This window comes from Shewanella sp. FDAARGOS_354 (genome assembly GCF_002209245.2).
GTDB lineage: Bacteria > Pseudomonadota > Gammaproteobacteria > Enterobacterales > Shewanellaceae > Shewanella > Shewanella xiamenensis.
In genome coordinates this window covers 1,557,131-1,614,801 of the sequence record NZ_CP022089.2, presented here as the reverse complement: position 1 = coordinate 1,614,801, position 57,671 = coordinate 1,557,131, and the positions used below count along the sequence as shown (strand labels likewise).

At 45.4% G+C, this 57,671-nt stretch carries 52 protein-coding genes, 3 tRNA genes and 1 other RNA gene (2 of these 56 running past the window's edge); 37 read left to right on the top strand and 19 right to left on the bottom strand.

The features are described from left to right. Window positions 1–1,749, top strand: partial view of a Fe(2+) transporter permease subunit FeoB gene (gene feoB, locus CEQ32_RS07340; RefSeq protein WP_088585764.1) — the 3' portion only. It extends 546 nt beyond the left edge of the window; the window shows 1,749 of its 2,295 coding nt (coding positions 547–2,295); the start codon falls outside the window, past its left edge; its stop codon occupies window positions 1,747–1,749. 184 nt (window positions 1,750–1,933) lie between these two features. Continuing rightward, window positions 1,934–3,604 carry a glutamine--tRNA ligase gene (glnS, locus tag CEQ32_RS07335; protein ID WP_037417167.1) on the top strand — a complete coding sequence of 557 codons (1,671 nt, stop codon included), beginning with the start codon at window positions 1,934–1,936 and terminating at the stop codon, window positions 3,602–3,604. Window positions 3,605–3,797: 193 nt separating this feature from the next. Here glnS and CEQ32_RS07330 read toward each other — a convergent pair whose 3' ends face one another. After that, window positions 3,798–4,394 (bottom strand): Yip1 family protein, encoded by a 597-nt coding sequence (locus tag CEQ32_RS07330; protein WP_037427921.1) that lies wholly within the window; start codon window positions 4,392–4,394, stop codon window positions 3,798–3,800. Between the two features lie 280 nt (window positions 4,395–4,674). Between CEQ32_RS07330 and miaE the strand changes: the two genes are divergently transcribed. Continuing rightward, complete coding sequence (gene miaE, locus CEQ32_RS07325) at window positions 4,675–5,457, top strand: tRNA isopentenyl-2-thiomethyl-A-37 hydroxylase MiaE (protein WP_037427922.1); 783 nt, start codon at window positions 4,675–4,677, stop codon at window positions 5,455–5,457. Between the two features lie 73 nt (window positions 5,458–5,530). Here the strand turns inward: miaE and CEQ32_RS07320 are convergent, their stop codons facing one another. Then, complete coding sequence (locus tag CEQ32_RS07320; RefSeq protein ID WP_037427923.1) at window positions 5,531–6,250, bottom strand: UDP-2,3-diacylglucosamine diphosphatase; 720 nt, start codon at window positions 6,248–6,250, stop codon at window positions 5,531–5,533. Between the two features lie 9 nt (window positions 6,251–6,259). Beyond that, on the bottom strand, window positions 6,260–6,751 hold the full coding sequence (locus CEQ32_RS07315) for a peptidylprolyl isomerase (protein WP_011623251.1): 492 nt from the start codon (window positions 6,749–6,751) through the stop codon (window positions 6,260–6,262). A 140-nt stretch (window positions 6,752–6,891) separates the two neighbouring features. Between CEQ32_RS07315 and cysS the strand changes: the two genes are divergently transcribed. Then, window positions 6,892–8,271: a cysteine--tRNA ligase gene (cysS, locus tag CEQ32_RS07310; protein ID WP_037427925.1), complete on the top strand. Its 1,380-nt coding sequence runs from the start codon at window positions 6,892–6,894 to the stop codon at window positions 8,269–8,271. A gap of 145 nt (window positions 8,272–8,416) precedes the next feature. Then, window positions 8,417–9,739, top strand: a complete 1,323-nt coding sequence (locus CEQ32_RS07305; protein ID WP_088585763.1) for an IS4-like element ISSba6 family transposase — start codon at window positions 8,417–8,419, stop codon at window positions 9,737–9,739. A 53-nt stretch (window positions 9,740–9,792) separates the two neighbouring features. Here CEQ32_RS07305 and folD read toward each other — a convergent pair whose 3' ends face one another. Next, window positions 9,793–10,647: a bifunctional methylenetetrahydrofolate dehydrogenase/methenyltetrahydrofolate cyclohydrolase FolD gene (gene folD, locus CEQ32_RS07300; protein WP_037428154.1), complete on the bottom strand. Its 855-nt coding sequence runs from the start codon at window positions 10,645–10,647 to the stop codon at window positions 9,793–9,795. Window positions 10,648–10,998: 351 nt separating this feature from the next. Here folD and CEQ32_RS07295 point away from each other — a divergent pair. The 9 genes from CEQ32_RS07295 (at window position 10,999) to ppiD (ending at window position 20,094) form a co-directional block, all read left to right on the top strand. Further along, window positions 10,999–11,075 (top strand) — tRNA-Pro (locus CEQ32_RS07295). A gap of 99 nt (window positions 11,076–11,174) precedes the next feature. After that, window positions 11,175–11,251, top strand: a tRNA-Arg gene (locus CEQ32_RS07290). 9 nt (window positions 11,252–11,260) lie between these two features. Continuing rightward, a tRNA-His gene (locus CEQ32_RS07285) sits at window positions 11,261–11,336 on the top strand. Between the two features lie 261 nt (window positions 11,337–11,597). Further along, window positions 11,598–12,902, top strand: coding sequence for a trigger factor (tig, locus tag CEQ32_RS07280; RefSeq protein ID WP_047538512.1), 1,305 nt, complete (start codon window positions 11,598–11,600; stop codon window positions 12,900–12,902). A gap of 89 nt (window positions 12,903–12,991) precedes the next feature. Continuing rightward, a complete protein-coding gene (gene clpP, locus CEQ32_RS07275; protein WP_037417193.1) occupies window positions 12,992–13,600 on the top strand; it encodes an ATP-dependent Clp endopeptidase proteolytic subunit ClpP in 609 nt (202 codons plus the stop codon). A gap of 99 nt (window positions 13,601–13,699) precedes the next feature. Then, entirely contained in the window at window positions 13,700–14,980 is a 1,281-nt protein-coding gene (clpX, locus tag CEQ32_RS07270; RefSeq protein ID WP_037417195.1) for an ATP-dependent protease ATP-binding subunit ClpX, read from the top strand. Window positions 14,981–15,112: 132 nt separating this feature from the next. Further along, window positions 15,113–17,470: an endopeptidase La gene (gene lon / locus CEQ32_RS07265; protein WP_037428151.1), complete on the top strand. Its 2,358-nt coding sequence runs from the start codon at window positions 15,113–15,115 to the stop codon at window positions 17,468–17,470. Between the two features lie 259 nt (window positions 17,471–17,729). Then, window positions 17,730–18,002: a nucleoid-associated protein HU-beta gene (hupB, locus tag CEQ32_RS07260; RefSeq protein ID WP_006081127.1), complete on the top strand. Its 273-nt coding sequence runs from the start codon at window positions 17,730–17,732 to the stop codon at window positions 18,000–18,002. A gap of 226 nt (window positions 18,003–18,228) precedes the next feature. Further along, window positions 18,229–20,094, top strand: coding sequence for a peptidylprolyl isomerase (ppiD, locus tag CEQ32_RS07255; protein WP_037428149.1), 1,866 nt, complete (start codon window positions 18,229–18,231; stop codon window positions 20,092–20,094). 143 nt (window positions 20,095–20,237) lie between these two features. On the opposite strand, the gene CEQ32_RS07250 is transcribed toward ppiD, so the two are convergent. The 8 genes from CEQ32_RS07250 to pspF all read right to left on the bottom strand — a co-directional run bounded on the left by CEQ32_RS07250 (window position 20,238) and on the right by pspF (window position 28,347). Continuing rightward, on the bottom strand, window positions 20,238–20,450 hold the full coding sequence (locus tag CEQ32_RS07250; protein ID WP_037417205.1) for a TOBE domain-containing protein: 213 nt from the start codon (window positions 20,448–20,450) through the stop codon (window positions 20,238–20,240). A 117-nt stretch (window positions 20,451–20,567) separates the two neighbouring features. Beyond that, window positions 20,568–21,770, bottom strand: coding sequence for an enoyl-ACP reductase FabV (gene fabV, locus CEQ32_RS07245; protein ID WP_088586959.1), 1,203 nt, complete (start codon window positions 21,768–21,770; stop codon window positions 20,568–20,570). Between the two features lie 105 nt (window positions 21,771–21,875). Further along, window positions 21,876–22,661: an ATP-binding cassette domain-containing protein gene (locus CEQ32_RS07240; protein WP_037417209.1), complete on the bottom strand. Its 786-nt coding sequence runs from the start codon at window positions 22,659–22,661 to the stop codon at window positions 21,876–21,878. After that, on the bottom strand, window positions 22,642–23,649 hold the full coding sequence (locus tag CEQ32_RS07235; protein WP_037417214.1) for an oligopeptide/dipeptide ABC transporter ATP-binding protein: 1,008 nt from the start codon (window positions 23,647–23,649) through the stop codon (window positions 22,642–22,644). The genes CEQ32_RS07240 and CEQ32_RS07235 overlap by 20 nt, the downstream gene beginning before the upstream one ends. Window positions 23,650–23,652: 3 nt before the next feature. After that, a complete protein-coding gene (locus CEQ32_RS07230; RefSeq protein ID WP_037417217.1) occupies window positions 23,653–24,543 on the bottom strand; it encodes an ABC transporter permease subunit in 891 nt (296 codons plus the stop codon). Then, on the bottom strand, window positions 24,530–25,561 hold the full coding sequence (locus tag CEQ32_RS07225) for an ABC transporter permease subunit (RefSeq protein WP_037417220.1): 1,032 nt from the start codon (window positions 25,559–25,561) through the stop codon (window positions 24,530–24,532). Before CEQ32_RS07225 ends, CEQ32_RS07230 begins: the two co-directional genes overlap by 14 nt. Continuing rightward, window positions 25,561–27,186, bottom strand: coding sequence for an ABC transporter substrate-binding protein (locus CEQ32_RS07220; protein ID WP_037417223.1), 1,626 nt, complete (start codon window positions 27,184–27,186; stop codon window positions 25,561–25,563). The genes CEQ32_RS07225 and CEQ32_RS07220 overlap by 1 nt, the downstream gene beginning before the upstream one ends. A 69-nt stretch (window positions 27,187–27,255) precedes the next feature. Next, complete coding sequence (gene pspF, locus CEQ32_RS07215) at window positions 27,256–28,347, bottom strand: phage shock protein operon transcriptional activator (protein ID WP_037428146.1); 1,092 nt, start codon at window positions 28,345–28,347, stop codon at window positions 27,256–27,258. Between the two features lie 177 nt (window positions 28,348–28,524). Between pspF and pspA the strand changes: the two genes are divergently transcribed. From pspA to ffs, 8 genes are all read left to right on the top strand, one after another. Further along, the gene (gene pspA / locus CEQ32_RS07210; RefSeq protein WP_011071928.1) at window positions 28,525–29,208 is read left to right on the top strand and encodes a phage shock protein PspA; all 684 of its coding nucleotides are present in this window, start codon (window positions 28,525–28,527) and stop codon (window positions 29,206–29,208) included. Window positions 29,209–29,225: 17 nt separating this feature from the next. Next, window positions 29,226–29,465, top strand: a complete 240-nt coding sequence (gene pspB / locus CEQ32_RS07205; RefSeq protein ID WP_086024023.1) for an envelope stress response membrane protein PspB — start codon at window positions 29,226–29,228, stop codon at window positions 29,463–29,465. Continuing rightward, window positions 29,452–29,838, top strand: a complete 387-nt coding sequence (pspC, locus tag CEQ32_RS07200; RefSeq protein WP_037428145.1) for an envelope stress response membrane protein PspC — start codon at window positions 29,452–29,454, stop codon at window positions 29,836–29,838. The genes pspB and pspC overlap by 14 nt, the downstream gene beginning before the upstream one ends. A 115-nt stretch (window positions 29,839–29,953) precedes the next feature. Beyond that, the gene (locus tag CEQ32_RS07195; RefSeq protein WP_088585762.1) at window positions 29,954–31,411 is read left to right on the top strand and encodes a YcjX family protein; all 1,458 of its coding nucleotides are present in this window, start codon (window positions 29,954–29,956) and stop codon (window positions 31,409–31,411) included. Further along, window positions 31,408–32,604, top strand: coding sequence for a TIGR01620 family protein (locus CEQ32_RS07190; RefSeq protein WP_088585761.1), 1,197 nt, complete (start codon window positions 31,408–31,410; stop codon window positions 32,602–32,604). Before CEQ32_RS07195 ends, CEQ32_RS07190 begins: the two co-directional genes overlap by 4 nt. Before the next feature lie 314 nt (window positions 32,605–32,918). Then, on the top strand, window positions 32,919–34,112 hold the full coding sequence (gene megL / locus CEQ32_RS07185; RefSeq protein ID WP_037428142.1) for a methionine gamma-lyase: 1,194 nt from the start codon (window positions 32,919–32,921) through the stop codon (window positions 34,110–34,112). A gap of 214 nt (window positions 34,113–34,326) precedes the next feature. Then, window positions 34,327–34,692, top strand: coding sequence for a ComEA family DNA-binding protein (locus tag CEQ32_RS07180; RefSeq protein ID WP_037428141.1), 366 nt, complete (start codon window positions 34,327–34,329; stop codon window positions 34,690–34,692). A 234-nt stretch (window positions 34,693–34,926) separates the two neighbouring features. Next, window positions 34,927–35,024: signal recognition particle sRNA small type (gene ffs / locus CEQ32_RS07175), an RNA gene on the top strand. A gap of 150 nt (window positions 35,025–35,174) precedes the next feature. Here ffs and CEQ32_RS07170 read toward each other — a convergent pair. The 6 genes from CEQ32_RS07170 to dinG are packed head-to-tail and all read right to left on the bottom strand — an operon-like array spanning window position 35,175 to window position 40,620. Beyond that, the gene (locus CEQ32_RS07170) at window positions 35,175–35,462 is read right to left on the bottom strand and encodes a late competence development ComFB family protein (RefSeq protein ID WP_088585760.1); all 288 of its coding nucleotides are present in this window, start codon (window positions 35,460–35,462) and stop codon (window positions 35,175–35,177) included. A gap of 33 nt (window positions 35,463–35,495) precedes the next feature. Continuing rightward, window positions 35,496–36,398, bottom strand: a complete 903-nt coding sequence (locus CEQ32_RS07165) for a histone deacetylase (RefSeq protein WP_011623228.1) — start codon at window positions 36,396–36,398, stop codon at window positions 35,496–35,498. A gap of 5 nt (window positions 36,399–36,403) precedes the next feature. Then, window positions 36,404–37,096, bottom strand: a complete 693-nt coding sequence (locus tag CEQ32_RS07160; RefSeq protein ID WP_086902574.1) for a DUF2057 domain-containing protein — start codon at window positions 37,094–37,096, stop codon at window positions 36,404–36,406. A 9-nt stretch (window positions 37,097–37,105) separates the two neighbouring features. Further along, window positions 37,106–37,774 carry a primosomal replication protein gene (locus tag CEQ32_RS07155; protein ID WP_176370290.1) on the bottom strand — a complete coding sequence of 223 codons (669 nt, stop codon included), beginning with the start codon at window positions 37,772–37,774 and terminating at the stop codon, window positions 37,106–37,108. Continuing rightward, a complete protein-coding gene (locus tag CEQ32_RS07150; protein WP_088585759.1) occupies window positions 37,765–38,538 on the bottom strand; it encodes a sulfite exporter TauE/SafE family protein in 774 nt (257 codons plus the stop codon). Before CEQ32_RS07150 ends, CEQ32_RS07155 begins: the two co-directional genes overlap by 10 nt. Before the next feature lie 9 nt (window positions 38,539–38,547). After that, window positions 38,548–40,620 carry an ATP-dependent DNA helicase DinG gene (gene dinG, locus CEQ32_RS07145; RefSeq protein WP_122040747.1) on the bottom strand — a complete coding sequence of 691 codons (2,073 nt, stop codon included), beginning with the start codon at window positions 40,618–40,620 and terminating at the stop codon, window positions 38,548–38,550. 140 nt (window positions 40,621–40,760) lie between these two features. Here dinG and CEQ32_RS07140 point away from each other — a divergent pair, with 140 nt between their 5' ends. The 9 genes from CEQ32_RS07140 (at window position 40,761) to CEQ32_RS07100 (ending at window position 53,202) form a co-directional block, all read left to right on the top strand. Then, entirely contained in the window at window positions 40,761–43,190 is a 2,430-nt protein-coding gene (locus CEQ32_RS07140; RefSeq protein WP_088586958.1) for a DNA polymerase II, read from the top strand. A gap of 220 nt (window positions 43,191–43,410) precedes the next feature. Further along, window positions 43,411–44,619 carry a porin gene (locus tag CEQ32_RS07135; RefSeq protein WP_088585758.1) on the top strand — a complete coding sequence of 403 codons (1,209 nt, stop codon included), beginning with the start codon at window positions 43,411–43,413 and terminating at the stop codon, window positions 44,617–44,619. A gap of 281 nt (window positions 44,620–44,900) precedes the next feature. After that, complete coding sequence (locus CEQ32_RS07130) at window positions 44,901–47,732, top strand: TonB-dependent receptor plug domain-containing protein (protein ID WP_088585757.1); 2,832 nt, start codon at window positions 44,901–44,903, stop codon at window positions 47,730–47,732. A 512-nt stretch (window positions 47,733–48,244) separates the two neighbouring features. Continuing rightward, window positions 48,245–49,027: a DUF3450 domain-containing protein gene (locus CEQ32_RS07125; protein WP_037417266.1), complete on the top strand. Its 783-nt coding sequence runs from the start codon at window positions 48,245–48,247 to the stop codon at window positions 49,025–49,027. Next, on the top strand, window positions 49,027–50,382 hold the full coding sequence (locus CEQ32_RS07120) for a MotA/TolQ/ExbB proton channel family protein (RefSeq protein WP_037417269.1): 1,356 nt from the start codon (window positions 49,027–49,029) through the stop codon (window positions 50,380–50,382). The genes CEQ32_RS07125 and CEQ32_RS07120 overlap by 1 nt, the downstream gene beginning before the upstream one ends. After that, window positions 50,382–50,909 carry a MotA/TolQ/ExbB proton channel family protein gene (locus CEQ32_RS07115; RefSeq protein ID WP_081990911.1) on the top strand — a complete coding sequence of 176 codons (528 nt, stop codon included), beginning with the start codon at window positions 50,382–50,384 and terminating at the stop codon, window positions 50,907–50,909. Before CEQ32_RS07120 ends, CEQ32_RS07115 begins: the two co-directional genes overlap by 1 nt. Before the next feature lie 13 nt (window positions 50,910–50,922). Beyond that, window positions 50,923–51,327 carry an ExbD/TolR family protein gene (locus tag CEQ32_RS07110; protein WP_006081158.1) on the top strand — a complete coding sequence of 135 codons (405 nt, stop codon included), beginning with the start codon at window positions 50,923–50,925 and terminating at the stop codon, window positions 51,325–51,327. A gap of 1 nt (window position 51,328) precedes the next feature. Next, window positions 51,329–51,952 carry an energy transducer TonB gene (locus tag CEQ32_RS07105; protein WP_055646751.1) on the top strand — a complete coding sequence of 208 codons (624 nt, stop codon included), beginning with the start codon at window positions 51,329–51,331 and terminating at the stop codon, window positions 51,950–51,952. Between the two features lie 2 nt (window positions 51,953–51,954). After that, complete coding sequence (locus tag CEQ32_RS07100; protein WP_037428127.1) at window positions 51,955–53,202, top strand: tetratricopeptide repeat protein; 1,248 nt, start codon at window positions 51,955–51,957, stop codon at window positions 53,200–53,202. Between the two features lie 51 nt (window positions 53,203–53,253). On the opposite strand, the gene CEQ32_RS07095 is transcribed toward CEQ32_RS07100, so the two are convergent. Continuing rightward, entirely contained in the window at window positions 53,254–53,763 is a 510-nt protein-coding gene (locus tag CEQ32_RS07095) for a diguanylate cyclase domain-containing protein (RefSeq protein WP_037428125.1), read from the bottom strand. An 80-nt stretch (window positions 53,764–53,843) separates the two neighbouring features. Between CEQ32_RS07095 and CEQ32_RS07090 the strand changes: the two genes are divergently transcribed. The 6 genes from CEQ32_RS07090 to CEQ32_RS07065 all read left to right on the top strand — a co-directional run. Further along, complete coding sequence (locus tag CEQ32_RS07090; protein ID WP_069454736.1) at window positions 53,844–55,673, top strand: DUF885 domain-containing protein; 1,830 nt, start codon at window positions 53,844–53,846, stop codon at window positions 55,671–55,673. 179 nt (window positions 55,674–55,852) lie between these two features. Continuing rightward, complete coding sequence (locus CEQ32_RS07085) at window positions 55,853–56,131, top strand: peptidylprolyl isomerase (protein WP_011623210.1); 279 nt, start codon at window positions 55,853–55,855, stop codon at window positions 56,129–56,131. A gap of 74 nt (window positions 56,132–56,205) precedes the next feature. Next, entirely contained in the window at window positions 56,206–56,742 is a 537-nt protein-coding gene (locus CEQ32_RS07080; protein ID WP_037417287.1) for a GNAT family N-acetyltransferase, read from the top strand. 70 nt (window positions 56,743–56,812) lie between these two features. Then, entirely contained in the window at window positions 56,813–57,043 is a 231-nt protein-coding gene (locus CEQ32_RS07075) for an RNA-binding S4 domain-containing protein (protein ID WP_037417290.1), read from the top strand. A gap of 22 nt (window positions 57,044–57,065) precedes the next feature. Next, window positions 57,066–57,452 (top strand): ribonuclease E inhibitor RraB, encoded by a 387-nt coding sequence (locus CEQ32_RS07070; protein ID WP_037417296.1) that lies wholly within the window; start codon window positions 57,066–57,068, stop codon window positions 57,450–57,452. A gap of 195 nt (window positions 57,453–57,647) precedes the next feature. Further along, a protein-coding gene (locus tag CEQ32_RS07065; protein ID WP_037417299.1) for a hypothetical protein crosses the window boundary here: on the top strand, window positions 57,648–57,671 show its 5' portion. 363 nt of this gene lie beyond the right edge of the window; the window shows 24 of its 387 coding nt (coding positions 1–24); it begins with the start codon at window positions 57,648–57,650; its stop codon lies beyond the right edge, outside the window.

Here is a 57,671-nt window from a genome sequence, read left to right as displayed (position 1 = left end):
TACGACGAGCAAATTGAAGCAGGCGTGCAACTACTTTGTAGTAAAGATCCCAACTTAAGCCGTGGCCGCGCCTTAGCTATGTTGGGTAACGGTTCTGGTTGTGGTAGCTGTAAAAATGCTGAGCTTCAGGATGAGGTGAATACTTGTACTCAGCAAATTTCGCAGCAAGGACACGACATTGAAGTGATGGTCGCAACCACTCGCTTTAATTTTGTTGAGCGAGTATTCCAAGGTTCCGTTAAAGCCGATGGCTTCTTAACCTTGAGCGATAAACTCGATAAATTAGTCTTACATCCTGTACTTGGGATTCCGGTGTTCTTATTTGTCATGTATTTGATGTTTATGTTCAGCATCAACATCGGCAGTGCGTTTATCGATTTCTTCGATGTGTTTGCAGGGGCATTACTGGTCGATCATTTTGGTGCATTGCTCAATAACATAGGCGCGCCAGCTTGGTTGGTGACTATCCTTGCGGGTGGTGTGGGCCAAGGTATTCAAACGGTTTCTACGTTTATTCCTGTGATTGCGGCATTATTCCTTGGTTTATCTGTTCTTGAAAGTTCGGGCTATATGGCTCGTGCCGCGTTTGTGGTTGACGGATTAATGCGTCGCATAGGCTTACCGGGCAAAGCTTTCGTACCAATGATCGTGGGCTTTGGTTGCTCTGTGCCAGCCATTATGGCAACGCGTACCTTAGGCAGTGAGCGTGAGCGTATTGTCACGGGAATGATGGCTCCCTTTATGTCTTGTGGTGCCCGGTTGCCTGTGTATGCACTATTTGCGGCGGCATTTTTTCCAGACTCTGGCCAAAACCTGGTATTTTTACTGTATATCATCGGGATTTTTGCGGCCATCGGTACCGGATTGTTGCTGCGAAGCACTTTATTACCAGGCACTAGTAGTGCGGTAGTGATGGAGTTACCAAGCTATGAGTTGCCTAAATTTAAAGCTGTGATGGTGCGTACTGGTAAGCGGACTAAGAGTTTTATCCTTGGTGCGGGTAAAACCATTGTGCTGGTGGTGACACTGCTCAACTTTATCAATGCGATTGGTATTGATGGCACTTTTGGCCACGAGGATAGCCAAGCGTCACTCTTAAGTGTAGCGAGCCAGAAAGTGACTCCAATCTTTGCGCCGATGGGGATTGAACAAGATAACTGGCCTGCAACCGTAGGTATTATCACCGGGATTTTTGCTAAAGAAGCGGTGGTGGGAACACTCAATAGCTTATATACCAATGCGGCGCCTGAGGACGGTGAATTAACACCACTAGCAGACAGCTTTAACGAGGCACTTGCGACCATTCCTGCAAACTTGTTCGGTTTGGATTTGGAAGACCCGCTTAAGTTATCTGTGGGTGATGTATCCAGTACCGATGTTGCGGCAGAGGCGCAAGGTGTTGCAACGTCAACCTTTAGTGCCTTGCAATCTGGGTTTACTACCAAGGTAGCGGCGTTCTCTTACCTGTTGTTTATTTTACTCTATACTCCCTGTGTTGCGGCGATGGGCGCTTTAGTGAACGAGTTTGGTACTCGTTGGGCAACGTTTGCAGCGACATGGACATTCTCTCTGGCCTATGGCAGTGCAACTATCGCTTACCAAGTAGCAACCTTTGCCGAGCACCCATTGCAATCGGGTTTATGGATTGGTTTCTTCCTCAGTGCGTTAGTCATATTCTATCTATGGCTAAAACGTAAAGGGCGCAGAACTCAGCAAATTATCCCCGGCGTGCGGATTATTAGTGAGTAAATCCCTGAGTAATAAATGTCAGCTTAGTGGTTACAAAGATAAAAGCAGCTTTCACGGCTGCTTTTATTGTTTTACTATCCACGGCATAACCCTTAGTTTTTAATACTGGGCATTGTAACTGGCCGAGATCTGTAGGATCATGCTGGTTTTGTTAAAATTGCCATTGTTCGCAAAGAGGAATTCCATGAGTCATGTGGACACTGAAGTACGTCCGAGTAACTTTATTCGTAATATCATTGATGAGGATCTGAAAAGCGGTAAGCACACGAGTGTGCAGACGCGTTTTCCACCCGAGCCAAATGGTTATTTACATATAGGTCATGCTAAGTCCATCTGTTTGAACTTTGGCATCGCCCGCGATTACCAAGGTCTCTGTAACTTACGATTTGATGATACCAACCCTGAAAAAGAAGACATCGATTATGTCAATTCTATTCAGGCGGATGTGCGTTGGTTGGGATTCCAGTGGGATGGTGAGGTGCGTTATTCCTCTAACTATTTCGACCAATTACATCAATATGCCGTTGAGTTAATCAATAAAGGCTTAGCCTATGTGTGTTTTCTCAATGCTGATGAAACCCGTGAATACCGTGGCACGTTAAAAGAGCCTGGTAAAAATAGCCCTTATCGCGATACTCCTGTGGAAGAAAACCTGCGCTTATTTGAAAAAATGCGTCTAGGTGAATTCAAAGAGGGCGAATGTGCGCTGCGCGCTAAGATTGATATGGCATCGCCTTTCATGTGTATGCGCGATCCGGTGATTTACCGTATTCGTTTTGCTCACCATCACCAAACGGGTGATAAGTGGTGCATTTATCCAATGTACGATTTTACTCACTGTATTTCCGATGCGCTCGAGCACATTACTCACTCATTATGTACACTTGAGTTCCAAGACAACCGTCGTCTGTATGACTGGGTTCTCGATAATTTAGATGATTTCCAAGCGCCAAATCGTACTCGTCAATATGAGTTTTCACGCTTAAATCTTGAATATACGCTGATGTCTAAGCGTAAATTAAATGACTTAGTGACACGCAAGTTAGTAACTGGCTGGGATGATCCCCGTATGCCAACAATTGCAGGTCTACGCCGTCGTGGTTATACCCCAGCGTCTATCCGCGAGTTTTGCCAACGTATTGGTATCACTAAGCAAGAAAACATGATTGAAGCGGCGATGCTCGATGCCTGCATCCGTGAAGAGCTAAACGAACATGCCCCACGTGCGATGGCCGTACTGCGCCCATTAAAAGTGGTGATTGAGAACTACCCAGAAGGTCAAATCGAGACGATTCAAGCGGCTTCTCACCCAAGCGATGAAAGCATGGGGACGCGCGAACTCGCCTTTGGCCGCGAACTGTATATCGATGTGGCTGACTTCAGAGAAGAAGCCAATAAGCAGTACAAACGTCTAGTCATGGGCAAAGAAGTGCGCCTGCGTAACGCCTATGTGATTAAAGCCGAACGTTGTGACAAAGACAGTGAAGGTAATATCACTACCGTCTACTGTAGCTACGATGCCGATACTTTAGGTAAAAACCCTGCCGATGGTCGCAAGGTGAAAGGCGTAATCCATTGGGTTGAAGCGACTACGGCTAAACCTGCTGAGTTCCGTTTATACCAACGCTTGTTCACTGATCCAAATCCTGCTGCTGCCGAGACAGTGGATGAAGTGCTTAACCCTAACTCACTTGAAGTGGTTAATGGTTTAGTTGAAGCAAGCCTTGCGAATGCGCCAGCGGAAAAAGCTTATCAGTTTGAGCGTGAAGGTTATTTCTGTGCTGACAATAAAGACTCTTCAGCCGAGCATTTAGTGTTTAACCTAACAGTTGCACTGCGGGACTCGTTTGAATAGCAAGTTGTTGGCCGCGATAATCTCTGTCGCGACTAACTGTCAACAGCAGTAAAGAATAAAAAGGCCCTTAGTGTTTTCAAGCTAAGGGCCTTTTCTGTTTTACAACTTTTCGTTTTCAACACGTCTATTTGCCACTATCAATTTGTCACTATCAGTATTTCAAGTCGTTTGCACCTGAGTGCGGATTAATCCCTTATTGGTACATAGGACCAAAGCCAATGCTCCAGAGGATAACACTGGTGGCCATTAATCCAACCAAGAGCACTAAACCTGCTGTGACCATAGAACTGGCGTAAATAAAGCCTTTCTCTTCAGGGATATTCATAATAATGGGCACACCTGCATATAGCAGATAAACCGAGTAGGCTAAGCCAATCAGCCCAACAATCATAATAAACCAGAGTACTGGGTAGAGTGCCGCCAAACCAACCATAAACAGCGGTGTTGCGGTGTAGGACGCGAGTTCTAATGCTTGGGTGAAAGTTGGCTGAGCATCGAAGGTTTTTGCCATCCAAAAGGCTAAATAGGCGAGGGCAAAGACGCCTGCAATTAGGCCAAAATACATACCTACGGACATAAACATCGCACTTTGCGGCGTGAGATAAATAGGATCACCAGCTCCTGGATTCCAGCCAATGTAAGCTGTTGCAATAAAGCTACAGACAGCGGGAATGAGTGCGATGAGAAGAACGTGACTTAAGCTGCTTTTGAGTGCTTCATGGTTTTGTTCAATCGCATGCCACTCTTGCTTTGGATGAGTGTATAACCCCATTAAGTGATTCAGTATCATTATAATTATCCTTGTTCAGCATTGATGTTGGCTCGCCAAACGTCAGACGAGCTGATAACAGCTCTGCAATCAGGGTTAATGCTCCACAATCCCTTTAACTCCCGATTGCCTACTCTTTGAATTGAGATGTGCCGTGATCAGGATCTCAGTTCTTAAAGTGTAGATTATTTATTGAACAAAAAGTTCAGCTAGTCAAGTTTACTGGTGTCTAAAGCTATAGCTTGTTGATAATTACGCGTAAAATATGGCGATATTTTCTTTAAGATTTTTGAGTGATCCCATGCAGCAATTACTGGCACCTGTTCATGCGTTTCTTCGTTGTGAGACGCCGCAAACTTGGATTGATGTAGCAAGAGCCTCTGCCTCGTTAGATGAACTCTTAATTGACCATTGTAATTGTGAGCTAAAAGCGGCGCAGACTGCGATGTTCTTATTGAGGCGATATGCCTTGGATAAAGACAGCGGACAATCGCTATTGGCATGGGCGAAACCCTATGAGGAATTTGTTTATCATAAGGATCGCAATATCGAGCAGTTTTTGGCTCGTGATGTCAAAAAGAATGAGTTGGTAGCCAATCTACAGCCGAATCAACATTTTGCTTTTGCACAGGATCTGATCCCACCACTGATCCGTTTGATAAAAGAAGAATTCCATCATTTTGAGCAAGTGCTGGAGCTGATGCACGCACGGCAAATCCCATATCGTAATATTCGTGCTGGGCGTTACGCAAAAGGGATGATGAGCCACGTGACCACCCATGAGAAGGATATTCTGCGGGATAAGTTGATTGTGGGTGCATACATTGAGGCGCGCTCCTGTGAGCGCTTTGCCAAATTAGCGCCTTACTTGGATGCAGAGTTAAGTAAGTTTTATGTGTCACTGCTGCGCTCAGAGGCGCGTCATTTTGAGGATTATCTTAAGCTGGCACAGTTAGTATCGACTGAGGATATCAGCGAGCGAGTTGCTTATTTTGGCGAGAGAGAAGCCGAATTGATTATGGCGCCCGATGAGGAGTTTCATTTCCACAGTGGTCAACCCTTAGTTGCCCAGTGGGAAAGATAAATAGCGGCCTCAACCATATTCAGGTATGAGGCCTTAGCGGTAGATGTGTTAATGGTGAAGACGCTATAGGTGCTTAGCTGGCGTCGAAGGGCAGGCTTTTTAGCTCCACACCGTCGGCGCTGACCACTAACACGCTGCCTTGCTCGTACCAATCACCGACTACAATGCGTTTGCAGCCATTGTTTAATTCATGGATAGCAGGCCTATGGGTATGACCGTGGATCATCTGTTTGCTGTGGGTTTGAGCAAATAACGCATTCACCGCACTGGGTTCTACGTCCATAATCACATAGCTTTTTTGCTGATTACTGCTTTGGCTGTTACTGCGGATTTTATTGGCAATGGCTTGACGTTTTTTCTTCGGCAAACAGCTATAAAGCCAACGGGCAAAGGCAAAACTGCGTAATTTGCGAAAGCGTTGGTAGGCTTTATCTAAGGTACACAAGCTGTCGCCATGCAAAATAACCGTGTTAACACCATAGAGATCTAAGCATTTGACTTCGGGCAACATTTGCATACCCGCAGCATCGGCAAATTGTTTGCCTAACATAAAGTCACGATTACCGTGAATAAAGTAGATGGGCAAGGTTTGGGAGACTTGCTTGAGCTTGCGCGCTAATTCGATGGCAAAGGGCAAGGCTAAATCGTCGCCGACCCATACCTCAAAGAGATCCCCCAGAATATAGAGAGCATCTACATCATCAAGTTCGGTATCGAGAAAACGATTAAAGGCTTGGGTGATATCGAGGCGATCGGCACTTAAGTGCAGATCGCCAATAAATAAGGTTCGCATCCTAGGGAATTAGGCCGCACTTACTTTTTCAATCACAACCGCTTCTAATGGCACATCTTGGTGCATGCCACGGTTACCAGTGCTGACAGCTTTGATTTTTTCAACGATGTCCATGCCTTCAACCACTTCACCAAACACGCAGTAACCCCAACCTTGCATGCTTTCAGATTTGAAATCGAGAAAGGTGTTATCGTTGACGTTGATGAAAAACTGAGCCGTCGCTGAGTGTGGGTCCGAAGTACGCGCCATCGCGATAGTACCAGTACGGTTTGATAAACCGTTGTTGGCTTCGTTTTTCACTGGCTCATGGCAACGTTTTTGGCTCATTTCAGCGGTAAAACCACCGCCTTGGATCATAAAGCCGTCAATTACACGGTGGAAAATGGTGCCGTCGAAGAAACCTTCGTCAACATATTTCATAAAGTTTGCCACGGTCAGCGGGGCTTTTTCGGCGTTCAGTTGCAGTTTAATGTCGCCAAAATTAGTGTGTAATGTGATCATGTTTTCATACTCTCAGTAAATAGTGGCGCGATTCTAACTTATCTCGGATTGCGCGCAAAGTGCAGTATTCAAAACCCTCGTCAGCGTGGTAGACTGACCCCTTGATTTTACACTTGAATCTATCTTTGAAGAGAATACCGATGTTGAAGATTTACAACAGTATTACCCGCCAAAAACAGGAATTTAAGCCTATTAATCCCGGAAAAGTTGGGATGTATGTATGTGGCGTGACCGTTTACGATCTCTGTCATATTGGCCATGGGCGTACTTTTGTTTCCTTCGATATGATTGTTCGCTACCTGCGTTACGCGGGTTATGAAGTGAATTTCCAGCGCAACATCACCGATATTGATGACAAAATCATCAAGCGTGCTAACGAAAACCAAGAAGACTGCAATACATTAACCGATCGCTTGATTGGTGAAATGCACAAGGATTTCGATGCGCTGAATATGATCCGTCCCGATTTCGAACCACGTGCCACTCTGCACATTGCCGAAATCATCGATATGGTTGAGCGTTTACTCGCTCGCGGGCATGCCTATGTGGCAGCTGATGGCGATGTGCTGTTCAGTGTGGCTTCTTTCCCTGAGTATGGTCGCCTATCAGGTCAGAATCTGGAGCAATTACAGGCGGGCGCACGGGTTGAGGTTGACGATAACAAGCAAAATCCAATGGATTTCGTGCTATGGAAAATGTCCAAACCGGGCGAACCAACATGGGAATCACCATGGGGGCCGGGTCGTCCAGGCTGGCATATCGAATGTTCGGCAATGAACAGCAAGCACTTAGGTCTGCATTTTGATATTCACGGTGGCGGTTCAGATTTACAATTCCCACACCATGAGAACGAAATTGCTCAGTCTTGCTGCGCCCATGATACGCCATACGTGAATTACTGGATGCACACCGGCATGGTGATGGTTGACCGCGAAAAGATGTCCAAGTCCTTGGGTAACTTCTTCACCATTCGTGATGTATTAGGCCATTACGACGCTGAAACCGTGCGTTACTTCCTGCTATCGGGTCATTATCGTAGCCAAATCAACTACTCTGAAGAAAACCTCAAGCAGGCGCGTGCGGCGTTAGAGCGTTTATACACTGCGATTAAAGATGTTGACCTGACTGTAGCGCCGGCACCTGCCGAAGAGTTTGTGGCTAAGTTTAAAGCGGCAATGGACGATGACTTTAACACCCCAGAAGCCTATTCAGTGCTGTTTGATATGGTGCGTGAGATCAACCGTCTGAAACTCACTGATATGGCAGAGGCTTCTGCATTAGCCGTGTCAATGAAACAACTTGCTGATGTGCTGGGCTTATTGCATCAATCTCCCGAGGCCTTCTTTAAAGGTGAGGGCAGTGACGATGAGGTTGCAGAGATTGAAGCATTGATCGTTGAACGTAACCGCGCTCGCAGTGAAAAAGATTGGCCAGCGGCTGACGTGGCGCGTAATCGTTTAAATGAGCTTGGTGTGGTCTTAGAGGATGGCCCAAGTGGCACCACTTGGCGTAAGAAATAGGCTTAATTAGCTATTGTCTTTAATCAAAAAATCTTCAGCCAATAAAAAACCTGCATTATGCATAATGCCGATCAGTTAAGACAGATCGCTTGACGATCTCGCTGAAAAGATCAAAATCCGATGACCTCATGTCATCGGATTTTTTATGCAACTCTCAGAAGCACTCGCCCGTACCCATATTACCCGCCTAACCGAATTCACCTGCTTAGCTGATGTGTTAGAACCTGAGTTAATTCAATCTTGCCTAGACTCCCAGGGCGTTGCGACGTTAAGACGGCGTAAATTGCCGATGGACGCGATGATTTGGGCCGTTATCGGAATGGCTTTGTTCCGAGGGGAGTCTGTTCGGTCACTCATCAACAAACTCGACATTGTTTTGCCGCAAGAGATTGATTATGTTGCACGCAGCGCCGTGACTCAGGCGCGTAAACGATTGGGCAGTGAGGTTATTAGAGAAGTATTTAGCCGCAGCGCCAATACCTGGCACGCGAGAGCTGAACATCCTCATTGGTGCGGTCTTAACTTGTATGGTGTTGACGGTGTCGTGTGGCGGACACCCGATAGTGTTCAAAATCAAGCCGCCTTTGGACGAACCGCCAACGCTTTAGGCGAAGCGGCTTATCCGCAAATTCGCATGGTTTGCTTGATGGAGTTAAGCAGCCATTTATTGGTCAACAGCGCCTTTGATTCGGTTGCCGAAAATGAAATGAACTTAGCGTCCCAGCTCATTCCTAGCATTCCCAATCACAGCCTAACCCTATTTGACCGAGGATTTTACTCGCTCGGCCTGCTGCACGCTTGGCAGCAAGCGCAACCTGATAGCCACTGGTTGTTGCCACTGAAGAAAGGCACTCAATATGAAGTAGTGCGAACGCTGGGGAAACATGACCAGTGGGTGAAACTCACCACGACACCTCAAGCCAGAAAGAAATGGCCGCAGCTCCCAGATACCCTTGAAGCGCGTTTACTCACTAAGACAGTGAAAGGTAAGTCAGTCGCCATTTTGACCTCGTTGACAGACCCGATGCGTTACCCCAGCGAAGACATCGTCGACTTATATGCCCATCGATGGGAAATCGAACTGGGCTATAGAGAGATGAAACAACATCTACTGGAGAGCCGTTTTACGCTCCGCAGTCAACTACCGGAGCTGGTGACTCAAGAGTTATGGGGCGTGCTACTGGCCTACAATCTCATTAGATATAAGATGTTGCTGATGGCTAAAAGCTTGCCATCGGTCCATCCCAATCAACTGAGTTTTCGGGATGCGGCGAGTTATATCATCTTCAAGTTGACACAACTGTCATCACAAACACCGGGGAATGTCCCGAGAGACGTATTGGATATAGAACGAAATGCACGGCAATTTAAGCTGGATGGTAAACGGGAAAGGGCATATCCACGAGTCCTTAAAATGAGCAAAAACAAGTTTCCGGTTAGACCAAAGAAAAATGCCGTTCACTCTTAAGTGAACGGCATTATGCATTATGCAGGTTTTTTTATGCTTGCCGAACCTAGAACCTAGTCGTGATATTGCTCGGCGGCATACAAGGTGTTTTCTAAAAGACTGGCTATGGTCATTGGTCCCACACCGCCTGGTACAGGTGTGATAAAGCTAGCATTTTGCGCAGCAACATCATATTGTACGTCGCCCACTAAGGTGCCGTTTTCTAAGCGGTTAATACCCACATCGATAACGATAGCGCCGGGTTTGATCCATTCACCGGGGATAAAGCCAGGTTTACCCACGGCAACCACCACTAAATCGGCTTGGCGAATTTTTTGTTCGAGGTTTTTAGTAAAACGATGGCAAGTTGTGGTGGTGCAGCCTGCAAGCAGTAGCTCGAGTGTCATTGGTCGGCCGACAATGTTCGAGGCACCAACGACAACCGCATCTAAGCCATAGGTATCGACGCCAGTGGATTTAATGAGTGTCATAATGCCCATCGGCGTGCAAGAGCGTAATACGGGAATACGCTGTGCTAAACGGCCAACGTTATAGGGGTGGAAACCATCGACATCTTTATCGGGGCGAATGCGCTCGATCACTTTAGAGTCTTCGATATGGGCCGGTAATGGTAACTGCACTAATATCCCATCAATGTTAGGGTCATCGTTGAGTTGATCAATCAAGGCTAAGAGTTCAGCTTCGCTGCAGCTGGTATCGAGATCGTAGGAGCGAGAAATAAATCCCACTTCTTCACAGGCTTTACGTTTACTACCAACATAAACCTGAGAGGCGGGGTCTGCTCCCACGAGAATCACGGCTAAACCTGGTACGCGTTGTCCAGCCTCTTTACGGGCGGTAACTTTTTCGCGCAGTTGAGTGCGGATGGATTGAGCAATCGCCTTGCCGTCGATTATTTGGGCTGTCATGGGTGTAGGATATCCTTTATATTGGCGATGGTTAAAACGGTAGTTAACACAGAGATTGGCAATCGCGGCTATTTTAACAGGGCGTAGCGGGTGTGTCATGGCAAATGCCGTCGTGAAATGGATAAAAAAAAGCGTATTCGACTGATAATTCAGCATCTAGCATGAACGGTTAAAAAAATCGTTGACGGGTGCAAAGTGAGGGGCTAAGATGCGCTCCGTTCTCGAGCAGATGTGTTGATTTGCTTTGAAGACTTTTTTGGTGATTAGCACAGTACTGTAATAAATCCAGATTTTGGATGAGAGCAGAACAGAGGAAACCCTCTGAGTTAATGCCAAATATAGTAAGACCTTCGGTGATTAGCGCAGTCCGGTAGCGCATCTGGTTTGGGACCAGAGGGTCAGAGGTTCGAATCCTCTATCACCGACCACTTTAATTGTTATTTGCTCGCGTGTTTACATGAGCGAGTAGCATGGATAGCCAAATGCTATCCAACGCCGGTTAGGATGCAGAGTAATCTGTAGACCATGCGCCCGTAGCTCAGTTGGATAGAGCACCCGCCTTCTAAGCGGGTGGTCGCAGGTTCGAATCCTGCCGGGCGTACCAGTTTCAGTGGTGATTGTAGCTCAGTTGGTAGAGTCCCGGATTGTGATTCCGGTTGTCGTGGGTTCGAGCCCCATCAGTCACCCCATTTTTAGTACTTTGAGTACAAAATAAAAAAAGCGACCTCTGGTCGCTTTTTTTATACCCTAGATTCGGCCGTTGAGGCTCGACTCTGCACAAAACGGTGGCTATAATGTCGCGTCTTGATAGATATCAACTAACAGCGACCTGTGCCAAAAGCCAGTAGTGGTGGGCATTGTAGTCAAATTTAATGATCAAGAAACGAATACCTGAATAGTTGAAGATTCGACTATTACAAAGGACGTTAGACAAATTTCGAGGTAAAACAATGCAAGTTTCTGTTGAAGCAACCCAAGGCCTAGAGCGTCGCCTGACCATTTCTGTTCCTGCTGAACAAATTGAAAAACTGGTTAAAGACAGTTTACAACGTGAAGCTAAGCGTGCTCGTATCCCAGGTTTCCGTCCTGGCAAAGTGCCTGTTACTGTAATCAACAAACGTTATGGCGCAGCTATTCGTCAAGACATCACTGGTGAAGTGATGCAACGTAACTTTATCGAAGCGATCATCGCTGAGAAATTAAACCCAGCAGGTGCACCAACTTTCGTTCCAGGTGCAACTGACGGTGAAAAATTCGAATTCGTAGCAACTTTCGAAATCTACCCAGAAGTTGAGTTGAAAGGTTTAGATGCAATCGAAGTAGAGCAACCAAAAGCCTCTGTAACCGATGCTGATGTAGACAGCATGATCGAAACTTTACGTAAGCAACACGCGACTTTCGCCGCTGTTGAGCGTGAAGCAGCTGACGGCGACAAAGTGAAAATGAACTTTGTGGGTTCAGTTGATGGTGTTGAATTCGAAGGCGGCAAAGCTGAAGATTTCGAACTGCAATTAGGTAGTAACCGTATGATCCCAGGTTTTGAAGCGGGTATCTTAGGTCACAAAGCCGGTGAAGAGTTCGTTATCGACGTGACTTTCCCTGAAGAATATCACGCTGAAAACTTAAAAGGTAAAGCAGCTAAGTTTGCTATCACCTTAACTGAAGTATTAGCGGCTAACTTACCTGAAGTAAACGATGAGTTTGCAGCATTATTCGGTATCAGCGAAGGTGGTTTAGAAGCCCTTAAAGCTGAAATCCGTAAGAACATGAACCGTGAGCTTGAGCAAGCGTTAAAAGCTAATGTGAAAGAGCAAGTGATCGCAGGTTTATTAGCTAACAATGACATCGAACTGCCAAAAGCACTGATCGATGGTGAAGTTAACGTATTGCGTCAACAAGCGATGCAACGTTTCGGCGGTCAAACGGCGAACATGCCTGAACTGCCAGCTGAATTATTCACTGAGCAAGCAGCTCGTCGCGTGAAGATCGGTCTGTTATTAGGCGAAGTCATCAAGACTAACGAGCTGAAAGCGGAAGATGAGCGTGTACAAGGCTTAATCGCTTCTATGGCTTCTGCTTATGAAGATCCAAGTGAAGTGATTGCGTATTACAACAGCAATAAAGAGCTGATGCAAAACATGCGCAACGTTGCGCTTGAAGAGCAAGCTGTTGAAGCACTGCTTAAAACAGCCAAAGTGACCGAAAAAGAAGTCGCTTTTGAAGAATTTATGAACAAGGCTACAGGTCGCGCATAAGCTAAGCTTGACTTGATTGGCAGTTCGCCATTTATAATGGCTCGTATGAGGCTCCTCATGCGAGCCATTTTTATTTAGGGAAATGAATAATGCATAATGCGTCAGACATACAAAGTGCTTTAGTGCCTATGGTGATCGAACAGACTGCTAAGGGTGAACGCTCATTCGACATTTATTCTCGTCTGTTAAAAGAGCGGATTATCTTTTTAGTGGGTCAAGTTGAAGAGCATATGGCGAATCTGATTGTGGCGCAGTTGCTATTCCTCGAATCAGAAAGCCCAGATAAAGATATCTTTTTATATATCAACTCACCCGGTGGGTCAGTCACCGCGGGCATGGCGATTTACGATACCATGCAATTTATTAAGCCTAATGTGAGTACGGTGTGTATTGGTCAAGCGGCCAGTATGGGTGCGTTTTTATTAGCTGGCGGTGAAAAGGGCAAGCGTTTCTGCTTACCTAATTCTCGTGTGATGATCCACCAACCACTGGGTGGATTCCAAGGTCAGGCTTCTGATATCGCTATTCATGCCCAAGAAATCTTAGGCATCAAGCATAAACTGAACCTGATGCTGTCAGAGCATACGGGCCAGCCACTCGAAGTAATTGAGCGTGATACTGATCGTGATAACTTCATGAGCGCTACTCAAGCTGTGGAATATGGTTTAGTTGACGCAGTGATGACTAAACGCAGCTGATTTTTACTTTTGACTGGGCTATGCTCTGTAAAGCAACGCTGAGTTTAAAGTGAACAAGTTTAAGATAAGCAGTAGAGCAGACTGCAAATGAGGTAATTAATGGGCGACAACAAAAATAATGGTGACAGCGGTAAATTGCTGTACTGCTCTTTTTGCGGTAAGAGCCAGCATGAAGTCAGAAAACTGATTGCAGGCCCATCAGTATATGTATGCGACGAATGTGTCGAGTTATGTAATGACATTATTCGTGAAGAGATTAAAGAAATCTCCCCCAAGCGTGATAATGATAAATTACCCACGCCACATGAGTTGCGTGCACATTTAGATGATTATGTCATTGGGCAGGACAGAGCTAAAAAAGTCCTTTCTGTTGCGGTATACAATCACTATAAACGTCTGAGAAATTCATCCCCTAAAGATGGGGTGGAATTGGGCAAGAGTAACATTCTGCTGATTGGTCCAACGGGCAGCGGTAAAACACTGCTGGCCGAAACGCTCGCGCGCTCATTGAATGTCCCATTTACTATGGCAGACGCTACCACCTTAACTGAAGCCGGTTATGTGGGTGAAGACGTTGAAAACATCATTCAAAAGCTGCTGCAAAAGTGCGATTACGACGTTGAGAAAGCGCAGCGTGGTATCGTGTATATCGACGAAATCGACAAAATCAGCCGTAAATCGGATAACCCCTCGATTACCCGTGACGTATCGGGTGAAGGCGTGCAGCAAGCACTGCTGAAACTTATCGAAGGTACGGTTGCCGCGGTTCCGCCTCAAGGTGGACGTAAGCATCCACAGCAAGAGTTTTTACAGGTAGATACCTCTAAGATCCTCTTTATTTGTGGTGGTGCATTTGCGGGTCTTGAAAAGGTGATTGAACAACGTGCTCATGTTGGTTCGGGTATCGGTTTTGGTGCGCAAGTTAAAGGCGAAAAAGATAAAGCAACGATATCTGAAACCCTGTCTCAAGTTGAGCCAGGCGATTTAGTTAAATACGGCTTGATCCCCGAGTTTATCGGCCGTCTACCTGTCGTTGCTACACTAACTGAATTGGATGAAGATGCATTAGTGCAAATTCTGTCTGAGCCTAAAAATGCCTTAACTAAGCAGTACAACGCACTGTTTGAGATGGAAGGTGTCGAATTAGAGTTTCGCGAAGATGCACTTAAAGCGATTGCCCATAAAGCCATGTCACGTAAAACAGGTGCCCGTGGTTTACGCTCCATCGTAGAAGGTATCTTACTTGATACTATGTATGATATCCCATCGATAGAAGGTGTAGTGAAAGCGGTTGTCGATGAGTCAGTGGTTAATGGTGAGTCTGCACCGATTCTGATTTATGAGCGCAATGAAGCACAGGCGGCTTCTGGCGAACAATAATTGTACAGATAGCTAATAAACTGAAAATCAAGGAGTCCAATGGGCTCCTTTTTTCGTATTGACCATTGAAAGGGCCTAAACCGCCCCAATATACTCCTTAACAAATCCCTTTTATTTAAACGGAATCGAACTATGACCTTAGAGCGTGAAGCGCATATCGAACTCCCCGTGCTGCCACTGAGAGATGTGGTGGTCTATCCCCATATGGTAATTCCGTTGTTCGTTGGCCGAGAAAAATCGATTCGTTGTCTCGAAACGGCAATGGCCCAGGATAAGCAAATTATTTTAGTTGCTCAGCGTGATGCTGAGTTAGATGAGCCGACCAAGGACGATATCTTTGACGTTGGTACCGTGGCATCTATTCTGCAACTGCTGAAACTACCAGACGGTACAGTCAAGGTGCTGGTCGAAGGTGGTCGCCGCGCCCGTATTACGCGTTATACCCAAGAAGCAGATTTCTTTGTGGCTAAGGCTGAATATCTCGAATCTGAGCCTTTAGAAGACAAAGAAGAGGAAGTCTTGGTTCGTAGCGCGATTGGCCAATTTGAAGGCTATATCAAGCTCAACAAGAAGATCCCGCCAGAGGTTTTAACCTCGCTTTCAGGTATCGATGAAGCGGCACGCCTTGCAGACACGATGGCGGCTCACATGCCGCTTAAGCTTGAGGACAAACAATCTGTCCTTGAGATGACCAATATTGGCGAACGTCTTGAATATTTAATGGCGATGATGGAGTCGGAAATTGACCTGTTACAGGTTGAAAAACGCATCCGCACCCGCGTTAAAAAGCAGATGGAAAAGAGCCAACGTGAGTACTATCTGAACGAGCAAATGAAAGCCATCCAAAAAGAATTGGGTGACTTAGACGAAGGCCATGACGAATTTGAAGTCTTAAATCGTAAGATTGAAGAAGCCAATATGCCAAGCGATGCCAAAGAAAAGGCGGTCGCTGAACTGAACAAATTACGTATGATGTCGCCGATGTCTGCCGAAGCGACCGTGGTTCGTAGCTATGTGGATTGGATGACGTCTGTGCCTTGGAGTCAACGCTCTAAAATCAAACGTGATTTAGCGAAAGCCCAAGAGGTATTGGATACTGACCACTATGGTTTGGAAAAGGTCAAAGACCGTATTCTGGAATACTTGGCGGTGCAGAGCCGTGTGCGTCAACTGAAAGGGCCAATCCTGTGTTTAGTTGGACCACCAGGTGTGGGTAAAACCTCACTCGGTCAATCGATTGCCAAGGCGACGGGTCGTAAGTATGTGCGTGTTGCCTTAGGCGGCGTGCGTGATGAAGCGGAAATTCGCGGACATCGCCGCACCTACATTGGCTCTATGCCAGGTAAAATCATCCAAAAAATGGCCAAAGTGGGCGTGAAAAACCCCTTATTCCTGCTGGATGAAATCGACAAAATGAGTTCGGACATGCGTGGCGACCCAGCATCAGCACTATTAGAGGTGCTCGATCCTGAACAAAACGCGACTTTTAACGACCATTACCTCGAAGTCGACTACGACTTATCCGATGTAATGTTCGTGGCGACCTCGAATTCGATGAATATTCCGGGGCCACTTTTAGATCGTATGGAAGTGATCCGTCTGTCGGGTTATACCGAAGATGAAAAACTCAATATCGCTAAGCAGCATTTATTGACGAAACAAATCGAGCGTAACGGCCTTAAAGCGAATGAAATTCATATCGAAGACAGTGCGATAGTCGGCATCATCCGCTACTACACCCGTGAAGCGGGTGTGCGGGCGCTAGAACGTGAGTTGTCTAAGATTTGCCGTAAGGTCGTGAAAATGATCCTGCTGGATAAATCCATCAAGTCAGTTACAGTCACCGCGGATAATCTCAAGTCTTTCCTCGGTGTGCAGCGTTTTGACTATGGCAAGGCGGAATCGAACAACCAAATCGGTCAAGTCACAGGGTTGGCTTGGACTGAAGTGGGTGGTGATTTGCTCACCATTGAAGCGACTTCAGTGCCCGGCAAAGGCAAGTTGACTTACACAGGCTCACTTGGCGATGTGATGCAAGAGTCGATTCAAGCGGCGATGACAGTTGTTCGCGCCCGTGCGGAACAATTGGGTATCAATGGCGACTTTTATGAGAAGCGTGATATCCATGTGCACGTACCAGAAGGAGCAACGCCGAAGGATGGTCCATCCGCAGGTGCTGCAATGTGTACTGCGCTTGTTTCCAGCCTCACTGGAAACCCTGTGCGCGCCGATGTGGCCATGACGGGTGAAATTACCTTACGCGGTGAAGTGTTACCTATCGGTGGTTTAAAAGAAAAACTGCTGGCAGCACATCGCGGTGGCATTAAATTGGTGCTTATTCCAAAAGAAAATGAGCGCGATCTGGAAGAAATTCCTGCCAATGTCATTGCCGATTTAGAAATTCGCCCTGTGCGTTGGGTCGACGAAGTGTTAAAACTGGCGCTAGAAAGACCCGTTGAAGGCTTCGAAGTGGTTAAAAACTTGGCATAACGCAAGAAAATGCGCTATGACGTTAAAAAAAATGAAAAAAGGGGCTTAACAAAGCGCAGACCTGTGGTAGCCTAGGTCAGTGGAGAGCCAGCTGCTCCAAGCCCTTGGGGCAACTGGCTTTGAGCTGTATCTAGTTTTATTTCTTTGGTTTTCGAACTCAGCTTGAACTTTGAATTCAAGCTTGTTATAAAAGCCTCCGCAGACCGCTCTAGAGACGGATTTGGTTGCGGCGCAAAAAAATTACATTCAAGGGGATGACATGAACAAATCTGAACTAATCGAGAAAATCGCTTCTGGTGCTGACATTTCTAAAGCCGCTGCCGGCCGTGCACTGGATTCTTTTATCGCAGCTGTGACTGAAGGTTTGAAAGAAGGCGATAAAATTTCTCTTGTTGGTTTTGGTACTTTTGAAGTGCGTGAGCGCGCTGAACGCACTGGCCGCAACCCACAAACGGGTGAAGAAATCAAAATCGCAGCAGCAAAGATCCCAGCTTTTAAAGCGGGTAAAGCTCTGAAAGACGCTGTCAATTAATTTTTGATATCGCAGCCTTTGTAAGGCGTTCGTAATGATAAGCACTGTTTAAACAGTGCTTTTTACGAATTGAAAGTAATGGATTTTGAAGGTCAATTTCTACCATTACTCGGGGTTTTAGCACTTACCAGTGGTAGCGTCTGAATAATCCCTATTAATTACAGAAAGGCGCATCTCAAGCTGATGCGCCTTTTTATTTTGTTAATCGCAACGAGCGAGATATCTGATGTTAGAAAAGATCCGCGATGGTTCGCAAGGCGTGATTGCTAAAGGCATTCTCGTACTTGTGATTTTATCTTTTGCATTTGCAGGGGTGAGTAGCTATTTGGGCTCAACTTCCGATGTACCTGCCGCAGAAGTCAACGGTGACAAGATCACTAAAGCCGAGTTAGAACAAGCCTACCAGAGCGAACGCGCTCGTATGGAACAACAACTGGGCGAAATGTTTGCTGCCCTATCTGCGGACGAAAGATACCTAGAAAGCATTAAGCAGAGCGTTCTCGAGCGTCTAGTGGCAGACAAACTGATCGATCAAGCTGCCGCTGCGATGGGATTACGTGTTTCTGACGAACAAATTATTGCAGCGATTAAATCTGAACCCGCTTTCCAAACTGACGGTAAATTTGATAACGACCGTTATCAGGCTATTTTGCGTCAGTTAGGTTATCAGCCACAAACCTTTAGAAGCATGATGCGTGTCGATATGACTCGTCGTCAGTTAACAGCGGCGTTAGTGGGCACTGAATTTGTATTACCCGGTGAAGCTAAACAATTAGCTGAGCTGCAAGGCCAAACTCGCGACATTCGTTATTTAGTGGTGGACTCTGCGCCATACCTTGCCAATGCCTCTGTGACAGACGAGCAAGTAAAAAACTACTATGACGCCAACCAGGGCCAGTTTATGAGCCCAGAGAAGGTGAGTTTAGAATATGTTGAGTTAAACGCGGCTGATTTTGCCAAAGACAGCAAAGTGACCGAAGAAGAAGCTCAGGCTTACTACGATGAGCATAAGACGCAATATGTGTCTAACGAGAAACGTTTAGCCGCGCACATTCTGATTGCTCCAGGTAGCGATGAAGCCGCAGCGAAAGCCAAGGCTGAAGATTTAGCCAAGCAGTTAGATAACGGTGCTGATTTTGCTGAGTTAGCCAAAGCCAATTCTGAAGACACGTTAAGTGCAGAGCAGGGCGGTAAATTAGACTGGTTTGAGCCCGGTGTGATGGACCCCTCATTCGATGCTGCGCTTTTTGCTCTGCAAAAAGGTCAACACTCAGCAGTCGTCAAAACAGATTTTGGTTTCCACATCATCAAACTGTTAGACGTTCAGCCTGGTACCACAGTGCCCTTTGCCGACGTTAAAACTAAGATTATTGCTCAGTTACAAGAGAAAAAAGCGGTAGATCAATTCTATAGCTTGCAGAGCAAACTGGCTGATACCAGTTATGAAGTACCTGATACCTTAGCCGAAACCGCAAAAGTGGTGGGTGTTGAGATTAAGACAACGCCGCTATTTTCACGTGATGATGTGCCAGCGGCATTGAATAAGCCTGATGTAGTAAAAGCAGCATTTTCAGACTCAGTGATGCGCCAAGGGCTAAATAGTGAAGTGATTGAGCTTGAACCGAATCACGTAGTGGTTATTCGCATGAAAGAACATCACGATGCGGGCACTATGCCATTAGCCGAAGTGAAGGCCGACATCGCAGAGCGTTTAAAGCAAGATCAAGCGAACGCAGCAGCACGTGCTAAAGCAGAAGAGTTAATGGCGCAAGTGAAAGCGGGCGCTGCTGATGTGAGCTTAATCGCTAAGGCTAAATTGGGGCGTGGTGCACAGGATTTAGACGCGGCCATTGTGACTAAAACCTTCCAAATGCCAACGCCGAGTGCTGCACCTGTGGTTGATACTGTCGCTTTAGCAAATGGCTATGCTGTGATTGCACTGGACAAAGTGAACGCGGCTGAGTCTGTTAGTGATGAGTTAGTCAATGCACTAAAACAACGCCTAAATGCACAATACAGCGAAGCGGATTACCGCGGTCTGATCGAGTCACTGAAAGCGAATGCAAAAATTCATTACCCTGTAGAAGGTTGATGGTGATAAGGGATAACTCAGTCTATCCCTTATGTTCGCAAAGCAAATATAAAGTGTTTTGCTAATCAAATAGAAAAGGCCAAGTGTTTACTTGGCCTTTTTGTTTGTGCGTTATCAAACGATATGGGCGCTATTTCAGCAGCTTAATCATCCACGCCAATCATCACGCTGCTGGCTTTAATGAGTGCGTAAGCCGAATCACCCACCTTCAAGTTTAAACGCTCACAGGAGGCTTTAGTTACGACGGAGGTTAACACTACGCCCGGTGCCAGTTCGATAGTGACTTCGTTGTTTACAGAGCCAATTTCGATTGCGGTAATAGTGCCACTTAGGGTATTACGTGCACTGATCTTCATTCTTTATCCTTATTTAGTGTTGAATGGTCATGCTATTCTAGCCTATTGTCATGGGTTTGCAGCAAATAAAAACGCCACCCGAGGGTGGCGTTTAAAAGCAAGCTGTAATCGTGACGATTACAGCTCGATCACATCGAACTCAACGTACGGATTCACATCAGCGTCGTAGTCGATGCCTTCAATACCAAAGCCGAAAAGTTTAATAAACTCGGCTTTATATTCTTGATAATCGGTCAGCTCTGATAGATTTTCAGTGGTCACTTGTGGCCACAGATCACGGCAATGCTGCTGGATATCTTCACGCAATTCCCAATCGTCTAAACGCAGACGGTTATCGCTATCGGTCTCAGGTTTTGCACCATCGGCACGGAACAGACGCTCGCTGAACATGCGATAGATTTGCTCCATACAGCCTTCATGCAGACCTTCTTGGCGCATCTTCTTAAATACCATCGCAATATACAGTGGCATCACCGGGATGGCTGAGCTGGCTTGAGTGACAACGCTTTTGAGCACGGCAACGTTGGCGCTACCGCCTGTCACTGAGAGCTTATCGTTTAAGGCTTTTGCAGCACGGTCTAAGTCCATTTTGGCTTTACCTAATGCGCCATGCCAGTAGATTGGCCAAGTTAACTCTGTACCGATATAGCTATAGGCAACGGTCTTGCAGTTGTCGCTCAATACGCCAGCCTCGGCGAGCGCGTTAATCCACAATTCCCAATCTTGGCCGCCCATCACTGTTACTGTATCGGCAATTTCTTGCTTTGTTGCGGGCTCAACTGTCGCTTCAATAATGCAGTCTTTATTAGTGTCTACCGCTGTTGCAGTGTAAGTTTCACCAATTGGTTTGAGCGCAGAGCGTACTAGTTCGCCAGAATCTGGCAGTTTGCGCACAGGTGATGCTAATGAATACACCACCATATCCACTTGACCTAAATCTTGCTTGATTAGCTCAATGACTTTTTGTTTAGCTTCATGGCTAAAGGCATCGCAGTTGATGCTCTTAGAGTACAAACCTTCAGCTTTGGCAAACTTGTCGAAAGCGGCAGAGTTGTACCAGCCAGCAGTACCTGGCTTAGCTTCTGTACCTGGTTTTTCGAAGAACACACCAATAGTTGCTGCATCGCTACCAAAGGCGGCGGCAATGCGTGAAGACAGGCCATAACCACTTGATGAACCAACAACGAGGACTTTTTTAGGCCCGTTGGCGATTTTGCCCTTTGCTTTGGTTAAGGCAATTTGTTCTTGAACGTTAGCTTCGCAACCAACGGGATGAGTAGTGGTACAAATGAATCCACGAATTTTGGGTTTGATAATCATGTTTAAGCTTCTTCTATCAAAATGACCAATAGGATAAATACTTCGGCGATTAAATGGCATCTATTTTTAGCCAATTTGCCTGAATATTTAAGTGGTTGGAGCAGTTTAACGCTTATGAACAAACAGGCTCTGCTCCTGAATAAGCCTTTGGGTATATTCGTGCTGCGGTGAATTAAATATCTGTTCTGTGGGAGCTTTCTCAACCATAACGCCTTTATGAAGAACCATAATTTTATCGCTAACATGGCGAATAATATTGAGGTTATGGGACACAAAAATATATGACAATCCTAAGTCTTTTTGCAATTTCAGTAGCAAATTGAGGATTTGCGAGCGTACGGACAGATCTAAAGCGGTTAACGCTTCATCGGCGATAATGATTTTGGGGTTGAGCATTAGCGCCCGCGCCACGGCAACCCGCTGTTTTTGGCCTTCAGAAATCATATGCGGATAAAAGTCAGAATGTTCAGGTAATAAACCGACTTTCCTTAATGTCTCAATTACTTGAGAATTACGCTCTTTGGCAGATAGCTGAGTGTTAAAGCGCAATGGTTCATCGAGTAATTGACCAATGGTGAGCCTTGGGTTGAGCGAGGTATTAGGATCTTGAAAAATCATCCGAATAAGGCGGCAGCGTTGTTTGATATTACGGCTGTCTAAGGCTTCGCCTTCGAAGTAAATTTCACCGCCGCTGCGCGGTTCTGCGCCCACTAAAATACGCGCTAACGTACTCTTACCTGAACCTGCCTCACCCACAATAGCTAAGGTTTCGCCGCGGTTTAATTCAAAGGAAACCGGGGCTAAGGCATCGTTATATTGGCGGGTAAAGCCTTTATAACCAGTATCATACCTTTTAAAGAGGTCGTTAACTTTAAGCAGTGGAGTCGTCATTTGTCGTTTCACCGTGGTAAGGGAAATGGCAGGCAAAGTAGCGGTCTCTTGAATGACTCAAACTTGGCTGATTAACACATTTCTTTTGCGCCTCAGGACATCTTGGCCCTAAGCGACAACCAATGGGGAGATGTTGGAGTGCTGGCGCCGAGCCTGGCAGTGTTGGCATAATTGCCTTGTGCGCCTCTATCCCCGAATAATCCGGCATATTATCCAAGAGTGCCTTAGTGTAAGGATGATAGGGCTGATTAATTAATTCATCCGTCGGCCCTGACTCCATCACTTGGCCGCAATAGAGTACCGATAAGTGATCGCACCATTGGGCGAGGGTCTCAAGCTCATGACTGATGATTAAAATCGACACATTTTGCAGTTGGTTAAGCTGTGATAGTAGGCGAAATATCTGTGCCTGAGTACTCAGCTCCATCGAGTTTGTCGGCTCATCTGCAATTAATAATCTAGGCTGGTTGGCAATTGCCATGGCGATCATCACTTTTTGGCATTCGCCTTCGGATAATTCCCATGCATAGCTGGACATGACTTTTTGGGGATTTTTAATGCCAACTTTGTGTAGCCATTTCTGCGCCGTGAGTTTGGCATGTTTATGCTTTTGCCAAAAATAAGCTTTAGGATTCTTAGGCATGGCCTGCATCAGCTGGCTACCCACGGTTTGCGAAGGATCAAGGCTACCTGATGGGTCTTGGAAGATCATCGCCATATCTGAGCCCATCAGATTACGGCGCTCCTTCGAGGTCATGGCCATCAGATTATTACCATCCCACATCATGCGGTCGGCAGTAATGGTCCAGTTGGGGCCAGGGATCCCTAGAATGGCTCTGGCGAGTAGACTTCGGCCCGAGCCGGATTCACCCACTAGGCCGTGGATTTCACCCGCATTCAAGGTCAAGCTTACTTTCTCAAGAGCCCGCACTTTGCCGTGGGGCGTGTCGAGTTCAATAGTCAGGTTTCTAACGTCGAGTAATGGCATAGGTTAGTTTCTGATGGGCGCAAGCGCCGATCTCAAGCCATCGCCTACCAAGTTTATGGCAAGCACACTAAAGAGAATCGCCAGTCCTGGAATAGTTACAGTCCAAGGTGCGGTCAATAAATTATCCATGCCTTGCGCCACCATAGCGCCCCATTCTGGGCTAGGGGCTTGAGCACCAAGACTTAAAAAGCCGAGGGCAGCAATATCTAAAATCGCGGCAGAAATGGCTAAGGTCGTTTGAATAATCACCACTTCCCAGACGTTTGGCATGATTACATACCAAAAAATCTGCATTGAATTGGCTCCATCCAAACGGGCAGCGGTAACATATTCTTTTTGTAATTCTTCATGGACCGATTGATGAATAGAGCGGACAAACTGCGGCGTTAAGGCAATGCCCACGGCCCAGAAGACGTTTTCAAGCCCTGGCCCCATGACGGCAACCACTAAAATCGCCATCAGAAGCGAAGGGATTGACAGCAATGCATCGAGCAAATGGCCCAAAATACTAGACTTTAATCCACGCATCATGCCGGAAAGTGAGCCGATGATAAATCCAGTAAACAGAGCTGTACCGACAATCATTAATGCCATGCCAAAGGTTAAATGCGCGCCATGTAGCAAGCGGCTAAAAATATCCCGGCCAAGATCGTCGGTGCCTAAAAAATGCGCCACAGTGCCGGAAGGATCCCAAGAGGGAGGTAACAATAGGGCGCGTGGATCTTGAGCCTCTGGTGCGAAAGGCGCAATCATTGGACCAAAGAGGGTGAGCAGCAGCAGAAAAATAATGGTCCACAATCCCGCTAAGGCAAAAGGGTTTGCCGAAAAATTTTGCCAGACCCGCATCATTGGGGAAGCAATTTGATCTTCCTGATAAATTTTAACTGGAGGCATAAAGATCTTTTCTGCTTAATGGATTGAAGACGGTATGTAGCACTTCAATCAAAATACTTAAAAAGATGATCAGCAAGGCGACAGCCAATATTCCACCCTGAATAACCGTGTAATCCCGCTGATAAATCCCTGATACTAACCAAGAGCCTACACCTGGCCATGAAAATATCACTTCAACAACAATAGCATAGCTAGCAAAGGCACCTAGCATTAAACCTAAGTGCTTTAATACAGGGATAAGCGCGTTGGGTAAGGCATGGCGTAAAATAATGGTATTGGTGTGCATACCTCTGGCTTCGGCTGCGCGGATAAAGGTTTGGTTCATCACATTCATCATTGCAGAACGTGTGCTACGTACTACCACAGTAAAAGGCAGCACTGCGAGCGTTGTCGCTGGCAGAATAATGTGTAGCAGTGCATCCTTAAACGCCGATATGCGATACTCCGAATCAGAAAGTAGGATATCGACCAGCATAAAACCAGTGACGGGTTTTATCTCATATAAAAGATTGAGTTGCCCCGATATTGGCAACCAACCGAGATCGACACCAAACCAAAGCGATAAATACAGTCCCAACCAAAAGACTGGAACAGAGTAACCCGTAAGAGTAATAGCCATAATGGTATTTTGGGTGAGTTTATGCTGACTTTGTGAAGCCAAAACGCCCAAAGGCACGCCTAAACCAATGGCGATTACCGCGGCCATGACGGCGAGCTCGAAGGAGGCTGGGAGTACGGTACTTAACTCCTCTGCAACGCTTTGATGGGAAGTCACTGAAACCCCTAAGTTACCACTCAGCCTTTGCTGTAAATAAGCAATAAACTGCAACGCCTTGTTGCTATCTAACTTATAGTCTTGTTCGATTTGGCTAAGCTGAGCTGCAGATGGTGAATGTATTCCTGTGAGGGCAAAGGTGCGTTCAATCGGGAACAAACCTGTTGCATAAAATAGGACACCAATCATGACGAGTGAAGTCGCTAGGAATAAATTGAGGCGCCGTAACAGGTATCTTAACATCAGTTAGTCTCCTGTGTGGTTTGGCTGGTTTTTGTAAAGGAAATGCCGCCAAAAGGCGTGAGTTGCATATTATGTACATTATTACGCGTTAAAGCGACCCGTTTGGCATGAGCCAAACTCAGCATTGGTACTTGCTCGGCGATGAATGCTTCGGCTTCTTGATAAATTTGCTTGCGCTCTGCTTGTGTTGAGACTTCTCTTGCTCTGTCTAGAATGGCATCAAACTGTTTATTGCACCAGCGAGAGCGGTTGTTGTTTGATTGCATTGACGCGCAGCTAAGCAGTGGCGTGAAAAAGTTATCGGGATCACTGTTATCGGCGTTCCAGCCGATGAGCACTGAATCGTATTCATCTCGACTTAATCTTTGGGTAAAAACACTCCAGTCGTAACTGATTATGTTGACTTTAACACCGATATTGGCCAAATCAGATTGAATTAACTCAGCTGTTTTCAGTGCATTAGGATTATAAGCTCTCGCAACAGGCATTGCCCAAATATCGATGCTGAGATTGTTAATACCTGCCTCTTTTAGCAGGTCTCTGGCTTTTTGGGGATTATAATCGAGTAGCTTCTTATTGCTGTCGTAGGCCCAAGAGGCTGGTGGAAGTACGCCTATCGCCTCTATTGCGGTGTTTTGATACACAGCACGTAAGATATTTTGTTTATCCACCGCATGGGCGAGCGCGCGGCGAACTCGAACATCATTTAATGGCGCTTTTTGAGTGTTAAATGCCCAAAATGCTACGTTAAGGCCGGGTTGTGATTCGATATTGAGCTGTTCATGTTGCTTAATAACGGGAAGTTCCCCTGCTTTGGGCAGGGCTGAAACACTGCAGTCACCCGCGATTAACTTTGCTAATCTCACGGTGCTTTTTGGGGTGATATCATAGACCAACATCTCGACATTGGCGGGTTCTCCCCAAAAATCTGGATTACGGCGATAGCGAATATATTCGTTTTTGGCGTAATGCACTAAAGTAAAAGGCCCTGTACCAATGGCAAAATGGTCAACATTTTCCGGGTGACCTAGTGCAAGTTGTTGTTCGGCGTACTCACTGGAGAGAATAACGGCAAAGTCAGTCGCTAAATTCGATAAAAATGAAGCATCCTTACGGGCTAAGCGAAAGATGACTTCATAGTCATTGATTTTTTCAACACTTTTAACTTGTTCAGAAAAACCAATACTTTGAAAAAAGGGATAACCAGTGCGTGACACACCATGGTAAGGGTGATGCTTATCGATAATTCGATTGAAGGAAAACAGTACGTCGTCGGCGTTAAATGAGCGACTTGGCGTAAAACGGGAAGAATGCTGAAACTTAACATCCTCCCTGAGCGTAAAACGATAACTAAGACCATCATCACTTTCAGCCCAACTGGTTGCCAAGGCCGGAACCAACTGACCAGAGAGCGCGTCATAGTCTACTAATCGGCTATAAATCAGGTGTGAAGTGGCGTCGATCGTAGTGCCTGAGGTCACCAACTGCGGATTAAAAGACTCGGGATTCCCTTCGGAACAATAGACCAAACCAGAAGGAAGCCGTTGGGGGCCACATGCAACCAACAACCCACTCATGCAGAATACCGCAGTTGCTAGGCACAGGCGTCTAATTAGCACACTCATTTATAAATCATTATTTTATCGACTATGAACGACTATTTTAGCAGTGCATCTCGCCCATGGGCAATCAGCTTATGCTTTATCGAGCAAATTGTATTTTTTCAGAATGCCGCGTAGCTGATGATAACTTAACCCCAAGATTTCAGCGGTCTTCTTTTGATTATATTGGCTCGCCGATAAGGCTTGCTGAATAAGCTCCATCTCATAACGCTCGGTTTGTTCTTTAAAGTCTAATGGAAAACTAAAGTCATTTAACGGCGCTTCACTAGGTGCAATGACATCAATATCGGTTTTTGCCGTAACGGTGGGAGGGCTTATGATGGTTGAGTGCGGTGTGGGCACCACCTGACGCTCAAGAGTGCGCACCCGAGTTGTCGGCCGGTACGGGGAGGCGAAAGGGTCGAGAATAATGTGCTCGATGGGACGATTTTCACCGCAATTACGGTAAACACTTCGCTCAACGACGTTTTTAAGTTCACGAATATTACCGGGCCAGTCATGACTCATGAGCTGCTCGATGGCATTTGCACTAAAGCCACTAAAGAGTTCGAGCTTGAGTTGCCGAGCCATTCCCACAGCAAAGTATTCGGCTAATGTCATGATATCTTCTGGACGACAACGTAGTGGCGGCAGGGTGATCACATCGAAGGCTAAACGATCGAGTAAGTCGGCCCGAAATTCACCGGCCTCGGCCAGTGAGGGTAAATCTTCGTTGGCGGCGCAGATAAGGCGCACATCTGCTTGAATGGTTTTACTGCCACCGACACGTTCAAATTCACCGTACTCGATAACACGCAGTAGTTTTTCTTGAATCAATCCAGAGGTATTGGCTAACTCGTCAAGAAACAGTGTTCCACCATCAGCCCGTTCAAAACGGCCTTCGTGTTTACCTTTGGCACCAGTAAAGGCCCCAGATTCGTGGCCAAACAATTCACTTTCAAGCAAGTTTTCGCTCAAAGATGAACAATTTAGCTTAATAAAATTTTGATCCCAGCGCTTAGACAGATAATGTAGGCGTTCGGCAATCAGCTCTTTACCTGTGCCTCGTTCACCAATGATCAGTACAGGTTTTGATAACGGAGCGATTTGTGAGACGTGCTCTAATACTTCAAGTAGGGCGTTTGATTGACCGATTAGATTGTCTTGCTGAAATTTATTATCCACGATATTTTTTAGTCTTTAACGCTAAATTTTGGTGAAAATCATAATAAGTGGCTTGCGCTGTAAAATAAAGGAAAAGTTAAAATTTTGTTTATCTAATTGAATTTAAATAATAAATAAAAGTTGGCACAGTTAGTGTATTACCTTAAGCGAGACCAACATCAATTTGAGGATAGCATTATGGGTATTTTCTCTCGTTTCGCCGATATCATTAACTCTAATATCAGCGCATTACTCGACAAAGCCGAAGACCCTGAAAAAATGGTTCGCCTGATCATCCAAGAAATGGAAGATACACTGGTAGAAGTGCGTTCAACCTCAGCTAAGGTATTGGCTGAAAAGAAAGAATTGCATCGCCGTATCAGCCGAGTCGAGGAGCAAGTTCAGGATTGGCAGGATAAAGCGGAACTGGCACTTTCAAAGGACCGCGAAGATTTAGCCAAAGCGGCTTTAGTTGAAAAACAAAAAGCGGCGGGTTTAGTGGATACTTTAAACCAAGAGTTGGCAGTGCTGGATGAGCATATCGCTCGTTTAAAAGACGAAGTTAGCCTGCTGCAGGAAAAACTGTTAGATGCAAAAGCGCGCCAAAAGACCATTATTTTGCGCACTCAAACTGCGTCATCACGTTTAGAAGTGAAAAAGCAGTTAGACTCAAGCAAAATTGATAATGCCATGCTTAAGTTTGAGCAATATGAGCGCCGTGTTGAAGGATTAGAAGCGCAGGTTGAATCCTACGATCTTGGCAGCAAAAAAACCTTAGCTGATGAGTTTGCGGCATTAGAAGCTGAAGATTCAGTCAATGCTGAGTTGGAAGCGCTCAAGGCAAAAGTGAAAGGCAAAGCTCCCACAAAGTCAAAAGAATAACATTTTAGAGGTGAGTTATGGATATGGACATACTAATGGCTCCGATTATCATCTTTATGATAGTGGTGGCGCCTATATGGTTAGTTCTTCATTATCGCAGTAAGCGACAAGTGAGCCAGGGACTCACTGAGGAAGAGTTTTCACAGCTGAATGACTTGATTGCGAAAGCCGATAAAATGGCTGCGCGTATCGAAACCTTAGAGGCGATTCTCGATTCTGAATCGCCTGAATGGAGGGGGAAACATGAGAGGATCTAATGGTCGAACTTTGTACCGTATTCCCCAGTCAGGTAAAATCGCCGGAGTGTGTGCAGGGATTGCTGAGTACTTTGCGATTGAAACTTGGTTAGTACGCGTACTTGCTGTTTCTATCTTTCTATTAGGTGGTTCGGGTGTTGTCTTTATCATCTATGTGGCGTTATGGGTGATACTCGATATCAAACCTCAAAATAGCTCTGTTAGGGATGACATTGAAGTGAAGAAGAAACCTTGGCAGTCGGGAGAGCCAGCTAAACAGGCGCTAAGCGATGTGAGTCGTCAGTTTAGGAGCCTAGAGGTGAGATTGCAAAACCTTGAGCGCCATGTGACGTCTGACAATTTTGATTTAAAAAGACAAATCAATAGTTTGTAATCCCTCGAAAGGGCGGCCATGTCCGCCCTTGTTGTGTAATCTTTGGTTTATTCCAGTGTCATCTCCCGTCGATTCCAGTATATAGTTATCTCATTCAACATTTAGGGAAATCCTTATGGGAATGCTTGATGTATCGCTCCACAAAATCACGCAAAAGAGCCAATCCCTCCTCCATCGAACGGCCGATAGGCATTTGCGCCTTGCGGTAACAGGGTTATCGGGAGCGGGCAAAACGGCTTTTATTACAGGGTTAGTCAATCAATTACTTAATAGCGGCGCTGCATCATCTGCATCGCATTCTCGCCAACATGGTTTGCCTCTTTGGCAGGTGAGCCGTGAACAACGTTTGCTTGGGGTTAAGCGAGCGATGCAGCCGGATCTTGAAATCGCGAGTTTTGATTATCAGGGCGCTATGTTAGCGCTGACTTCGAATCCTCCTACTTGGCCTGAATCGACTCGCACCATTTCAGAGTTGCGTTTAGCCATTAAATATCGGCCGCAAAAGGGATTACTCGCCAAGTTTGCCGATACCGCAACGCTATATTTAGATATTGTGGATTATCCAGGGGAGTGGCTTTTAGATTTACCTATGCTGCGCCAAAACTATATTGAGTGGTGTACTGCCCAGCAGCAACGGCTTGCGGTTTTAAAGAGTTCACCGTTATACGCTGGATTTGAAACGTCGTTAAATGCACTCAATTTAGCGGCGATGGCCGATGAATCGGAACTGAAACGGCTTGCCGATCAATATCAGCAGTTATTACAGGATTTAGTGCATGTGCAGGGGTATTACCAAGCGCAACCGGGGCGTATGTTATTACCAGGAGAGTGGCAAGGTGCACCGCTGCTGGCGTTTTTTCCGCTGTTATCTGTGACTGATGCTCAGTGGAGCAACCTTAAACAAAGTGAGAAGCACAGCGCTTTTCATGTGCTGGAAAAGCGCTATCAAGAGTATGTCGCTAAGGTTGTTAAACCTTTTTATAAACAACATTTCGCAGGGTTTGATCGTCAGGTGGTGCTCGTTGATTGCTTCAGTGCGTTAAATCGTGGCAAATCACAATTTGAAGATATGGGCGCGGCGCTAAATGCCATTATGGAGAGTTTTCAATACGGACAATCCAGTTATTTACGTCGGCTTTTTGCGCCGCGGATTGACCGTTTGCTCTTTGCCGCCAGTAAGGTTGACCATGTCACGCGGGATCAACAAAGTCATGTGTTGTCGCTGTTAACGGATATGCTCAAGCACAGTAAGCACTTTGCTAGTTTTGATGGTTGTAAAGTCGAAACCATGGCCATTAGTGCGATTAAGGCCACGCGCCACGGCATGGTGACCACTCAAGATGGGGATGTGGAAGTCGTGCAGGGCACAGGATTGAATGGCCAAGCCCTGACACTGTTTCCCGGCGAAGTGCCCACTCGCTTACCTGAGTCCACTTTTTGGCGTGAGCAAGGCTTTAACTTTTTCGGTTTTGCACCGCCGGATAACCGTAATCTTGATCCATCTTCGGTGCATTTTGACCATATCCGTCTTGATCACCTTCTGCAGTATCTTGTAGGGGATAAACTGGAATGAGAAAAGACCCGTTACCACATTCAACTGAGTCGCAAATAAATGAGTCGGAGCAGTCTGTCGCTCCGATTACAACTCAAGCGCTTAAAAAGCAGCAAGTATTTGATGCTGAAAAGGTCAAACTACAGTCTGTAACAGATGAGTTAAAAAGTGCGCAAATGTTTGCGCCACAAACCCCGATAAAGGCGATTGATGACGTTGTTGAAGAGACGCTAGCGGCCCAACCGCAGGTTTTAGATGTGACATCGATACGCCCTAAATTACATCAATCTCGCCGCTGGTCTTGGTTGGCACGCTTATCACTAATGGCATTAATACTACTCACGCTAGTGCAAACAGGCCTTGGTTTGCGGGATGCTTGGGTTGCCAGTCCTTGGCTATTTAGTTTTTATGGTGTGGTGCTTGGTTTAGTCGGGAGCTGGGCTATAGTCGGTGCCGTTAGCGAGTATCAAAAATTAAAACGCTTAAAACAGGTTGCCGATACCCAGGATACAGGTGCAAGGCTTGCCCTGAGTATGCAAATGGGGGAGGCCGATAGCTTTATCGATAATATTGTACGGCATTATCCCGATAGCCAAGGATTACAACGGCTGCGTCACTCGTTAAAAGATGAACATAACGATGCCGAAAAAGTGCTGTTATTTGAGGACTTAGTCCTAACGGAGCGAGATGAACTCGCCAAAAAAGTCGTGCGTCGATATGCGGCTGAATCAGCAGTGTTATTGGCTGCTAGCCCGCTTGCTGCATTGGATATGGCGATCATTCTTTGGCGTAATCAGCGAATGCTGCGTGATGTCGCTGCCTGTTATGGGATAGAGTTAGGCTATTGGAGCCGGATTAAACTCATTCGCAGCATAGTGATTAACATTATTTATGCGGGTACCAGTGAGTTAGTCACGGACTTAGGAACTCAATTGCTGTCGGTCGAGATGACCGGTAAATTATCCGCGCGGCTTGCCCAAGGATTAGGGGGCGGTTTGTTAACGGCGCGCCTAGGATATCAGGCCATGGCACTGTGTCGGCCTATCGGTTTTAGGGAAGAGCAGCGCCCCAAATTATCGAAAGTTCATCAAGAGTTGTTGATTGAGCTTAAGCAGTTTGCTGGTAAGTTATTGACCAAAGATGGGCGTGATGCGCTTAAGAGCCAATTAGAGGCTGCTGAGCTAAAAAACAGCTCAACGGCAAAAGACAAATAACATAGCCGAATGCACAAAACCGCGAGTGCACTTTAGGCTAAATGCTAATGCGCTAATGACTCTGTCATTAGCGCATTTTTTATCGCCGATGTTCTGCCCCAAACGCCTGAATGTAACAACTTAGTTACAGTGCATCTGTTGCTATTTTCACCGTTGCACTGGTTTCAACTGTTCAGCAGGGTATGTTAGTGCTTATTCGATAGGGCTAATGTTTTATTAACTTATCTATATGGACTAAAAACACAAGCAAATCATCATTCCTCGAACAATCAATCAAGAATCGAATGATGTAATGGCATAACAAGGAGTAAGCAATGCAAGATGAATCGAGCAAGATGTGGAAAGCGGCGACCCAAGCCATTCATGCAGGACATGAGCGAGAGGCCTTCGGTTCGTTAGTCACACCACTTTATCAAACTGCAACTTTTGTATTTGAATCGGCGCAGCAAGGTGGCGAGCGTTTTGCGGGTAACGAGCCCGGTTATATTTATACCCGTCTTGGTAATCCAACTGTGGCCGAACTTGAGCGTAAAATGGCGATTTTAGAAGGGGCTGAAGCGGCGGCGGCAACGGCGTCAGGTATGGGGGCGGTGTCGGCGGCGCTGCTCGCTAATTTGCAGATGGGCGATCATTTAGTGGCTTCTAATGCGGTATATGGTTGCACTTTTGCACTTATGACCAGCCAATTTGCCCGTTTTGGCATCGAAGTCACCTTAGTCGACTTTACCGATTTAGCGGCAATTGAGCGGGCAATCAAACCGAACACTAGGGTGATTTTTTGTGAAACACCGGTCAATCCTCATCTGCAGGTGTTTGATCTTAGAGCTATCGCCGATATTGCGAAGCGGCATCAATTAGTTAGCATTGTCGATAATACTTTTATGACGCCGCTACTGCAGCAACCGATTGCACTAGGCATTGATTTAGTGGTTCACAGCGCGACTAAATACTTAAATGGTCACGGTGATGTGATTGCGGGCATCGTCTGTGGCAGCGAAGAGCAACTTCACAGAGTGAAGTATGAAATCCTAAAGGATATTGGTGCAGTGATCTCACCCCATGATGCTTGGCTTATCCTACGAGGCCTTAAAACCCTCGATGTGCGCTTACAGCGCCATTGCGAGAGTGCCCAGCGGGTTGCTGAGTTTTTAGAGCAACACCCTGCGGTGACGCGAGTGTACTATCCAGGGCTTAAATCCCATTCGGGTCATCAATTTATTGGTCAGCAGATGCAGCGAGCAGGAGGGGTGATCGCCTTTGAATTAGCTGCGGATTTTACTCAGGCTATGGCGTTTGTTGGCAAGCTTAAACTATTTTCAATTGCGGTTAGTTTGGGCGATGCGGAATCCCTTATTCAGCATCCGGCTTCAATGACCCACTCTCCTTATTCCCCAGAAGCGCGGGCAGCTGCGGGCATTGGGGATAATCTGCTGAGAATTTCTGTCGGTTTGGAGGATTGTGACGATATTATTACTGATTTAAGTCAGGCATTAGCAACGATTGTTTAGCTGGTTATGGATAATTTTTATAACAAGGATGCATTAACCGCATCCTTTTTCTTCATTGTTATCTGTAAATTCATTGCTCTAAAGTTACACATTTAAGCCAGAGGTAATATTTGTACTTTGGCGTTTGGAAATTCATAAAAGCTTCGTCTATGTTTGATTGGAGGCCACGGAAGTTGGACGAAAGGCCGAATATCAAGGAGAGAGAGGAAGCATTATGAAACTAAAACCTAGTTTACCTGCGATGGTATCTGCTATTGCATTTTCTGCCCTGTTAACCTTGCCAGTAATGGCAGCTGATCCGGTAAAAGAAGCGAGTAAGGTGCAAAACCAAGCGAAAACTGAGGCCAAAAATATGGCAAACGATGCTAAACAAGCATTGCCAGACGCGGCTCAAGTCAACATCAATACCGCTTCAACTGAACAATTACAACTGCTAAAGGGGATTGGTGCCGCTAAAGCGCAGGCCATCGTTGATTATCGCACTCAAAATGGGCAATTTAAGACTATTGATGAGTTAGCAAATGTCTCAGGGATCGGTGCTAAGCTGATTGAGCAAAATCGTCATATGATTAAGCTGTAACGCCTTGGCATTGTCTTGAGTCATTTGCGTTAGCTTGACGTCTTTTAGCGAATAAAAAGCCTGCTTTGCAGGCTTTTATCATTTTCAATACTTAGGTTTGCCTATAGATTGTCCAGTTAAACCGGATATTTATCAAACGGGCGGATTAGCACTTGATCCCATAGAGGCCATAGGGGATAATCCGCGTCGTTCGGTGATGATCCTTTTGGTGATCCACTTGAAGTTATGGTGACCCTAGGGTCCCCCCGCAATGATAACTTGTGAACTCGGCCAGGCCCGGAAGGGAGCAACCGCAGCAAGCGACTCGTGTGCCGGGGTGTAGGCTCTAGGGGAACCTCCAATTGTCACCATCATTTTCCAATCTTCTTTATCTTTAACTCAGCTATTAGCAATAACTGCTCTACTTAGCATTTAGCAACACAGCTAAATTTACTCGAAAAAGCCTATCGAAAATCGATGTAGCTATGCCAATTTCGCATGACTTAGCTGTCGGCTTCTTCCTGCTGCATTCTTTTTTGTAGATTCTGTTTAAGAAAGGCGCGTGATTTCTCTAATGCGGCTTGGATTTCTCGTTTGAGCTCTTGCAACTCGTCGTAATCTTCGAAGAAATAGGTGTCGACTAGGTGACGAATATAGCGCACGGGCAGTTGATTGAGTGTCACACAGCAGAGATCGGCTAAATAATCCTCCGGTAATTCATCCATCAGGCCTTCATCGGATAACATTTCCATTAAGAGAACTTCGTAATAGTTACGGATTTCGAGTTGCATCGCTGTGCTCCATGATGATTTTTATTGAGTTTGCTACCACAAATGGTTGGCTGCAATAAAAAGTTGGCTATGTCTTTGGCTTAATTGTAGTTCGTCTCGGCTGTAGCCGCCGCCAATTACCGCCGCAACAGGAATATTTGCCGCTTTTGCCATAGATAACACGGTTAGATCACGTTGATACAATCCCTGCTTGCTGATCTTTAGGTGCCCTAAGTCATCATCTTGATGAATATCGACGCCGGCGTCATACAGGATTAAATCCGGCTGATGGAGTCTAATCAGCAGTTCGAGAGTCTGTTCGACGGTTTCCTGATAAGCGTTGTCATCTGCACCTTTCGTCAGTTCAATATCATAGTGTGACTGCTGTTTACGACTGGGAAAATTCTCTTTGCAATGGATGGAGCAACTGATAATGCCCTGATGCCTGTGGCTGAGGGTGGCTGTGCCATCACCTTGATGCACGTCACAGTCAAAAATTAGCACCTTATGTAATTGCTGCTCGGCCATCAGTTTGCGGGCGGCGATAATCAAGTCGTTGAAAATACAGTAGCCGCTGCCAAAGTCATAGTGTGCATGGTGATAACCGCCCGTTAAGTGAAGGGCAATACCCGTTTGCAAGGCTAAATGTGCGGTCAAACTCGTCCCCGATACCGAGTGCAAAGTGCGCTCGACTAAGGCTTCACTCCATGGAAAGCCGATGCGTCTTAAGGCCGTACTGGCTAAGCTGCCTTGGATAAATTGTTCGACATAATCTTGCTGATGCACCTGCATTACATCTTCTGCCGTCATCGGCGAGGGAGTATGGAATTGAGCCGGTACAGCCAGTTGATTATCGAGCAGATATTGATAAAGGCGTGCGTATTTGGTCGTGGGAAAGCGGTGGTGGGAGGGTAACGCCAGCTTGGAGTAGCTGGCGTGATAAACCAATGGGATCATCTTGATTAGAGTTGTGAAATAGCCCAGCTCATAAACTCTTTACGTGTTTTCTCATCGGCTTGTAACCACCAGTATTGCAACATCTGTTGTGGATTCGCGCCAGCCGCTTTAGAAGTATCAACCGGAGCGGTTAATGAGGTGGCGTTCACAGCTGCCTGGGCAGAAGTGGGGGCTGGTGTGGCAACAACCGCCGCTGTGCCTGCTGCGCCCGTTGCAGCGGCGGCAGTACCTGGCACATCTACCGCTTGGTTACCGCTAAAGAGACGGGAGACAAAGCTCTCTTCTTCAATGTCGGTGTTTGTCACTTTGTAATTCACCTGACCTTTGTCAGAGCGGGTTAATACGACCTGAGGATTTTGAGCGAAGGTTTTAGGCTTTTTAATGACCTTGCCCTCAGCGGCTTGCAAATAATATTGATGATCGCCGTCCACTTCTAAGGTCACGATAAAAGGGGAAGACTTAACGAAGGTCTGGCTGTCACTGAAATCGTCTTCAACCATCTCATGGTAACGGATCGCGATTTTGTGAGTGCCGGGCGCCAACTCTAAGCTGCTTTTATGGTTGAATACGCTGGACTCGACTTTTTTGCCATCGAGGGCAAGGTATTCGAAGGACATAGGGATATTCAGATCTGCGGCAAAGGCTGAGGCAGAGCCGAGTAGCACTAGCAGGCTGCTGATTGGCAAAAGTGATTTCATTGTTGCTCCTTAACGATTATGACTCTGATGCGGACGTTCGAATGCTTGAATGCGATCTTCGATATAACTGATGGCTTGCCTGCATTTACCCAAACGACGATGCATCAAAAGGATGTCATTTTGCAAACGGATTTTGTCAGCACTATGACAGTTTTCAAGTTTTGATTCCATTTCTGCAATTTTTTGTTCAAATTTCTTAGCCCAATTCAGATGCTTATTCAGTTCGGCATAGATTTCGTGGCTATTTTGTAACACATTGCTGGCAATCCAAGCAAACCCACTGGCTTGGTGCGATTGGGTCTGTTGTTGGGCAAAACGCGCACGTTTACTGGCACGTTGTTGATTTTTAGACTTTATATCGATTGAGGTCGTCAGTAGCGCCCGTTTAACCGCGGTAAAACGGTCTTGAATACGTTCACAGCTTAGGGCGATGGTTTGCGGCGCGAGTTTTAGGGCGATTTGCTTCTCTAACTGACCGATACTATTACGAATTTGTTCAATGCAAGGCATGAGTTGGGCGCCATTTTGAATAAACAGCGACTGATTAAAGCGCTCAATATCCTGCAGAAGTTTACGCTGGCTCGGCGCAAGATGACTGTCATGTTGCAGTACTTCTTGCTCAAGCGTTGTGAGCTGATTTTTCAACGTGCTGATTAGCTGCGAAGTGTTCAAAACCATGCGCTCCACGCCAGATTAGCGGCAATTGACAGGACAATTAATATAAATAAAGGCCGAATAAAAGGCATACCAAATTTTATCGCACAGCGGGCGCCGATAAAGGAGCCGAGCATCATAGATAACCCCATCCACAGGCCGATTTGCCAATAGACTTGCCCTAGAAAGCCAAAGATCGCCAGCGCCGTCAAGTTACTGGTAAAGGTCATGGCTCTGGCAAGCGCGCAGCTATGCAACAGCGGTAGTTTGTATAAAGCGCCTGAACTCACAGTCCAAAAGGCGCCAATGCCAGGGCCGGCAAAACCATCATAGCCACCCAGCAGGAGCCCTTGCAGACTTTGTTTGAGTTTAGATTGGGCTTTTGTCGGTGCCTGACAATCGGTATCCGAGATGGCATTTGGGCTCAGCAGGCTGTAAATCGCGATGCCAATAATGAGCAGTGGTAAGGCTTTTTCAAGCCACTGTGCATTTAACAAGTACACCAACACACTGCCGAGCACCGCACCAATAAAGGTGGCGATAAACGCCATATACCAAAAACTGGGTTTGAGCAGATGCTGGCGATAATAGGTCCAAGCCGCCATGGAGGAGCCAAAACTGGCGGCAAATTTATTGGTACCTAAGGCTGTATGGGGCGGGATCCCGAGGGTGAGCAGGGCAGGAATGGAGAGCAGGCCTCCACCACCGACTACGGCATCGATAAAACCTGCAATTAAGCCAATGATAGCCAACAGGGCCCAGTTACTGGGCTCGAGTAACAACTCCAAATCTTAATCCTACTCAATGACTCGTCTAAAGGGGGGCAGAGCGTCTAGCAAGGATTTGCCGTACCGTTTGGTCACTAATCGTCTATCGAGAATAGTGACTCGGCCATAATCCTGCTCTTTACGCAGTAATCTACCACAACTTTGGATAAGCTTTCGCGATGCATCTGGAATGGTGAGTTGCAGAAACGGATTTCCGCCCTTTATTTTCACATACTCGGCATGGGCTTGCTCAACGGGCGATGTCGGCACCGCAAAGGGCAGCTTAGTGACGATGAGGTTGGTGAGGTAATCTCCGGGTAAGTCCAGACCTTCAGAAAAACTGCCTGTGCCGAACAAAATACTCGGCTCACCTTTGTCACACTTGGCTTTGTGGGTCTCAAGCAATTGCTGGCGTGGTGCATTACCTTGAATAAGGATTTCCTGCGTGAGTTTGCCCTCGAGCAATTCAGCCACTTTCTCCATTTGCCAGTAAGACGCAAACAACACTAAGGTGGCCATTTCACCTTCAATCAACTCTAGAATCTGTTCGGCAAGCTCTGCGGTATAGGCATCGTCCGTCGGCTCGGTTTTCATCTTAGGTAAGTAGAGCGTGGCGTTATTCGGATAATCGAAGGGCGATTGCAGGGCGAGATAACGACTGCCGTCCTTTACCGATAATCCCACTTGATGGGCGAAATGGTCGAAGTTATTCAGCGCCCGCAGCGTTGCGCTGCACAGCACGACGCCAGCCGCCTTTTGCCACAGCATAGATTCGAGCATAAAACCGACTTCAATCGGCGAGGCACTAAACAAGTAATCGACCTGTTTGCCTGTGAGCAATTCAATCCAGCGGGCGAGGGGCGCGCCTTTAGTAGAATCTTCCTTTGCCATCATTTTCCAGAGCTTTTGCAGGTTTTCGAGTCGCTGCAACATAAAGCCTATTTCGGCCTGTAGCGCTTCCGCTTGGTGCTTAGGAATGTCGCCATCTTTTATCGCCTCGGCCAGCAATAACTGCATCTTGTTAAATTGCTTGAGGGCAAGATTGGAGGTGGCCGCGAGATTTTCGGCGGGGATTTTCAGTGCATCGGGCAATTTGCCGTGTTCGAACCGATAGCGGCTCTCGGGATTAGCAAACTGCTTGGTCTGGGTATCACAGAAGTGGGCGACTTGATTGAGCTGAGCGATTAAGTCACCGATATGATCCTGCATCGCCTGCGCTGGGGCGATGATATTGTTGCTCTTTATCTGATTTTGTAACTTAGCGCTGGTCTTGCCGACTTTTTCTAGCCAGTCGGCGGCACCTCTAAGCGTTGCCTGTGCGCTAGAAAAGTCCCGCGCGACGATAGGTAAGTGGTGGGCTTCGTCAATGACGTAAAATACGTCTTCGGGATCGGGCAAAATCACCCCGCCGCCCAGCTCTAAGTCGGCAAACAGCAAACTGTGGTTGGCGATCAGTACATCCCAAGTATCCACATCTTCGCGGGCCTTGTGAAACGGGCAATTACGATGGCTGGCGAGTTGCCGATGACAACTGTGTTTATCGCAGGCGATTTGTTGCCAGAGATGGTCCGGTATCGGTGTCGATAACGTATCGATTTCACCGTTCCAACGGCCTTCATTAAAGTCGCTTAGCAGCTCCTGCAACATGGCTATTTGGCTGTTATCAGGCTTTGTTTGCCACATGGCCATTTGGGTACTGTTATCATCGCCGATCAGCATGGCAAGTTTAGATAAACAGACATAACGCTGGCGCCCTTTTACCAGACCAAAGCGAAAGTTTAGCCCTGATTGTTCGAGAAAAAATGGTAAGTCTTTGTGCAGTAACTGCTCCTGCAGCGCCACGGTTGCCGTGGCGATACAGACCTTTTTCTTACTCGCAAGTGCAAGCGGAATGGTGCCCAAAATATAAGACAATGATTTACCAATCCCCGTACCCGCTTCGACCACTATGATGCGTCTATCTTTGTCATAGTCGCCAGCAAGAGTCTTAGAGATTTCTGCCACCATAAAATTTTGCTCGCGGCGTGGCCTAAAATTAGGCAAAGCGGCGGCAATATCTTTATAGATAGCGCGGATCTGGTTTTTTACGTTGTCAGGTAACATGCGGCACTACTTTATCGAATTAATGCTGTACATAATAACAGTGATTGCATAGCCTAAGAAACTTTTCTGCCATTTTATGGCAATTTTATTCTGTGTCCCGAGAATCAATAAGCAGCGAGAGCCCTAGAGTGAAACCGCAGTTGAATTCCCCCGAGAGTCTGCCGCCTGAAACGGCTGCGCCAGTGAGTGTACAGGGACGCGTCCTCACGCGCCATGCTATTACGCGCGGTGCAACGCTTGTGCTGCAGTATTATCTCGCCACCGTTTCAGGCCCTGTGCTGGTGGAGTTACCTGGCTCTGAGTACATTTGTTTTTGTCATCAAAGCGATATGGCGGCATTGCAGTTACAAACGCCGGGGCTGGCGCTGCGCTTTGTACCGCTTGCACTTAAAAGCTTTAAAAGACAAGCCGTTGCGGCGATTTATGCCCAGTCGAGCAGTGTGTTTCGTCATTTACAGCGGATAGCGACGGATGCTGGTATTCCCTTATTTGAGGCGGATATCCGTCCCGAGCAGCGTTTTTTAATCGAGCGTTTTGTGGCGCTCGATGTGGCATTTTTAGGGCATTTTGTCAGCAATGCTGGCATAGATGAACAATTGCCCATTTTTAGCGCTGTACGAGCAAAAGCCGTTGCACCGCAGCCGGAAATAAAATTGCGTTCAATCTCCCTCGATTTTGAATGTAGTTTTGAAGGATTACTCTATTCCGTGGCCCTTTATGGACGCGATGCGCAATCTCAGCCCTATGAAAAAGTCATTATGGTGGGCGAGGCGCAGCCAGACGCTGCAATCTATATCGAATGGGTGAACGATGAGGCAGCGCTTATCCATCGTCTCATCGCCTGGTTTACTGAGTTTGATCCCGATGTGATCATTGGTTGGTCGGTGGTGACCTTTGACTTGGCCCTGCTATATCGGCGTGCGTTGCTGCACCGGATCCCGCTGCGTATTGGTCGAGAAGGCGCGCTCCTTGAGTGGAAAGTTGAGAATAAATTTCGGCCAGAAACCTTAAGTTTACCGGGGCGAGTGGTGCTCGATGGTATCGATTGGTTAAAGGCGGCCTTTTATCAATTCGAGCGCTTCTCCTTGGAGTTTGTCGCCCAAGCGCTACTAGGTGAAGGCAAAGCGATTCATGATGTAGAAAATCGAGCGCAAGAGATTGATGCGCTATTTACCGAAAATAAACAAGAGCTTGCTCACTATAATCTGACCGATAGTCGCTTAGTGTGGGATATTTTTGAGCATACTCAGTTGTGGGATTTTGCCCTCGCTCGCGCCGAGTTAACGGGATTAGAACTGGGGCGGGTAGGCGCCTCGGTCGCCGCATTCAACCATTTGTATCTACCGCATTTACATAGAGCGGGTTTCGTCGCGCCCGCAGAGCCTGCAAGTCAAGGGATTGAAAGCCCTGGCGGTTATGTAATGGATTCAGTCCCGGGTTTTTATCAGCATATTTTAGTGTTTGACTTTAAAAGTCTTTATCCATCGATAATTCGTACTTTTTTGATCGATCCAAAAGGGCTCATTGAAGGTCTAGATAACGAGGAACATATTTTGGACGAGTCTGAAATCGTTCCCGGTTTTTTAGGGGCTCGTTTTAGTCGGTATCAACCGATCCTGCCAAAACTTATCCAAAATCTCTCAGAACAACGCGAAAAAGCCAAGCGGGAGGCGAATGCGCCTTTATCGCAAGCGATTAAAATCATCATGAATTCGCTCTATGGGGTTTTAGGCTCCCAAGGCTGCGTGTTCCATGATGCGAAACTGGCAAGCTCCATCACCATGCGCGGTCATCAAATAATGAAACAGACTCGCGCTTGGATAGAGGAAATGGGTTATCAAGTTATTTATGGGGACACGGATTCCACCTTTGTCTATTTGGGCTCTGATCCTGATCTCAGTGATATTAATGCCTTAGGTAAGCAGATTGCCGCGCAAATCAATCAACAATGGCAGAGTAAAATCGTAAAGGAGTTTCAGCTAGAAAGCTTCCTTGAGCTACAGTTTGAGCGCCATTACGAACAGTTTTTTATGCCGACCTTGAGGGGATCGGAGGAGGGTAGTAAGAAGCGTTATGTCGGTGCTTGGCGCAATCGAAATGGCGCGCTGGAAATCACTTTTAAGGGGATGGAGCAGGTTCGCAGTGATTGGAGCCCTTTGGCGCGTAAGGTGCAGGCTGAACTCTATGAGCGCATGTTTAACCAACGGGATATTAGTGGCTATTTGACGGATGTGATTGCTGAGCTGCTGGCTGGTAAGCGCGATGATGAGCTGGTATTTAGCAAACGCATGCGCCGGAATTTAGATGAATACACGGCCAAGTCTTCTCCCCATGTGAAAGTCGCGCGACAACTTTGTGAATTAACAGGAAAGGCATCCTTTGGCAAGCGAGGGGCACAGATTGATTATGTGATTACTGTAAACGGTCCTGAACCGGTTTCGCATAGATCGTCTACAATTGATTATCAATACTACATAGATAAGCAAATTAGTCCCATTGCAGAGCCTATTTTTTCAATAATGAAATTGAATTACACAGACATTGTCTCTAAACAGCTGCTGTTAATTTAATGTTTATGTTGTTTTATTTGTGTTTGCTTAACGGGTGTTTATAGTGTTTTAACCTGTTTTACAGCGGTTAATCAGTCAGTTTTTGTGATATTTATCTACAGAATACTTAGGTTTCCCTTGGTGTGTTTATTGAAAGTTTGCTACTCTCAGTGGGAAATTGTAAGGAAATATAACAACGGAATGACGTTGATAAAACATAAACGAAAAGGTTAAGCACCAAATGAACAAAACGATAGTCGCCACTGCGTTAGCAGCACTCTTTCTTGCGCCAACTGTATCTGCAATCGAAATCTACAAAGATGACAAAAATGCAGTCGAGATAGGGGGATTTATTGATGCGCGTGTAATCAACACTCAAGGTGAAACTGAGGTTGTAAATGGTGCTTCTCGAATTAATTTTGGTTTCAGCCGTGAGTTAACCCACGGTTGGAACGCCTTTGCTAAATTGGAATGGGGTGTGAACCCTGTTGGCAGCAGCGATATTGTCTATAACAACCGCTTCGAATCTGTACAAGATGAGTTTTTCTACAACCGCTTAGGTTACGCTGGTATCAGTCACGATAAATACGGCACGATCACTATTGGTAAACAATGGGGTGCTTGGTATGACGTGGTTTATAACACCAACTACGGTTTTGTATGGGACGGAAACGCTGCCGGTGTGTACACCTTTAATAAAGACGATGGCGCAGTAAATGGCGTAGGTCGTGGCGATAAAACGGTACAATACCGCAACTCATTTGGTGACTTCAGTTTTGCGGTACAATCTCAGTTAAAAAACAATAGCTTTTACACCTGTGATATTGAAAATATCACAGAAGAAGCCTGTGAAGCAGAATGGAATGCAGGTAAAAAAGAAGCACAACAGGTTACCTATGATTACACCTATGGTGCATCTTTGACTTACAAAGCCACCGATAAACTCAGCTTAATGGCAGGTATGAACCGTGGTGAGTTTGATGTGGCCTATGGCACAGGTGAACAAAAAACCGCTGTTGATTTAATCTATGGTGTGGGCGCTACTTGGGGTGACTTCGACAAGAATGGTTTATATGTTGCCGCCAACGTTCACAAAGAAGAGAACCATGATACCGATAACATTGGTCGCTTGATTAAAGATGCCTATGGCGTTGAAACTTTAGTTTCATATAAGTTTGACAATGGTTTACGCCCATTCGTTTCCTATAACATTCTGGATGCTGGTAAAGACTATGTTATCCAACCAAACTTTAATGCCGATCCTAACGATGTGTTTAAGCGCCAGTTTGTAGTTGTAGGCTTACACTTTGTTTGGGACCCAAGCACAGTTCTTTATGTTGAAGCACGTAAAGACTACAGCGACTTTACCAGCGCAGATCAGGCCCAAGAAGCCAGAATGTCATTGTCAGAAGATGATGGCATCGCTATTGGTATTCGCTACACTCTTTAAAACCATAACATCGCCTTAAACGGCTTTAGTTTAACAAAAACGCCAGTCAGTAATGACTGGCGTTTTTTGCTTTTAGATTTCAAAGCATACGAATCTCGCTTTCAAAATGAGCATATTGTCATCAGCTGGTTTTATTTGTTTATTTTTTGTTGATTAAAGGGTTTATATGTGATTTTATTGTTTCTGCCGAGTGCGACGTGTTTTCGACGTACTTTTGTTTGAAACCGCTTATTAAATAAGCGGATTATAATAAAGACATAATATGTCCAGGGAGATAGACAATGCATAAGAATAACTTATTAGCCAAATCTGTGCGTTTTGCATTGATTGGTGGTGTGGCAGCAACCGCGCTAAACGTGCCATTAGTAATGGCTGCTGATGAAGCTGGTGCTGATAAAAAAGTAGAACGTATTGAAGTTACTGGTTCACGTATCAAGCGTACTGATATGGAAGCGGCAAGTCCTGTTCTTGTGATGAATAGAGATGAGCTTGAAGCTACTGGTATGATCAGTATTGGTGATATCCTGCAAACGATCCCAGCTGCTGGTTCAGCATTAAACACTGCTTTTAACAATGGTGGTGATGGTTCTACTAACATGGACCTGCGTAACCTTGGCGCACAACGTCTATTGGTATTAGTTAATGGTAAGCGCTGGATATCTTCTTTAGGTTCAACCGTAGACTTAAACACCATTCCTACATCAGCAATTGAACGTATCGAAGTGCTTAAAGATGGTGCTTCAGCCGTTTACGGTTCTGATGCTATTGCTGGTGTAGTTAACATTATTACTCGCAAAAACTTTGAAGGTGTTGAAGTTTCTGTCTATGGTGGACAAAACGCTAAATATGACGATGGTCGCCAATATACTGCTGACTTTACTGCGGGTTCAGTTTCTGAAAAAGGCGGGCTATTGTTCAATATGAGTCATGTGACTCAGCAACCGATTTGGGCTGGAGACCGTGATATTTCGGATACTGGTTACAGTTCTACTGCCGATAATACGCGTCTGCAAATCAAAGGTTCGCAACTAAATCAAGCAAACCAAGATGCATTAGCCGCACTTGCAACACCAAATCCTGAGACTGGTATTTACAATCTTATGGTGAAGGAAGGGACAGGCACTAACGTTGGACCGGACCAATTCCGTCCTCGTACTGGTGCTGATGTGTATAACTATGCACCTGATAACTATTTGTCTACACCACAGAACCGTAATTCTTTCTATGTGCAAGGTTTTTATGATATTTCGGACAATTTAAGAGTTGTTTCTGACTTTATGATGACCAACCGTAAGTCATCTCAAGAATTAGCACCTATGCCATTGACATTAGGTGCCTCATGGGGAGAGGCTGCGAGTCGTGTGGATATTGGTGCCAATAACATCTATAACCCATTCGGTGAAACACTCTACGGAAGTAGTGCTCGCGCTGTTGCTAATGGTAAACCTTTGGGGTACGTACCTTATTCTTTACAACGTCGTATGATTGAGGCGGGTTCTCGCCAATATAATCAAAACGATACCACGTACCGTGCGATGCTTGGTTTAGAAGGTAATATTGATGATAACTGGACATGGAGTGCAAGCTACATCTACGGTCAAAATAACCAAGATGTATTAACCACTGGTCTACTTAATTTAACTCGTATTAATCAAGCATTAGGCGATAACTGTAATGCAAGCAATGGCTGCGTAGCACTAAACCTGTTTGGTGGGCCAGGCACTGTAACCCAGGATATGGTTGATTATATTACTTTCGACAGTGTTAGCCGTTCAGGTTTAGCGATGAAAGATTATACCTTTAACATCTCTGGTGATCTATTTGATTTACCCGCTGGTGCTGTTGGTTTAGCTTTAGGTCTTGAGCGCCGTGAAGAATCTGGTTTTGATACGCCAGATCCATTAACTGTCACTGGTGAGTCTTCAGGTAACCAACGTGATGCAACTTCAGGTGGTTTCCGTTTAGATGAAGCTTATGTTGAGTTAGCGATTCCTGTATTAGAAAGTTTATTAATTACCCCAGCTGTACGGGTTTCTGACCACGATGCTTATGGTAACAACACTACTGGTAAAGTGGGGGCAGAATTCCGTCCAATGGATGATCTGTTGCTCCGTGGTACTTGGGCTCAAGGCTACCGTGCTCCTTCTATCTCTGATTTGTATGCGGGTAATGCTGATTCATATCCAACTTGGACAGATCCTTGTAATACAAGAGATGACAAAGGTAATGTGATTAATATTTCTACATTGCCCGGATGTGCTGGTGTGCCTGATGGCTATCGACAAGCCAATACTCAAATTCGTATTTCGCAAGTTTCATCGCCCGATCTTAAACCAGAAACTTCTGAGTCGTTTACCTATGGTGCGGTTTATAACCCATCTTGGTTAGAGGGTGCAGAAGTTACTTTAGACTACTATAAGATAAAAGTTGAAGATGCAATTGGCCGTTATGGTCATGTTGATATTGCTAGAGAGTGCGCAAGGGGCACTAAACCTGAATCTTGTAACTATATCGATCGTGATAGCTTAGGCAATATCGTTGACTTACGTAATTTCCTACAGAATTCTGGTGAATACAATGTAGAAGGTATTGACTTCTTTACAGCGTATCGTTTCCCTGAAACCTCGTTTGGCTCATTTAAAGCATCTTTAGATGTAGCATATGTAATGAAAAACGAATTTGATGGAACTGACCGCGTCGGTGTTCAGACTGGTGATGGTGGGTTCCCTGAGTTCAAGTCAAACTTAATGGTTGATTGGGCAATGGGTGATTGGGATGCACATTGGAAAGTACGTTTTGTAGGTCCATTAAATAACGATTATTACACTGGTTTAACCGATTCTCCAGAAGATAAGAAATATTATCAACAGTTAAAGGATGCTGGTTATAGAGAAACAATAGAAGCCTATATGGTTCATAACGTCTCTGTCGGTTATAACATTGATGCTTACAATACTAAGGTGTCTCTAGGTATTAACAACTTGTTTGCTAAGAAGCCACAAGCTGAAGGCCCAACTAATAACCAAGCCATTTCTACAAACAACTTCTCTGTTACAGAGTATGATGTGAATATGGATCGCTTTATTTATTTACGTGCGACTACCAAGTTCTAATCATAAATCAACTTAGTTGTATCAGAGCCGAACACTGCAAAGTGTTCGGCTTTTTTATTACGAAAGATCCTTTGCTGTTGCTAGTTGAATATGTACAGCTTTTTACGTTATCTATGATTCTCAGTCTGACTATCAATGTGTTGAAATTTAGCTTGAATAGGTTGGGCGGCTTTTGACACATCTTATTGCATTAACAGATGTTAATGACGAATTCACGGCTCTCTTATTAACCCAATTTTTGTGTTTGCTCAAAAAAACATCTTCCGTAAAAAAATTCATAACTAAGACTTCTTTACACTCGTTTTTACATGTTCTGAATGTTGACACAGGTCAACATTTTGTGAAATGATGCCAGCGGGTCTATGCCTGTAAGGGCATAGGAAAGGGAAGAAAAAACTAAGAATCACAAGAGAAAGATGAGCTTACGGTAAGCATTTCCTAAAGTAAGTCTTGCTTAAAGTGATGTTGCTGGTAAGTTAACTTTTTTATTCACTTCAAATTGGTTGGGAACTATGTCCAAGGTAAGCAATAGAACAAAAATCGCTACTGCACTTGTTGGCGTGCTGGCATTAGCGAGCAGCAACTTAGTAGTTGCAGATCCTCTTACCGACGTGCAGAAAGCGGATAGTATGATCCATGCTGATGCTGCTGCGTCGCAAAAGAACGTTGATAAGTATTTCGATCAAGCACAAGACATGCTTTTTGAGTATGGTTCAGTTGCTGATGAGCGTGAGTCACTGAAGTCCTATAACGATTACGTTGCCAGCTTGGTTGCTGATCAACAAAAAACAATGGACGCAGTTCAAAATGACATTAATGGTGTAGATAAACTGCGTCAGGGCGTTGTGCCTTTAATGTTTAAAATGGTTGAGTCTTTAGAACAATTCGTTCAATTAGACTTGCCATTCAACTCTGAAGTCCGTGCTAACCGTGTTAAAGAGTTAAAAACACTTTTAAACACAGCAGAAGTGACTTTAGCTGAAAAATACCGTTTGATCCTGGATGCGTACAGCATCGAGCGTGAGTATGGTAGTGCTGTTGCAGTTAACCAAGGTAAATTGACCTTAGATGGTAAAGAAGTATTAGTAGACTTCTTTAACTTGGGTCGTGTTGCTCTGTATGCACAAAGCTTAGATCAAAAGACTGGCTGGATGTACAACCCAGAAACTAAGGGTTGGGATAAGTTAGATGACAGCTATCTGCGTGAACTGACTAAAGGTATCCGCATTGCCCGTAAACAAGGCGCTCTAGATCTATTCGCATTACCAATTCCTGCTGCGGAGACTGCACAATAATGAAGAAGTTAATTACTACAGCTGTATTAGCTGCAAGTTTTTCTTTAACTGCTGGTATGGCTAGCGCTGCTGATGCACCTAAGACCATCGACCAATTATTGCAGCAAGTTAAAGTTGATCGCGCTGCTGAAGGCAAAGTTAACAGCAAGCGTGAGCAAGAGTTCCAAGCTGAGCGTGGCGATAAAGCGGCTTTATTGAAGCGTGAAAAAGACGCTTTGGCGGCTGAAAAGCAACGCGGTAAAGATTTAAACCAAGCCTTCTTAGATAATGAGCGCAAAATCGCCCAGTTAGAAGAAGATCTGAAAACTGCTCAAGGTGACTTGGGTGAGATGTTCGGTGTGGTTAAAGGTGAAGCAGGCGATTTCGCTGGTAAATTAGCGAGTTCAAACGTCAGTGCTCAATATCCTAATCGTGACAAATTTGTTGCTGATTTAGGTGCACGTAAGCAGTTACCAAAAATTGAAGAGTTAGAGCAATTCTGGCAAGAACAGTTATTCGAAATGGTACAAGCTGGTAAGGTTGTTAAATTCGAAGGTTCTGTGACAGCGATTGATGGTAGTGTAAAAAATACCACTATCCACCGTATCGGTGCTTATAACCTAACGGCTGATGGCAAATATGTTGTTTACAATCCTGAATTGGGTCTGATTCAAGAGTTATCACAACAGCCAGAAGGTTACCAAGTCAGTGCTGTTGGTAAATGGGAACAAACCGCTTCTGGTTCTGCACCATTCTACATCGACCCTGCTCGTGGTGTTCTGTTAAACATCTTCACTAACAAAGCAAGTATGGAAGACCGTATTGAATCTGGTGGTACAATCGGCTATATCATTATGATTTTGTTAGCGTTAGGTCTGTTGATCTCTATCGAACGTTTGGTGACCATGACTATTATCGGCGCCCGTGTGAACAGCCAACGTAAGAATGTTGATAAACCAGGTAACAACGCTCTTGGCCGTATCCTGAAAGTGTATCAAGAAAACAAAGATGTTGATGTTGAAACGTTAGAGTTGAAACTTGATGAAGCGATTCTGAAAGAAACGCCTGCACTAGAATCTCGTATTTCAATCATTAAAGTACTGGCTGCTATCGCACCTATGATGGGTCTATTGGGTACAGTAACCGGTATGATTGCAACTTTCCAAAGTATCCAATTGTTTGGTACTGGCGATCCAAAACTGATGGCCGGCGGTATTTCAATGGCGCTGGTAACGACGGTTCAAGGTCTGGTTGCGGCTCTGCCTCTAATGTTAATGCATGCTATTGTCGTTGCACGTAGCAAAGCCATTGTACAAGTTTTAGAAGAGCAAAGTGCGGGTATCATCGCAGCACATGCTGAGAAGAGGGCTGACTAATGATGATTCACCTGATGGACATATGGGATTCCGTCAGGGGCTTCATGGCCTCCGGAGGCGACGTCCTCTGGTTAGTTGCGTTTGTGCTGTTCTTAATGTGGGTATTGATGCTTGAACGTTACTGGTATCTAAATTGGATATCACCAAAGCAACATAAAGCAATCATAGCTGCATGGGATGCTAGAGAGGAAACTACCTCTTGGTATGCACACCGTATCCGTGAAGCTTGGCTGTCCCAAGCGAAGCAAGATTTGAATGCACGTATGCTGATCATTAAAACCTTAGTAGCGATTTGTCCTATGATAGGTTTATTAGGTACTGTTACCGGTATGATTTCAGTGTTCGATGTGATGGCAGTTCAGGGGACGAGTAATGCTCGTTTAATGGCGGCTGGTATTTCAATGGCAACAATGCCCACTATGGCGGGAATGGTTGCCGCATTATCGGGAGTATTCTTCAGTACTCGCCTTGATGCCAAAATGAAAATCAGCTTAGAAAAGCTAAAAGACAGCATGCCGCACCACTAGAGAGAGATTGAACATGGCACGTAAAAAGCATTCCAGTATAGACGAGGAAGCGCAAATTGATATGACACCGATGCTCGACATCGTGTTCATCATGCTGATCTTCTTCATTGTAACAACGTCATTCGTGAAGCCATCTGGTTTGGATTATAACAAACCAAAAGCATCACAAGCGACTTCAAAGCCTTCGGCTAACATCTTCATTGGCGTCAGCAAAACTGGCGTTATCATGATGGAAAACCGTCAGGTTGATATCGAACGTGTAACAGCAAACGTTGAGCGTATGTTAGCTGAAGCGCCTGAAGCAGCAGTGCTTATTCAGGCTGATAAAGACGCAATGCACGGCTTAGTTGTTAAAGTTCTAGACCAAGTCAAAGCGGCTGGTATAGATAAGATTTCGGTATCTGCGGGGAACGATTAATATGCTAAGAGCACTAGTATCAATCATTATTGGTGCTGCTGTGACTTTTGGTCTGTTCGCTTTTATGGCGTTCTTGGTCGGTGGTGGGGCGCAACGCGCTGAAACATCGGCCGAGACCCCTGTAATTGAAATCACCATGGATAGACAGGATGCAAAAGCACAGAATAAGCCAAGGGTAGTGCCTAAACCGCCACCACCACCAGCACAGCCTGAGAAACCTCAAACTGCGCCACCAGATACTTCATCAAATATTGATACGTCTATGTCGTTCAATATGGGAGCTGTCGAAACTGGTGGTCATAGTGCAGGTGGTTTTAAACTGGGTAATATGATGACTCGTGACGGCGATGCAACACCAATCGTTCGTATCGAGCCACAATATCCAATCGCAGCCGCTCGTGATGGTAAAGAAGGTTGGGTGCAATTACGCTTTACAATTAATGAGTTAGGGGGTGTTGATGACGTTGAAGTTATTCAAGCAGAACCTAAACGTTTATTTGATAAAGAAGCAATACGAGCACTGAAAAAGTGGAAGTACAAACCAAAGATTGTTGATGGTAAGCCACTTAAACAACCTGGTATGACAGTACAACTTGACTTCACTTTAGACAAAGGAGGCAATTAATAATGCGTAATGCTAATAAAATCGCAGTTGCGTTATTACTTTCCCTTTGTGGTGGTGCGTTATCAGTTTCTTCTGCTATTGCAGCTGAAAAGTGTGAAGTTGATAAACGTCAATCTAAAGCGGTAGGTGAAAGTGCTGCGAAAAAGGTGCAGAAATCCTTTGAAGCTTATACGAATGGTCAAGTTGACGAAGCGATTGCCATTCTGTTAGAAGCAAACCCAAAGAATGATTTCGATAAAGCCTATGTCGCGCGTATGCTCGGTAACTTCTATGCCGAAAAAGGCAAGATGGATACTGCGATCAAGTACCTAAAACAAGCCGTTGAAGCTGATATTTTAGGTGGTACCGATCATGCTGCAACATTGCGCCTTTATGCTGATTTGTTGTTACAAGAGAAAAAGTTTAAGGAAGCGATTCCATACTATTACAAATGGATGGATTTCACCTGTAAGACTGATTCTCAGATGTACCGTCGCATTGGTATTGCATATACAGAACTTAAGCAGTGGGATAAAGTAATTGAAGTGGCTGATAAAGGCCTTTCACTTGCTGAGTCACCTGATAAAGGTCTGTATCAGATGAAGTTAACGTCTTACTTTAACCAGAAGCAATATAAGAAAGCCGTTGGTGTGTTAGAAGTCATGGTACCGTTATTTCCGGATGACGGCAGATTATGGGTTCAGCTCGCACAATTTTATCTAATGGTTGAAGACTATGATAAAGCGCTAGCGACTTATGACTTGGCATATCGTAATGGTTTCTTAGAAACTGGAGCTAACATTACTCGTTTAGCTCAGCTGATGGCTCAGAAGGGGGCGCCATACCAAGCAGCGAAAGTTTTTGAGAAGCATATGAAGTCGGGCTTAATCACACAAGATGCTAAATCTTATGAGATTTTGGCTGGTTTTTACCAAAATGCGAAAGAGTTTAAAGAAGCCGCTGACTTTTATGGTAAAGCTGCTGCAATCAGCAATGATGGTAAGCTTTATCTGAAGCAAGGTCGTTTACTGAGCTTGGGTGAGAAATATAATGAAGCGATTCCAGTGCTTGAAAAAGCAATCTCTTTAGGTATTGAACATCCCGGTGAAGCAAACTTCGAGCTGGCTTTAGCTCATCTTAGTTTGAAACAGTATAAGTCTGCTTATAATCGTGCTGTATTAGCTGCGAAAGATAAGAAGACAGAGAAGAGTGCAAACAGCTATATCTCTTACATCAAAGAGAAAGCTCGTATGCATAACGTCGAACTGTAATTCATCTAATTTGCTAGGTAGATCTAGAAAGCCCCGAAAGGGGCTTTTTGTTTATTGAAGCTTTACTAATGCCTGGGATTGCTGTTGTTTACGTTCAAGCTCTTGTGAAAGTTTGGAAACATTATTGAATATAGATTCAATTTTTTGTTCTTGAGTCGGTAAGCAAAGGCAAGCTGCGAGTTTGTAGTCAATTTTTAGCTTATGAGTTTTGCCAAACTCTTGATTAAATTCTTGAATATGATCTGCTATGCGATTAAGAACAACTTCGGTACCAGCTTCATCAATATTGAATAATCCTAAGGCAAAATGATTGTGGTCTAATCTAGCAATTAAATCTGTTGCTCTTAGCAGTGCTTCTTGTACTTGTTTAGTAAAAAATTCGAGTAAATGCGGTTGTTTAACGGTTTCATGAATGTGAGGGCACAGATACAATAGCGCCAAGCTTTGCTGTTCTCGTATATGCCTATGCCATTCTCGGTTAAAGACTTCCATGAAATAAGTTTGGTTGTAAACCCCTGTTTCTGGATCTCTAAAACCTGAGTTACGAAATGAGTAGATCATAGAATAATCCCGTAAGTAGACTTTTCAGTAAGTATAGGAAGAGTCTGGCTATCTCGGACGTAAAAGGAGAAATATAAAAAATGAAATTAAATGTAGTTGCCGGAACGATAGCCTTAGTGCTAACCCTACAGGGATGCTCAAAGCCTGAATCAACAGTTGTTACACAGGAAGGGGCAACGCAGGCCCCAGCGACTGAAGCAGAAACCCAAACGGCTGAGTCGCGTTATGTTGCACTCGTCGATGCCTATTTTAAAGACTACTTGAAGCTCGAGCCTATTTACGCCACTTTTGTGGGTGTTAACGACTACAATGCGCAGTTTGGTGGTGATTTAACTGAAGAGTATCTTAAGGCTCGACACGATCTAAATACCCGCTATCTAGCACAAGTTAAGGCTATTGATGTTGAGCAATTACCAGCGGATTTGCAATTAAGTTATTCGTTGTTTGTTTATGATCGTGAAATAGCGTTAGTCGATGAAACCTATCCGTCACGCTTTATGCCTATCAGCCAGTTTTACAGTACTGTTATAACTATGGTGCAGCTAGGAAGTGGTGAAAGTGCTCAGCCTTTTAATACCGTTCAAGATTACCGCAATTGGGAACAGCGTGTGAATGGTTTTATTCAGTGGATCCAGCTTGCTCAACAGCGTATGGATGAGGGGATTGCAAGTAAGGTTGTACTTCCTCGAGTGCTGGTAGAGCGTATTATTCCACAGTTAGATGCTATGCTGACGACCGATGCCAGCCAAAGTATTTTCTATTCACCGATTAATCACTTCCCAGAAGGGTTTTCGGATCAAGATAAAGCGGAGCTAACAGCAAGTTATCAAGCGATGATTAATGAGCGTTTAGTGCCTGCATTAACGGGACTGCGTGATTACTTCAAGCAGACTTACTTACCTAAGTCCCGTGCAACGGATGGTTGGTCTGGTCTACCAAATGGTAAAGCTTGGTATCAGCATTTAGCCAATTCTCATACCACCACAACCATGCCAGTGGATGAAATTCATCAAATTGGTCTTAATGAGGTCGCACGAATCCTTTCTGAGATGGACAAAGTCCGTGAGCAAGTGGGTTTTAAAGGTGACTTAAAAGCTTTTTTTGCCTCTTTATCGTCTGAGCCACAATACTTCTATGGCGATCGCCAAGGCTTAATCGATGGTTATATGGTGTTGAAAGATAAGATTAACCAAGTATTGCCACAGTATTTTAATGTAATGCCAAAGGCCGACTATGTGGTTAAACCGGTTGAAAGCTTTAGAGAGCAATCGGCTGCGGGCGCATCCTATGAATCACCAGCTGTAGATGGGAGCCGTCCAGGGGTGTTTTATATCAACACCTACAACTTGAAAGCTCAGCCGAAATGGGGCATGACGACACTGTCACTGCATGAAGCGGCACCTGGTCACCATTTCCAAATCGCCATTAAGCAAGAGTTAACGGGTGTACCTGAGTTTCAACGCTTCAGCGGTTATACTGCGTTTGAAGAGGGCTGGGCGCTGTATGCTGAATACTTAGGCATCGAAATGGGGCTCTTTAGCGACCCTTATCAGTACTTTGGTAAGCTTTCAGACGAAATGCTGCGTGCGATGCGTTTGGTGGTGGATACGGGATTACATGCCAAAGGCTGGAGTCGCGAACAAGCGATTCAATACATGAAGGACAATTCGCCCATGGCCGAGTCGGATATTATTGCCGAGGTTGAACGTTATATGGCAATTCCTGGCCAAGCATTGTCTTATAAAGTGGGTCAACTAAAAATTCTTGCCCTACGTGAGCGTGCTGAAAAAGCCCTAGGTGATAAGTTTGATCTTAAGGCTTTCCATGATCAGATTCTGACTTCTGGCTCACTACCTATGGCGGTGATGGAACAGAAAATTGATCGCTGGATAGCGGCGACTAAGGCTTAACACGGAGTCGATTATGTAGCGCCGTTATCGATAACAAAATTGATAACGATGCGGTTTAAAGCTTTTTAATTAAACATAATGTTTTTATACTCAACATTCACATCTCGTTTTCAGTCATAAAAACGGGAACCATATGATATTTGGGGCAAATGTCTCAGCATTATTCAGGGAGTTTTATCATGGTTCAGGCTACAGCAAGACATTTGTTAGTCAGCAGTGAAGAGCAGTGCCAAGCACTTAAACAACAGATCCTCGACGGTGCTGATTTTGCGCAAATCGCGCGCGCTCATTCTTCATGCCCATCGGGCGCTCAAGGTGGTGAATTAGGTTCATTCGGCCCAGGCATGATGGTGCGTGAGTTTGATGAAGTGGTATTTAGTGCGCCATTAAACGTGGTTCAAGGTCCAGTTAAAACCCAGTTTGGTTACCACTTACTCGAAGTCACCAGCCGCGGTTAATCGTCTTCTTGCCGAGACAATGGCAGCGTTTGGCTGCCATTTTTTTTAGTTCGTCCATTCATTGGGGAGCCGCTATGCTTGAACTCTATACCGACAGATTAAGACTTCGCAGTTTACAAGAGCAGGATTGGCCACACTTTTTGGCATTACACCAAGATCCTGACATCAATCGCTACGTGCGTATTCCTGAAGCTCCCGAAGTGATCTGGCAAAAGTTTGAGCAGCGCTCAGTCACCTGGGACTATACCTCTGGCAATTGGCTTACGCTGGTGATTGAAACCCTTGATACTTGCGAGTTTATCGGTTTAACCGGTCTTCATTGCCAAAGTGTGGAGGAACAACGTGCTGAGGTCGGTTATTTGCTGGCGCACGCGGGACAAGGCAAAGGCTATGCCACTGAGAGTTTGCAAGCTGTCATCGATTGGGCCTGTTTGAGCTTATCAATACATAAATTCGTCGGATACTGCGCCAAAGACAATATAGGTTCGGCACGAGTGATGGAAAAATGTGGTTTTCAACTCGAAGGCGTATTTAGGCAGCATTTTAAGATAGGCGATGAGTGGCTAGATGAATGCGCCTATGGCCTGCTCGCCGATGAAAGGCAAAGATAAGTTAAATTATCTGCATCGCAATGGACATGCTGCTATAATGCCGCAGGTTTATTTTTTGAGGCGTATTTAAGTGACGCAAATTAATCAGTTAGTTTTGCATCCCGGCGAAGATTTTATTGAATTGTACAAAGTATTAAAGGTACAAGGTATGTCGAATGCCGGTGGCGAAGCGAAGCATGTTATTGATGAAGGTTTGGTTACCGTCAATGGCGAAGTAGAAACCCGCAAACGTAAAAAAGTCGTTGCGGGTGATATTGTCAGTTTTAACGGTGAATCGGTTCAAATCATTGCGGCTGAATAAGCCTGATACTGTGGAGTAGGATATGCAATTTCCAGACGACGATAATGGCAAAATGCTGGCCGCAATGGCTGAAGCCGGAATTGACCTTACTAAAGCCCTCGATGTTGATTTCTTTTTAGTTTTTGATGATCAGCGTGATGCTGAAACTGCACTTGAAGAATTAGCCAATTCGGATCTCGAAGGTGAAGTTGAGCTGAATTTGAATGATGAGCTAGGCAAGTGGGAAATCATCGTATGCATCAACATGGTGCCAGACTACGATGACTTGGTTGAGCAAGAAACCATTCTCAATGATTTTGCGGCCGAGTTTGGCGGCATGACCGATGGTTGGGGTGTGATGCAACACCAAGACGGCGATGATGAGTTTATGGACGATGATCACGTTCATGATGAACATTGTCATCACTGATTTATGCCATATTATCAATGATAAAGGAGCCATAAGGCTCCTTTATTTTTGTCTCTAAATAATATTCCTGCGACTCGATTTAAATCCATCTCATACCCATTACGAAATGTAACTAGGCTTAAGCTGGTCTTACAGTTAACGCAATCAGATGCACTATTCTCAATTCTTGAAGAGCATCAGAGGAGGGGAAATATTATGCAGTTAACTATATTGGTGGCG

Coding starts and splice junctions, on each gene's coding strand:
- glnS (WP_037417167.1), top strand. CDS start 1,934: ATGAGTCATGTGGACACTGAAGTACGTCCGAGTAACTTTATTCGTAAT.
- CEQ32_RS07330 (WP_037427921.1), bottom strand. CDS start 4,394: ATGATACTGAATCACTTAATGGGGTTATACACTCATCCAAAGCAAGAG.
- miaE (WP_037427922.1), top strand. CDS start 4,675: ATGCAGCAATTACTGGCACCTGTTCATGCGTTTCTTCGTTGTGAGACG.
- CEQ32_RS07320 (WP_037427923.1), bottom strand. CDS start 6,250: ATGCGAACCTTATTTATTGGCGATCTGCACTTAAGTGCCGATCGCCTC.
- CEQ32_RS07315 (WP_011623251.1), bottom strand. CDS start 6,751: ATGATCACATTACACACTAATTTTGGCGACATTAAACTGCAACTGAAC.
- cysS (WP_037427925.1), top strand. CDS start 6,892: ATGTTGAAGATTTACAACAGTATTACCCGCCAAAAACAGGAATTTAAG.
- CEQ32_RS07305 (WP_088585763.1), top strand. CDS start 8,417: ATGCAACTCTCAGAAGCACTCGCCCGTACCCATATTACCCGCCTAACC.
- folD (WP_037428154.1), bottom strand. CDS start 10,647: ATGACAGCCCAAATAATCGACGGCAAGGCGATTGCTCAATCCATCCGC.
- tig (WP_047538512.1), top strand. CDS start 11,598: ATGCAAGTTTCTGTTGAAGCAACCCAAGGCCTAGAGCGTCGCCTGACC.
- clpP (WP_037417193.1), top strand. CDS start 12,992: ATGCATAATGCGTCAGACATACAAAGTGCTTTAGTGCCTATGGTGATC.
- clpX (WP_037417195.1), top strand. CDS start 13,700: ATGGGCGACAACAAAAATAATGGTGACAGCGGTAAATTGCTGTACTGC.
- lon (WP_037428151.1), top strand. CDS start 15,113: ATGACCTTAGAGCGTGAAGCGCATATCGAACTCCCCGTGCTGCCACTG.
- hupB (WP_006081127.1), top strand. CDS start 17,730: ATGAACAAATCTGAACTAATCGAGAAAATCGCTTCTGGTGCTGACATT.
- ppiD (WP_037428149.1), top strand. CDS start 18,229: ATGTTAGAAAAGATCCGCGATGGTTCGCAAGGCGTGATTGCTAAAGGC.
- CEQ32_RS07250 (WP_037417205.1), bottom strand. CDS start 20,450: ATGAAGATCAGTGCACGTAATACCCTAAGTGGCACTATTACCGCAATC.
- fabV (WP_088586959.1), bottom strand. CDS start 21,770: ATGATTATCAAACCCAAAATTCGTGGATTCATTTGTACCACTACTCAT.
- CEQ32_RS07240 (WP_037417209.1), bottom strand. CDS start 22,661: ATGACGACTCCACTGCTTAAAGTTAACGACCTCTTTAAAAGGTATGAT.
- CEQ32_RS07235 (WP_037417214.1), bottom strand. CDS start 23,649: ATGCCATTACTCGACGTTAGAAACCTGACTATTGAACTCGACACGCCC.
- CEQ32_RS07230 (WP_037417217.1), bottom strand. CDS start 24,543: ATGCCTCCAGTTAAAATTTATCAGGAAGATCAAATTGCTTCCCCAATG.
- CEQ32_RS07225 (WP_037417220.1), bottom strand. CDS start 25,561: ATGTTAAGATACCTGTTACGGCGCCTCAATTTATTCCTAGCGACTTCA.
- CEQ32_RS07220 (WP_037417223.1), bottom strand. CDS start 27,186: ATGAGTGTGCTAATTAGACGCCTGTGCCTAGCAACTGCGGTATTCTGC.
- pspA (WP_011071928.1), top strand. CDS start 28,525: ATGGGTATTTTCTCTCGTTTCGCCGATATCATTAACTCTAATATCAGC.
- pspB (WP_086024023.1), top strand. CDS start 29,226: ATGGATATGGACATACTAATGGCTCCGATTATCATCTTTATGATAGTG.
- pspC (WP_037428145.1), top strand. CDS start 29,452: ATGAGAGGATCTAATGGTCGAACTTTGTACCGTATTCCCCAGTCAGGT.
- CEQ32_RS07195 (WP_088585762.1), top strand. CDS start 29,954: ATGGGAATGCTTGATGTATCGCTCCACAAAATCACGCAAAAGAGCCAA.
- CEQ32_RS07190 (WP_088585761.1), top strand. CDS start 31,408: ATGAGAAAAGACCCGTTACCACATTCAACTGAGTCGCAAATAAATGAG.
- megL (WP_037428142.1), top strand. CDS start 32,919: ATGCAAGATGAATCGAGCAAGATGTGGAAAGCGGCGACCCAAGCCATT.
- CEQ32_RS07180 (WP_037428141.1), top strand. CDS start 34,327: ATGAAACTAAAACCTAGTTTACCTGCGATGGTATCTGCTATTGCATTT.
- CEQ32_RS07170 (WP_088585760.1), bottom strand. CDS start 35,462: ATGCAACTCGAAATCCGTAACTATTACGAAGTTCTCTTAATGGAAATG.
- CEQ32_RS07165 (WP_011623228.1), bottom strand. CDS start 36,398: ATGATCCCATTGGTTTATCACGCCAGCTACTCCAAGCTGGCGTTACCC.
- CEQ32_RS07160 (WP_086902574.1), bottom strand. CDS start 37,096: ATGAAATCACTTTTGCCAATCAGCAGCCTGCTAGTGCTACTCGGCTCT.
- CEQ32_RS07155 (WP_176370290.1), bottom strand. CDS start 37,774: ATGGTTTTGAACACTTCGCAGCTAATCAGCACGTTGAAAAATCAGCTC.
- dinG (WP_122040747.1), bottom strand. CDS start 40,620: ATGTTACCTGACAACGTAAAAAACCAGATCCGCGCTATCTATAAAGAT.
- CEQ32_RS07135 (WP_088585758.1), top strand. CDS start 43,411: ATGAACAAAACGATAGTCGCCACTGCGTTAGCAGCACTCTTTCTTGCG.
- CEQ32_RS07130 (WP_088585757.1), top strand. CDS start 44,901: ATGCATAAGAATAACTTATTAGCCAAATCTGTGCGTTTTGCATTGATT.
- CEQ32_RS07125 (WP_037417266.1), top strand. CDS start 48,245: ATGTCCAAGGTAAGCAATAGAACAAAAATCGCTACTGCACTTGTTGGC.
- CEQ32_RS07120 (WP_037417269.1), top strand. CDS start 49,027: ATGAAGAAGTTAATTACTACAGCTGTATTAGCTGCAAGTTTTTCTTTA.
- CEQ32_RS07115 (WP_081990911.1), top strand. CDS start 50,382: ATGATGATTCACCTGATGGACATATGGGATTCCGTCAGGGGCTTCATG.
- CEQ32_RS07110 (WP_006081158.1), top strand. CDS start 50,923: ATGGCACGTAAAAAGCATTCCAGTATAGACGAGGAAGCGCAAATTGAT.
- CEQ32_RS07105 (WP_055646751.1), top strand. CDS start 51,329: ATGCTAAGAGCACTAGTATCAATCATTATTGGTGCTGCTGTGACTTTT.
- CEQ32_RS07100 (WP_037428127.1), top strand. CDS start 51,955: ATGCGTAATGCTAATAAAATCGCAGTTGCGTTATTACTTTCCCTTTGT.
- CEQ32_RS07095 (WP_037428125.1), bottom strand. CDS start 53,763: ATGATCTACTCATTTCGTAACTCAGGTTTTAGAGATCCAGAAACAGGG.
- CEQ32_RS07090 (WP_069454736.1), top strand. CDS start 53,844: ATGAAATTAAATGTAGTTGCCGGAACGATAGCCTTAGTGCTAACCCTA.
- CEQ32_RS07085 (WP_011623210.1), top strand. CDS start 55,853: ATGGTTCAGGCTACAGCAAGACATTTGTTAGTCAGCAGTGAAGAGCAG.
- CEQ32_RS07080 (WP_037417287.1), top strand. CDS start 56,206: ATGCTTGAACTCTATACCGACAGATTAAGACTTCGCAGTTTACAAGAG.
- CEQ32_RS07070 (WP_037417296.1), top strand. CDS start 57,066: ATGCAATTTCCAGACGACGATAATGGCAAAATGCTGGCCGCAATGGCT.